At 71.3% G+C, this 57,671-nt stretch carries 48 protein-coding genes and 2 pseudogenes (1 of these 50 running past the window's edge); 24 read left to right on the top strand and 26 right to left on the bottom strand.

Features of this window, described 5'->3' with window-relative positions; translation table 11 throughout:
• Window positions 1-1,217, bottom strand: a 1,217-nt coding sequence (locus AB0M46_RS09610; RefSeq protein ID WP_363334256.1) for a condensation domain-containing protein, incomplete at its 3' end; no start/stop codon positions are given.
• Between the two features lie 403 nt (window positions 1,218-1,620).
• A complete protein-coding gene (locus AB0M46_RS09615) occupies window positions 1,621-2,871 on the bottom strand; it encodes a YncE family protein (protein ID WP_363334258.1) in 1,251 nt (416 codons plus the stop codon).
• Window positions 2,872-2,998: 127 nt separating this feature from the next.
• Here AB0M46_RS09615 and AB0M46_RS09620 point away from each other — a divergent pair, with 127 nt between their 5' ends.
• From AB0M46_RS09620 to AB0M46_RS09635, 4 genes are all read left to right on the top strand, one after another.
• Complete coding sequence (locus AB0M46_RS09620; protein ID WP_363334260.1) at window positions 2,999-4,114, top strand: helix-turn-helix domain-containing protein; 1,116 nt, start codon at window positions 2,999-3,001, stop codon at window positions 4,112-4,114.
• A 188-nt stretch (window positions 4,115-4,302) separates the two neighbouring features.
• Window positions 4,303-4,629 carry a YciI family protein gene (locus AB0M46_RS09625; protein ID WP_363334262.1) on the top strand — a complete coding sequence of 109 codons (327 nt, stop codon included), beginning with the start codon at window positions 4,303-4,305 and terminating at the stop codon, window positions 4,627-4,629.
• 2 nt (window positions 4,630-4,631) lie between these two features.
• The gene (locus AB0M46_RS09630) at window positions 4,632-5,852 is read left to right on the top strand and encodes a DUF6596 domain-containing protein (RefSeq protein ID WP_363334264.1); all 1,221 of its coding nucleotides are present in this window, start codon (window positions 4,632-4,634) and stop codon (window positions 5,850-5,852) included.
• Between the two features lie 100 nt (window positions 5,853-5,952).
• Entirely contained in the window at window positions 5,953-6,960 is a 1,008-nt protein-coding gene (locus AB0M46_RS09635) for a magnesium transporter CorA family protein (protein WP_363334266.1), read from the top strand.
• Between the two features lie 19 nt (window positions 6,961-6,979).
• Here the strand turns inward: AB0M46_RS09635 and AB0M46_RS09640 are convergent, their stop codons facing one another.
• Window positions 6,980-7,468: a DUF3592 domain-containing protein gene (locus tag AB0M46_RS09640; protein ID WP_363334268.1), complete on the bottom strand. Its 489-nt coding sequence runs from the start codon at window positions 7,466-7,468 to the stop codon at window positions 6,980-6,982.
• Window positions 7,469-7,477: 9 nt separating this feature from the next.
• Between AB0M46_RS09640 and AB0M46_RS09645 the strand changes: the two genes are divergently transcribed.
• The 3 genes from AB0M46_RS09645 to AB0M46_RS09655 all read left to right on the top strand — a co-directional run bounded on the left by AB0M46_RS09645 (window position 7,478) and on the right by AB0M46_RS09655 (window position 9,302).
• Window positions 7,478-7,933 carry a hypothetical protein gene (locus tag AB0M46_RS09645; protein WP_363334270.1) on the top strand — a complete coding sequence of 152 codons (456 nt, stop codon included), beginning with the start codon at window positions 7,478-7,480 and terminating at the stop codon, window positions 7,931-7,933.
• 50 nt (window positions 7,934-7,983) lie between these two features.
• Window positions 7,984-8,520 carry a GNAT family N-acetyltransferase gene (locus AB0M46_RS09650; protein ID WP_363334272.1) on the top strand — a complete coding sequence of 179 codons (537 nt, stop codon included), beginning with the start codon at window positions 7,984-7,986 and terminating at the stop codon, window positions 8,518-8,520.
• Window positions 8,521-8,849: 329 nt separating this feature from the next.
• On the top strand, window positions 8,850-9,302 hold the full coding sequence (locus tag AB0M46_RS09655; protein ID WP_363334274.1) for an NUDIX domain-containing protein: 453 nt from the start codon (window positions 8,850-8,852) through the stop codon (window positions 9,300-9,302).
• A 46-nt stretch (window positions 9,303-9,348) separates the two neighbouring features.
• On the opposite strand, the gene AB0M46_RS09660 is transcribed toward AB0M46_RS09655, so the two are convergent.
• Window positions 9,349-10,773 carry an NAD(P)/FAD-dependent oxidoreductase gene (locus tag AB0M46_RS09660; protein ID WP_363334276.1) on the bottom strand — a complete coding sequence of 475 codons (1,425 nt, stop codon included), beginning with the start codon at window positions 10,771-10,773 and terminating at the stop codon, window positions 9,349-9,351.
• 283 nt (window positions 10,774-11,056) lie between these two features.
• Between AB0M46_RS09660 and AB0M46_RS09665 the strand changes: the two genes are divergently transcribed.
• The 5 genes and pseudogenes from AB0M46_RS09665 to AB0M46_RS09685 form a co-directional block, all read left to right on the top strand.
• Window positions 11,057-11,941 (top strand): ABC transporter ATP-binding protein, encoded by an 885-nt coding sequence (locus tag AB0M46_RS09665; protein ID WP_363334278.1) that lies wholly within the window; start codon window positions 11,057-11,059, stop codon window positions 11,939-11,941.
• Complete coding sequence (locus AB0M46_RS09670; protein ID WP_363334280.1) at window positions 11,938-12,723, top strand: hypothetical protein; 786 nt, start codon at window positions 11,938-11,940, stop codon at window positions 12,721-12,723. Before AB0M46_RS09665 ends, AB0M46_RS09670 begins: the two co-directional genes overlap by 4 nt.
• A gap of 163 nt (window positions 12,724-12,886) precedes the next feature.
• A complete protein-coding gene (locus tag AB0M46_RS09675) occupies window positions 12,887-14,476 on the top strand; it encodes a histidine kinase (RefSeq protein ID WP_363334282.1) in 1,590 nt (529 codons plus the stop codon).
• Window positions 14,477-14,541: 65 nt separating this feature from the next.
• A complete protein-coding gene (locus AB0M46_RS09680; RefSeq protein ID WP_363334284.1) occupies window positions 14,542-15,198 on the top strand; it encodes a response regulator transcription factor in 657 nt (218 codons plus the stop codon).
• A gap of 235 nt (window positions 15,199-15,433) precedes the next feature.
• Window positions 15,434-15,976 (top strand): annotated as a pseudogene (locus AB0M46_RS09685) (flavoprotein); the annotation flags it as partial.
• A gap of 73 nt (window positions 15,977-16,049) precedes the next feature.
• Here the strand turns inward: AB0M46_RS09685 and AB0M46_RS09690 are convergent.
• Both AB0M46_RS09690 and AB0M46_RS09695 read right to left on the bottom strand, forming a co-directional pair.
• Window positions 16,050-16,568, bottom strand: a complete 519-nt coding sequence (locus tag AB0M46_RS09690; RefSeq protein ID WP_363334286.1) for a DoxX family protein — start codon at window positions 16,566-16,568, stop codon at window positions 16,050-16,052.
• Between the two features lie 211 nt (window positions 16,569-16,779).
• The gene (locus AB0M46_RS09695) at window positions 16,780-18,420 is read right to left on the bottom strand and encodes an ATP-binding cassette domain-containing protein (RefSeq protein ID WP_363334287.1); all 1,641 of its coding nucleotides are present in this window, start codon (window positions 18,418-18,420) and stop codon (window positions 16,780-16,782) included.
• 139 nt (window positions 18,421-18,559) lie between these two features.
• Between AB0M46_RS09695 and AB0M46_RS09700 the strand changes: the two genes are divergently transcribed.
• Window positions 18,560-19,243, top strand: a complete 684-nt coding sequence (locus tag AB0M46_RS09700; RefSeq protein WP_363334289.1) for a TetR/AcrR family transcriptional regulator — start codon at window positions 18,560-18,562, stop codon at window positions 19,241-19,243.
• Between the two features lie 25 nt (window positions 19,244-19,268).
• Here the strand turns inward: AB0M46_RS09700 and AB0M46_RS09705 are convergent, their stop codons facing one another.
• Window positions 19,269-21,581 (bottom strand): tetratricopeptide repeat protein, encoded by a 2,313-nt coding sequence (locus AB0M46_RS09705; RefSeq protein ID WP_363334291.1) that lies wholly within the window; start codon window positions 21,579-21,581, stop codon window positions 19,269-19,271.
• Between the two features lie 327 nt (window positions 21,582-21,908).
• On the opposite strand from AB0M46_RS09705, the gene AB0M46_RS09710 reads away from it, so the two are divergent.
• The 4 genes and pseudogenes from AB0M46_RS09710 (at window position 21,909) to AB0M46_RS09725 (ending at window position 30,003) form a co-directional block, all read left to right on the top strand.
• Entirely contained in the window at window positions 21,909-28,109 is a 6,201-nt protein-coding gene (locus AB0M46_RS09710) for an RHS repeat-associated core domain-containing protein (RefSeq protein ID WP_363334293.1), read from the top strand.
• A 200-nt stretch (window positions 28,110-28,309) separates the two neighbouring features.
• On the top strand, window positions 28,310-28,912 hold the full coding sequence (locus AB0M46_RS09715) for a GNAT family protein (RefSeq protein WP_363334295.1): 603 nt from the start codon (window positions 28,310-28,312) through the stop codon (window positions 28,910-28,912).
• Between the two features lie 432 nt (window positions 28,913-29,344).
• Window positions 29,345-29,556: pseudogene (locus AB0M46_RS09720) on the top strand (IS256 family transposase); the annotation flags it as partial.
• An 84-nt stretch (window positions 29,557-29,640) separates the two neighbouring features.
• Window positions 29,641-30,003 (top strand): nuclear transport factor 2 family protein, encoded by a 363-nt coding sequence (locus AB0M46_RS09725; protein ID WP_363334472.1) that lies wholly within the window; start codon window positions 29,641-29,643, stop codon window positions 30,001-30,003.
• 183 nt (window positions 30,004-30,186) lie between these two features.
• Here the strand turns inward: AB0M46_RS09725 and AB0M46_RS09730 are convergent, their stop codons facing one another.
• On the bottom strand, window positions 30,187-30,831 hold the full coding sequence (locus AB0M46_RS09730; RefSeq protein WP_363334297.1) for a hypothetical protein: 645 nt from the start codon (window positions 30,829-30,831) through the stop codon (window positions 30,187-30,189).
• 256 nt (window positions 30,832-31,087) lie between these two features.
• Here AB0M46_RS09730 and AB0M46_RS09735 point away from each other — a divergent pair, with 256 nt between their 5' ends.
• The gene (locus tag AB0M46_RS09735) at window positions 31,088-31,489 is read left to right on the top strand and encodes a nuclear transport factor 2 family protein (protein ID WP_363334299.1); all 402 of its coding nucleotides are present in this window, start codon (window positions 31,088-31,090) and stop codon (window positions 31,487-31,489) included.
• Between the two features lie 162 nt (window positions 31,490-31,651).
• Here AB0M46_RS09735 and AB0M46_RS09740 read toward each other — a convergent pair whose 3' ends face one another.
• From AB0M46_RS09740 to AB0M46_RS09770, 7 genes are all read right to left on the bottom strand, one after another.
• Window positions 31,652-33,745 carry a heavy metal translocating P-type ATPase gene (locus AB0M46_RS09740; protein ID WP_363334301.1) on the bottom strand — a complete coding sequence of 698 codons (2,094 nt, stop codon included), beginning with the start codon at window positions 33,743-33,745 and terminating at the stop codon, window positions 31,652-31,654.
• Between the two features lie 134 nt (window positions 33,746-33,879).
• Complete coding sequence (locus AB0M46_RS09745) at window positions 33,880-34,140, bottom strand: YHS domain-containing protein (RefSeq protein ID WP_363334303.1); 261 nt, start codon at window positions 34,138-34,140, stop codon at window positions 33,880-33,882.
• A 50-nt stretch (window positions 34,141-34,190) separates the two neighbouring features.
• Complete coding sequence (locus AB0M46_RS09750) at window positions 34,191-36,506, bottom strand: heavy metal translocating P-type ATPase (protein ID WP_363334304.1); 2,316 nt, start codon at window positions 36,504-36,506, stop codon at window positions 34,191-34,193.
• Window positions 36,507-36,550: 44 nt separating this feature from the next.
• The gene (locus tag AB0M46_RS09755; protein WP_363334306.1) at window positions 36,551-37,537 is read right to left on the bottom strand and encodes a hypothetical protein; all 987 of its coding nucleotides are present in this window, start codon (window positions 37,535-37,537) and stop codon (window positions 36,551-36,553) included.
• The gene (locus AB0M46_RS09760; protein ID WP_363334308.1) at window positions 37,537-37,746 is read right to left on the bottom strand and encodes a heavy metal-associated domain-containing protein; all 210 of its coding nucleotides are present in this window, start codon (window positions 37,744-37,746) and stop codon (window positions 37,537-37,539) included. The genes AB0M46_RS09755 and AB0M46_RS09760 overlap by 1 nt, the downstream gene beginning before the upstream one ends.
• A 186-nt stretch (window positions 37,747-37,932) precedes the next feature.
• On the bottom strand, window positions 37,933-38,586 hold the full coding sequence (locus tag AB0M46_RS09765; protein WP_363334309.1) for a DUF305 domain-containing protein: 654 nt from the start codon (window positions 38,584-38,586) through the stop codon (window positions 37,933-37,935).
• Between the two features lie 89 nt (window positions 38,587-38,675).
• Window positions 38,676-39,122, bottom strand: a complete 447-nt coding sequence (locus AB0M46_RS09770) for a DUF6153 family protein (RefSeq protein ID WP_363334311.1) — start codon at window positions 39,120-39,122, stop codon at window positions 38,676-38,678.
• Between the two features lie 88 nt (window positions 39,123-39,210).
• Between AB0M46_RS09770 and AB0M46_RS09775 the strand changes: the two genes are divergently transcribed.
• The gene (locus AB0M46_RS09775; RefSeq protein ID WP_363334313.1) at window positions 39,211-39,627 is read left to right on the top strand and encodes an ASCH domain-containing protein; all 417 of its coding nucleotides are present in this window, start codon (window positions 39,211-39,213) and stop codon (window positions 39,625-39,627) included.
• Between the two features lie 154 nt (window positions 39,628-39,781).
• Here the strand turns inward: AB0M46_RS09775 and AB0M46_RS09780 are convergent, their stop codons facing one another.
• From AB0M46_RS09780 to AB0M46_RS09795, 4 genes are read right to left on the bottom strand one after another with little or no spacing between them, the layout of a single operon-like run.
• Window positions 39,782-40,480 (bottom strand): NADPH-dependent F420 reductase, encoded by a 699-nt coding sequence (locus tag AB0M46_RS09780; protein WP_363334474.1) that lies wholly within the window; start codon window positions 40,478-40,480, stop codon window positions 39,782-39,784.
• A 60-nt stretch (window positions 40,481-40,540) separates the two neighbouring features.
• Complete coding sequence (locus AB0M46_RS09785; protein ID WP_363334315.1) at window positions 40,541-41,494, bottom strand: metal ABC transporter permease; 954 nt, start codon at window positions 41,492-41,494, stop codon at window positions 40,541-40,543.
• Window positions 41,491-42,324 carry an ABC transporter ATP-binding protein gene (locus AB0M46_RS09790; protein ID WP_363334317.1) on the bottom strand — a complete coding sequence of 278 codons (834 nt, stop codon included), beginning with the start codon at window positions 42,322-42,324 and terminating at the stop codon, window positions 41,491-41,493. The genes AB0M46_RS09785 and AB0M46_RS09790 overlap by 4 nt, the downstream gene beginning before the upstream one ends.
• Before the next feature lie 20 nt (window positions 42,325-42,344).
• On the bottom strand, window positions 42,345-43,274 hold the full coding sequence (locus tag AB0M46_RS09795; RefSeq protein ID WP_363334318.1) for a zinc ABC transporter substrate-binding protein: 930 nt from the start codon (window positions 43,272-43,274) through the stop codon (window positions 42,345-42,347).
• Between the two features lie 234 nt (window positions 43,275-43,508).
• On the opposite strand from AB0M46_RS09795, the gene AB0M46_RS09800 reads away from it, so the two are divergent.
• From AB0M46_RS09800 to AB0M46_RS09810, 3 genes are all read left to right on the top strand, one after another.
• Window positions 43,509-44,474, top strand: coding sequence for an ATP-binding protein (locus tag AB0M46_RS09800; RefSeq protein ID WP_363334320.1), 966 nt, complete (start codon window positions 43,509-43,511; stop codon window positions 44,472-44,474).
• Window positions 44,475-44,496: 22 nt separating this feature from the next.
• Window positions 44,497-44,889: an SCO5389 family protein gene (locus AB0M46_RS09805; RefSeq protein ID WP_363334322.1), complete on the top strand. Its 393-nt coding sequence runs from the start codon at window positions 44,497-44,499 to the stop codon at window positions 44,887-44,889.
• A gap of 124 nt (window positions 44,890-45,013) precedes the next feature.
• A complete protein-coding gene (locus AB0M46_RS09810; protein ID WP_363334324.1) occupies window positions 45,014-45,415 on the top strand; it encodes a transcriptional repressor in 402 nt (133 codons plus the stop codon).
• A gap of 56 nt (window positions 45,416-45,471) precedes the next feature.
• Here AB0M46_RS09810 and AB0M46_RS09815 read toward each other — a convergent pair whose 3' ends face one another.
• Window positions 45,472-47,040 (bottom strand): discoidin domain-containing protein, encoded by a 1,569-nt coding sequence (locus tag AB0M46_RS09815; RefSeq protein ID WP_363334326.1) that lies wholly within the window; start codon window positions 47,038-47,040, stop codon window positions 45,472-45,474.
• A 171-nt stretch (window positions 47,041-47,211) separates the two neighbouring features.
• The gene (locus tag AB0M46_RS09820) at window positions 47,212-49,992 is read right to left on the bottom strand and encodes a peroxidase family protein (RefSeq protein WP_363334328.1); all 2,781 of its coding nucleotides are present in this window, start codon (window positions 49,990-49,992) and stop codon (window positions 47,212-47,214) included.
• Between the two features lie 197 nt (window positions 49,993-50,189).
• Here AB0M46_RS09820 and argS point away from each other — a divergent pair, with 197 nt between their 5' ends.
• The gene (gene argS / locus AB0M46_RS09825) at window positions 50,190-51,848 is read left to right on the top strand and encodes an arginine--tRNA ligase (protein ID WP_363334330.1); all 1,659 of its coding nucleotides are present in this window, start codon (window positions 50,190-50,192) and stop codon (window positions 51,846-51,848) included.
• A gap of 13 nt (window positions 51,849-51,861) precedes the next feature.
• A complete protein-coding gene (locus tag AB0M46_RS09830; protein ID WP_363334331.1) occupies window positions 51,862-53,100 on the top strand; it encodes an MFS transporter in 1,239 nt (412 codons plus the stop codon).
• Window positions 53,101-53,122: 22 nt separating this feature from the next.
• On the opposite strand, the gene AB0M46_RS09835 is transcribed toward AB0M46_RS09830, so the two are convergent.
• The 5 genes in view from AB0M46_RS09835 to AB0M46_RS09855 are tightly spaced (each overlapping or abutting the next) and all read right to left on the bottom strand, a layout consistent with a single transcriptional unit that may run on beyond the window.
• Window positions 53,123-54,115 (bottom strand): LysR family transcriptional regulator, encoded by a 993-nt coding sequence (locus tag AB0M46_RS09835; protein WP_363334333.1) that lies wholly within the window; start codon window positions 54,113-54,115, stop codon window positions 53,123-53,125.
• On the bottom strand, window positions 54,112-55,188 hold the full coding sequence (locus AB0M46_RS09840; RefSeq protein ID WP_363334335.1) for a (Fe-S)-binding protein: 1,077 nt from the start codon (window positions 55,186-55,188) through the stop codon (window positions 54,112-54,114). Before AB0M46_RS09840 ends, AB0M46_RS09835 begins: the two co-directional genes overlap by 4 nt.
• Window positions 55,185-56,582: an FAD-linked oxidase C-terminal domain-containing protein gene (locus AB0M46_RS09845; protein WP_363334337.1), complete on the bottom strand. Its 1,398-nt coding sequence runs from the start codon at window positions 56,580-56,582 to the stop codon at window positions 55,185-55,187. The genes AB0M46_RS09840 and AB0M46_RS09845 overlap by 4 nt, the downstream gene beginning before the upstream one ends.
• Entirely contained in the window at window positions 56,579-57,331 is a 753-nt protein-coding gene (locus AB0M46_RS09850; RefSeq protein WP_363334339.1) for an SDR family NAD(P)-dependent oxidoreductase, read from the bottom strand. The genes AB0M46_RS09845 and AB0M46_RS09850 overlap by 4 nt, the downstream gene beginning before the upstream one ends.
• A protein-coding gene (locus AB0M46_RS09855; RefSeq protein WP_363334341.1) for an SDR family oxidoreductase crosses the window boundary here: on the bottom strand, window positions 57,328-57,671 show its 3' portion. 418 nt of this gene lie beyond the right edge of the window; 344 of the gene's 762 nt are visible here — the last part of the coding sequence; the start codon falls outside the window, past its right edge; it ends in the stop codon at window positions 57,328-57,330. The genes AB0M46_RS09850 and AB0M46_RS09855 overlap by 4 nt, the downstream gene beginning before the upstream one ends.

Below are 57,671 nucleotides of genomic sequence, written 5' to 3' on the forward strand. Positions count from 1 at the left end.
GGCGCGTCGGGGTCGTCCGCGGCCGCGGCCAGCAGGCCGGTCACCTCGTCGGCGAGCGCCCGCGCGCCGGCCGCGTCCAGCAGCCGCGTGTTGTGCCGCAGGTGCGCCTCGGTGCCGTCGGGCCCCTCGACGACCAGCAGGTGGGCGACGCCGCGCACCATGCCCAGGAACGGGGCCCACTCGACCGTCGCGTCGAGCCCGTCGAAGGACGGCGGGTCGATGCGCCGCCGGTAGCTCAGCGACACCGGCGCCAGCGCGGCGCGGGGGCGCAGGCCGCCGACCGCTCGCGCGTACGGGACCTGGCGGAACGGGCGCAACGCGCGCATCTCCTCGCGCAGCAGCTCGCCGAGGTCACGGAAGGTGTCCGCCGGCCCGGCCGGCACCGGCAGCTCGTTGACGAACAGGCCGATGGTCTGCGCGGTCGCGTCGTCCCTTGTGGACACGTCGACGGCGACGGCGGCGTCCGGGTTGCCGTGCGCGCGCAGCACCGCGTGCAGCGCGGCCAGGGTGGCCTCGAACCGGGACACCCCGCCACGCTCGGCGGCCGCGGCCGCCCGGGACAGGTCGACCGGCACCGAGCCGGCCGCCTCCGGGCGCGCCGGGGCGGCGATGGTCCGGCCGAAGAGGACGACCTCGTCGAGGCGGGCGTCGCGCTCCTTCCAGAACGCCTCCGCCGCCGCCATGTCGGGCTCGGCCGGCGGCTGTTCCTGCGCGGCGGCGACCGGCGCCTCGAGGGGCTCGCCCCGGTAGGCGGCGGCCAGGTCGCGCAGCAGGATGTCCTTGGACAACCCGTCGAAGACCAGGTGGTGCGCCACCACGAGCAGCAGGTGCCCGTCCGGGCCCTGGTCGTGCAGCGTGAACCGGCACAGCGGGCCGGTCGCCAGGTCGAAGGGCTCCCGGATGGCGGCGTCGGGGTCGTCGCCGTCCTCGAGCCGCGGCGCCGGCGCGTCGAGGCGGACCGGGGCGCCGTCGCGCTCCTCGAACCGGCTGGCGAGCGCGGGGTGGCGGGCCACCACGGCGTCGCAGGCGGCGGCGAGGCGGGCCCGGTCGAGCGGGCCGCGCAGCCGCACCGGCACCGGCATGTGGTAGTTCGCGCCGGCGCCGCCGAGGCGCTCGGTGAGCCACAGCCCCGTCTCCGCATCGGTGGCGCCGCGGTGGGGCGAGGCATTGAGCATGACCGAATCCTCCGAGGTCGTGGGCGTGACGGGTCGCTTCACGAAGGAAAGTTAACAATTCCCGCGGCGGGTGGAAAGGGCGGTGGCCGGGGTCGCCAGCGTGACAGTACCGCAGATCATCAAGAGAGCAAGCCCTTGACGATCAAATGAAACTCTCGATGCGACTTGTGCAAGAAATCTGTTCCAGTTTGGCATGATCTTGCACGATCGACACCCGTCGAGTACGTTGACCAGGCGCCGCACGTCCCGCCGCCCCGCCGCCCCGCCGCCCGGCCTGCGGCACCGCCCGGCCATCCCGTGCCTCCCGCCTCGCGTCGATGCGACGGTCCGGACCCCCGGTCCGGACCCCCGGTCCGGACCGTCGCGGTGCTCGCAGGATCCATGCAAGATCGTTACCGGATAGCCGATCGACGCCGATCCGCGCTGGCGGCTGAAGGCGAGCGCGTTACGGCGCGGTCCAGCCGGCGGCGACGTGGCCGATGCGGACCCGCTGCGGGTGGTCGCCGACCGGCACGCTCGTCACCTTCTGGCCGGTGGCGAAGCTGATCGCGGTCACCTGGTCGGCGCCGGACTCGGAGATGATGCAGTCCCGGCCGTCGCCGCTGATCGTGGCCCAGTACGGCTTGCTGGCCGGGACCAGCGCGCCCTCCTGCAGCGTGGCCCGGTCCACGACGGTGGCGTAGTCGTCCATCGTCCCGGCCACGCACAGCTTCGCGCCGTCGGGGCTCATCGACAGGCCGTGGTGGCGGGAGTCGTTGACCCACGTGGTGCGGTCGGGGCTGGTCGCCGGGTTCTTCGGCAGCTCCTTGACGCGGGTGATCCGGTCGCCGGCGACGTCGTACTCCACGAAGCCGTTGAAGAACGAGACCTGGAAGTACAGCGTCGCCTCGTCCGGGGTGAACACGGCCGGGCGGACCGCGTTGGAAAGGTCGGAGCGGCCGAACGCGTCCAGCCGCGGGCGCATGTCGATGGTGCGCACCACCTGGAACGTGCGGGCGTCGGCGACGGTGATGTGCCGGTCGCCCTTCGTCCAGTCCAGCCAGGGGTCGTCCAGCGACGTGTTGACCTCGCCGATGGACATGTTCCACAGGTACCGGCCGCCGCCGGTGTAGATGTTCTCGTGCGGCTTGTCGCCGGCGCCGAACGAGCCGAGCTGCCGGCCGGTGTTGATGTCGAGGACGTGCACCGTGTTCGACGTCGAGGCGGACACGGCGACCTGCGTGCCGTCGGGCGAGACGGCCATGTGGTCGGCGCGGTAGCCCGACACCGGGAAGCGCCACCGCAGCGCGCCGGTGCGCAGGTCGATCGAGACGACGTCGGCGAAGCTCGGGCGGGACACGACGAGCGCGGCGCCGTCCGGGGTGGTGTACATGTCGTCGACGAGCTGGTCGTGGCCCTCGCCCGGCCCCTGCTGGACGCCGAGGTAGAAGGCGAGCTTGACCGGGTTGAGGTGGATCTCCAGCAGCCGCTGGCTCTTGTCCGGCACCACGTTGACGCGGCCGAGCTTCGCGTAGGTGCCGCTGGAGTGGATGACGTCGACGGTGCCGTCCCAGTTGTTGCCGACGAACATCACCTCCTGCAGCGCGGGCGCGGCGGCGGCCGGCGCGGCGGCGGTGGTGAGCGGGACGAGGGCGGTGGCGAGCAGTACGAGGCCGGCGGTGGCGGCGCGCCGGCGCGGTGCGGGGTTCGATGTCACGCGGCTCTCCCTGGAATGCGTTACCGAACGGTAGCCTTCAGGAAATCGCCCATTGCCGATGCTCGATAGGCCGCCGCGCACAACGCGGCGCCGCCCGGTTGTCGCCCGCCCACAACACGGAGGGTCCATGCTCGCGCCGCTGCTGGCCGCCCTCGCCGGCGACGAGGGCCTGGTCGACGAGCTCGTCGCCACCGCCCGGGACGCCGCCCCGGAGGTGGCCCGCCTGCCGGTCGAGGAGAGCCGCCGCCACGTCGCGCTGCTCTTCGCCGCCGGCCTGGCCGCGTTCCGCCGGCCCGGGGAGGACAGCTCGTTCCCCGAGGCCGAGCGCCTCGGCGCCGACCGCGCCGCGCAGGGCGTGCCGATCGCGGCGCTGCTGGGCGGGGTGCGGGCCGCGCGCACCCGGCTGCTGGAGATCGCCGTGGCCCGCGGCCGCGCCGCCGGGATCGCCGACGAGGTGCTGCTGTCGGCGGCGCTGGACTTCGACCGGTACGTCTGCGCCCTCGAACGGCACGTCGCCGACGCCCACCGCACCGCCGAGCGCGCCCTGGCCCGCAGCCGGCGCGACCAGCGCGACGCGGTGCTACGGGCACTGCTGCGCCCGGGCACGGCGCCGGCGTCCACGGACGACGTGGAGGCGGTCGGGCTGCGGGAGCACCTGACGTACCGCTGCATGCTCTTCGACATCACCGACCCCGGCCGTGCGGAGGCACTCGAGGCGCGCCTGGCGGCGTGCGGCGGCGTCTTCGGCACCGTCGAGGGCCGCCTGGCCGGCCTGGTCGCGCGGGCGCCGGCCCGCGTCGCCGACCCGGCGGTGCTGGTCGTCGCCGGCCCGCCGTTGCCCCTGGCCCGGGCCGCCGACGGCTACCGGCTGTGCGTGACGGCCCTGGGCGGCGCCGCCCGGTTCGCCCGCCCCGGTTCGTTCGCGGCGCTGGACCTGGCCGGCGAGGCCGCCCTGGCCGCCCAGCCGGAGCTCGCCGCCCTGCTCGCCGACGCCGTGCTCGGCGCCCTCGACCCGGCCGACGCGTTCCACCGCGAGCTGGCCGCTACGGCCCTGGCCTACCTCGACCACGGCCAGCGCCTCGACCGCACCGCGGCCGCGCTGCACGTCCACCCGAACACGGTGCGCTACCGCCTGCGCGCCCTGCACGAGCGCGCGCCGCTCCCCCTCGACGACGCCACCGTCCTCACGACGCTGCGCACGTGGTGGGCCCTGCGGACGTGGCTCGACCGCGCCGCCGCCTGAGCCGGCGCTGCGGGCCCGAACCCTTCTCTCCACGGACGGGCACCCCCGCCGACGCGGCCGGCCGCCCGCCGGACGAAGATTCCTCGAAGAAGTCCAGCGGGGCCTGTCGGATCGGGGCAGTGTCGTTCGTAGCAGGGGTGCGAGGCGGTCCGGAGGGGCGGCCACACGAGCACAGGAGATGATCCGCGATGGCGCAGTACCTGATGTCCGTCCTCCACGACGGGGCCAACCTGGCCACCGCGCAGGAGGACGCCGCGATCGACGTCTACAACGAGCAGCTGCGGGCCGACGGCCACTGGGTGTTCGCCGGCGGCCTCGCGTCGCCCGGCTCGTCCACCGTCGTCGACGGCCGGGACGGGGAGCCGGTGTTCACCGACGGGCCCTACCTGGAGTCCAAGGAGCACATCGTCGGCTTCTGGATCGTCGAGGCCCCCGACCTCGACGTGGCGCTGCGGCTCGCGGCCCTCGGGTCGAAGCACTGCAACCGGCGAGTCGAGCTCAGGCCGTTCCTGTAGGCATGGCCGACGTCGGCGAGGCGATCGCCCGGGCCCACCGCGAGGAGTGGGCCCGGGTGGTCGCGACCCTGGCCAGACGCATCGGCGACCTCGACATCGCCGAGGAGATGGCCGCCGAGGCGTTCGCGACCGCCGTGGAGCGCTGGCCGGGCGACGGCGTCCCGCCGAATCCGGGCGCGTGGCTCACCACCACCGCCCACCGCAAGGCCGTCGACCGCCTCCGGCGCGAGGCCAAGCGCGAGGAGAAGCACAAGGAGGCGCTGATGCTCTCCGACACCCCCGAGCCGCCCGGCGCCATCGACGACGACCGGCTCCGCCTCATCTTCACCTGCTGCCACCCCGCGCTGGCCATGGAGGCGCGGATCGCGCTGACCCTGCGGATGGTCGGCGGGCTCACCGTGCCCGAGATCGCCCGCGCGTTCCTGGTCCAGGAGACCGCCATGGGCCAGCGGATCACCCGCGCGAAGGCGAAGATCAAGGCGGCGAGGATCCCGTACCGCGTGCCGTCGCGCGAGGACCTCCCGGCCCGGGTGACCGCGGTGCTCGCCGTCCTCTACCTGATCTTCAACGAGGGCTACCTGGCCTCGGACCCCGGCGTGGAGCCGGTCCGCAACGACCTGACCGCCGAGGCGATCCGGCTGACCCGGCTGGTCCGCGCGCTGCTGCCGGCGGACGGCGAGGTCGCCGGGCTGCTGGCGCTGATGCTGCTGACGCAGGCCCGCCGGGCCGCGCGGGTGTCGGCGAGCGGTGAGCTCGTCGCCCTCGGCGAGCAGGACCGCGGCGCCTGGGACCGCGCGCTGATCGCCGAGGGCCACGCCCTGGTCCGCGCGCGCATCGCCGCCGGCCAGGCGCCGGGGCGCTACCAGATCCTCGCCGCGATCAACGCCGTGCACACCGACGCCCCCGACGTCCGCGACACCGACTGGTCGCAGGTCCTCGCCCTCTACGACCAGCTGGCCCGCCTCGACCCCTCGCCGATCGTGCGGCTCAACCGGGCGGTCGCGATCGCCGAGCTCGACGGCCCGCAGGTCGCGCTGGCGGAGCTCGACGCCCTGCCGCTGGAGGGCTACCACGCCTTCCACGCCACCCGCGCCGAGCTGCTGCGCCGGCTGGGCCGCAGCTCGCAGTCGCGGGCGGCGTACGACCGGGCCATCGCGCTGGCCGGCAACACCGCCGAGCGGGCGTACCTCGTCCGCCGCCGCGACCAGCTGGCCGGCCCCTGAACCGCACCACCCCGGCGTTGTTCCCGGCACCGGCCGCGCCTTGCGGCCAGCGCGCCGACGGCGCGCGTAGCCTGGCCGTTGAATCCCCCGAGGTGCGGACGTGCTGAGCGCTGTGTCCGCGCGAGCCGAGCTGTGGAGCATAGCCATGCGGATCATCGACTCGATTGACGATGCCCTCATCGCCGAGTTGTGCGACAGGCACGAGTTCTTCTGGCTGGACGTCACCGACCCGACCGCGGCGCAGGTCGAGCGGCTGGGCGCCGCGCTGGGGCTGCACCCGCTGGCGGTCGACGACAGCATCCGGTTCGGGCAGCGTCCGAAGCTCGACACGTACGCGGACTCGGCGCTCCTGGTGCTGCAGGGCGGGGTCGAATCCCAGCCCGAGAACGAGAACCCGCACCCCCTCGAAGAGATCCACTGCTATATCGCCGGGGACTACATTGTCACCCTGCACCGCGCGCCCTATCCGCCGCTGGAGAAGCTGAAGACGCTGGTACACCGCATGACGGCGGCCAAGAGCGAGCAGTACTACGTGTACAAGGTCATCGATGCCGTCGTGGACAGCTACTTCCCGATCCTCGCCGACCTCGATGAGGAGATCAACGACCTGGAGGACACGATCGTCGCCGGGGCCGGCCGGCGCCAGCTGGAGGAGATCTTCCGGCTCAAGCGGATACTGATGCAGCTGCGCAAGGCCGTCGTGCCGATGCGGGACGTCTTCGCCCGCGAAGCCGAGGCGATCGCCGACCTGGCCGGGCTCGAGGCCGACAGCCACGACTACTTCCGGGACGTCTACGACCACCTGATCCGCATCACCGACGAGCTGGACTCCTATCACGAGATGGTGTCGAGTTGCACCGACCTCTATCTCTCCACGGTCGCCAACCGGCAGGGAGAGATCTCCAAGCAGCTGACGGTGATCGCCTCGATCTTCCTGCCATTGAGCTTTCTGACCGGATTCTTCGGGATGAACTTCGACTGGGAAGGCAGCCATCTTCTCAGCGGCGTGTGGACCTTCGTCGCGCTCGGCCTGGGGACCATGACCGTCGCGGCCGCAGGGATGTGGTGGTGGTTCCGCTCCAACGGCTGGACCAGGTCCGACGAATGAGATAGTCCGTGCGGCGACGTCACGTACGCACGCGAGCGGCACTATAGGCGGCGGCGACCAGGAGCACGACTCCGCCGAGACCCACCGGCCACGGGGCGTCCGCGTCGCCGTCCGCGTCTCGCACCCGGCGGGTCGGGTCCTTCGGGTCGTACCGAACTTGCATCCGCGCCCCCACCTCGACCTCGGTTGCATCGCCCGGGTTGGATACGTTGGCCTGGACGGTCCTTCCGTCTGCGGTGGCGAACCGAACCGCTGCGGTCGGACCGCTCCTACCGTAGGACACCGCCACGATGTCGCCCGTTGTGACCAGTCCACGCTCCTGCAGGATCCGACGGTCGTAGTACATCTGGAGCGTGATGAACACCAATGCCAGCCCGCCAATGGTGGCGCAGGCGACGCCGGCCCACGCTTTCGTGTTGGCGTATGGCGCGCTGTGCCGTGGGCGCCTCCGGCGAGGGCGCATCGCCGGTCGGTCCAACCGCCGTTGCCGTTCGTGCTCCCCTACCATGCGATCATTATGTGCACGGCGCTCGTCAACACTGACGGCCGGCACGAAGCGGAAGGAACCAGCGTGACGGGGCGCGCGGTACCTGGAGCATCGATCTGGCGTCCCGCCGTGCTCGCCGCGGGGGTCGGCTTCGTCCTGCTCGCCCCAGTGGCGGGTGTGCTGCTGCATCAGGAGCGGAGCAACTCGGCACGGTTCAACGTCTGGCCGTTGCTGGAGCTGCTCGCGTACCTGCTGCTGGTCCTGCCGTGGCTGGGGCCGCTCGTGCTGCGGTTGCTCGGTGTGCCGCGGCCGTGGGTGGTCGGCCTGCTCGGCGAAGTGCTGATGCTTCCGATCTACCTGGCGTTCTACCGCTCCGGCGGCGTCAACCATGCCTGGTGGGTCTACGGACTCCAGGCCGCACTTGCATACGGCCTGGCGGCGATGGGGTCGGCGCTTGCCGGAAGGTCGTCCGCTCAACCGACATGATGCGGGCCTTATTCGGTGGCGTCATCTGGCGTGCTGTGGAGAATGCGTCCATGCACCTGCGAGCCGTACGCCTGGACGACCTGCCGGTCCTCCAGGACATCGAGCGTGCCGCCGGGCAGTGCTTCCGGGACATCGGCATGCCGGAGATCGCCGAGGATGAGCCGCTCCCGCTCGGCGAGCTCGCCCGCTACCACCACACCGGGCTGGCCTGGGTCGTGGCCAACAACGCCGACGCTCCGGTCGCCTACCTGATCGCCGACCGCGTCGACGGCAACCTGCACATCGAGCAGGTCTCGGTACACCCGGACAGCGCGCGTCGCGGTCTCGGCCGGTCGCTGCTGGAGCATCTGGCGGCGCACGCCACGGGCGAAGGCACACCCGCCCTGACCCTCACCACGTTCACCCAGGTCCCGTGGAACGCCCCCTACTACGCACGCTGCGGTTTTCAGCCCATGGACGACAGCGGGCTCACGCCCGGCCTGCGGAAGATCCGCGAGCGCGAGACGGCACATGGCCTGGACCGGTGGCCGCGTGTCTGCATGCGCCGGACGCTGTCCCTCGGACCGGTTGTGCCCCATCTTCCGTAACCGTCACGCCGACGCCGCTCACCGCACAACAGGCGAAGGATGCCTGATGCGGCACCGGCGATGGGGAACGTCGTTGATGTGAGGGAACCAGCCGGCCAAGTCGGGGGTGATAGGAGGTATGAAGCGCTCCTCGCCGCCGGAGGACGGCGCCGCCCAGCTCTACGCGGCCTGCTACGTGCGGCTCGTCGGCGTCGTCGCGCTCGTTGCGCAAAGTCGGGCAGAGGCGGAGGAGTGCGTCCAAGAGGCGTTCGTGCGGCTGCTCGCTTGGCTGCCGGCGGGCCGGGCCGCCGGGCCGGCACAGACGCCGTCCGGCGGCATACAGTGCCGGCATGTACGAGTTGGACGCGGTGCCGGACGCGGGACAGGTGTGGTGTGTCGGGGCGGTGATCCTCGACGAGCGGGGGCGGGCGTTCCTGCAGCGGCGCGGGCCGGACCGGTCGCTGTTCCCCGGGTGCTGGGACCTCGTGGCCGGGCATGTGGAGCCCGGCGAGACGTTGCGCGAGGCGCTCGCGCGGGAGATCACCGAGGAGACCGGGTGGACCCTGCAACGGGTCGTGCGGGATCTCGGCGTGGTCGTCTACACCGGCAACGACGGGGTGCAGCGCCACGAGGTGAGCTACGTGGTCGAGGTCGGCGGCGATCTCACGGATCCGAAGCTGGAGTGGGACAAGCACACGGAGTACGCGTGGTTCGGCCGGGCGGAGCTGCCCCGGATTCTGCAGAACAGCCCGCCGTTCGACCAGCTGCTACACGACACCGTGGCCCGCGCGCTGCCGACCTAGGCGCCTCTGCGCCACTCGGACCGGGTGCCGAGCGCCGCGGCGGCCCTCACAGGCCGTACTGCTCCAGCAAGCGCAGCCAGATCTCGCTGACGGTCGGGAACGGCGGGACGGCGTGCCACAGCCGATCGAGGGGGACCTCCGCGTTCACCGCGATGGTGGCCGAGTGCAGCATGTCAGCCACGTCGGAGGCGACGAAGGTGGCCCCGAGCAGCACCCGGCGGTCCTCGTCGACGACGAGCTTCGCCCGGCCCTCGTAGCCGACGCCGCGGACCATGGCGCCCGCGACCTCGCCCATGTCGTACTCCACGGTCCGGACGGTGAAGCCGTCGGCGCGGGCCCGCGCCTCGGTGCGCCCCACCATGCTCACCTGCGGCTCGGTGAACACGACCTGGGGGGCGCCCCGGTCGTCGGCGGTGTCGCGCAATCCCGGCGCCTCGTCGGGGGTGCCGTTGGCGCGGGCGGCGATCACGTCGCCGCACACCCGGGCCTGGTACTTGCCCATGTGGGTGAGCAGGTTGCGGCCGTTGACGTCGCCGACGGCGTACAGCCAGCCGTCCGCGACGGCGGTGGCCCGCATGCTGGCGTCGACCTCGAGCGGGCCGTCCACGCGCAGGCCGATGCTCTCCAGCCCGATGTCGTCGACCCCCGGCCGGCGGCCGGCGCCGACCAGGATCTCGTCCGCGTCGATCTGTGTGCCGTCGTCGGTGTGCACGGTCACCGGGCCGCCCGGGACCGGCCGCTCGACGCGCACGGCCGCACGGCCGAAACGCACGTCGATGCCCGACTCGCGCAACGCGCGCGCCACCATGTCGCCGGCGAACGGCTCGGCCCGGGCGAGCAGCCGCTCGCCGCGCACGAGCACGGTCGTCTCCTGGGCGCCGAGGGAATGCAGCGCCTGGGACATCTCGCAGGCCACCGGCCCGGCACCGATCACGACCAGCCGCTTGGGCACCTGCTGGACGCTGGTCGCCTCCCGGTTGGTCCACGGCCGGGCCTGCGCCAACCCGGGCAGGGCGGGCATCGCCGGCTTGCTGCCGGTGGCGATGACGACGGCGTGCCGGGCCCGCAGCGTGCGGATGCCACCCTCCTGCGTCACAACCTCGGCCCGCCGCGGCCCGGCCAGGCGTCCGTGGCCCCGCACGAACGTTGCCGGGAACTTCTCGATCGCGTTCACCACGTGGCCGTCGTCGCGGTGGGACACCGTCTCGTCGCGGTGGGCCAGCACCTCGGCGGTGTCGATCGGGCCGCGCAGGTGCAGCCCGGGCATCCGGCCCACCTCGGCCGCGAGTTCCATCGGCCACAGCAGCGCCTTGCTGGGAACACACGCGTAGTACTCGCACTCGCCGCCGGCCAGGCGCTCCTCAACCACGGCCGCGGTCAGGCCACCCCGCGCGGCGCGCGCGGCAACCGTCACCCCGACCGGCCCCGCACCGATCACCACCACGTCGAAGATGTCATCCTGGTCCGCCATGACGCGCCCCTCCAGCGTTGAAATGCAGCCCCGCGTCACCTCCCCAGCAAGCCGGCGATCGAACCGGTGATCCCGAGCCGCCACGGCAATTTCCCTCAGGCCCTCACTCTGCGTACAGGACGAACAGGGTCGCGCCGGCGCATTTCCGCCGGGTGCTCGTTCACCCGTGCCCTGAAGCCGGCCCACCGGGTGCCCGTCCGGCCTGGCTGCGGCTGTCTTCTGGCCCGGCGAATTGGCAGATCGGCAGATTCGGCGGGGCCGTGGCCGCCCTACCTTCTGACGAGTGTTGACCTTCGAAAGCGTTCACAAGAGCTTCGGTTCCACGCCGGCACTCAGCGAAGTGTCCGTACGGGTGGATCGTGGCACGGTGGTGGGCCTCGTCGGCCATAACGGCGCAGGCAAGTCGACCTTGATGAAGATGGCGCTGGGACTTGTCCGGCCGGACTCCGGCGAGGTGACCATCGCCGGCACGCCTGTGCCACAGATCGGCCGTTTCGGCGGGCTGATCGCGGCGTCCTTCGATGCGTCGGCGTTACCGGCGACCTGGACGGCCGCCACCATGCTGTCGGTGGCCGGTGAACTGTCCGGCACGCCCATCTCGCGGGTACCGCAGATGCTGGAACAGGTGGGATTGTCCGCGGTGGCGGGCAAGAAGATCGGCCAGTTCTCCTCCGGCATGCGCCAGCGACTGGCACTGGCGGTGGCGCTGGTGAGCGACCCTCAGGTGCTCATCCTCGATGAGCCGACGAACGCGCTCGACCCCGTGATCAGCCACGAGCTTCGTGGCTGGGTCACGCAGCACGCCGCGCGCGGCGGCAGCGTCCTGATCTCGAGCCACAACCTGCAGGAAGTCGAGCAGGTGGCCGACCGCATCGTCGTCATGCACAAGGGCCACGTGGCGCGCGATGCCGCCATTGGTGAACTCCTCGACGCCAACAGCGTGCTGGTCCGCGTCGACCAGCCCGCCGCGCTGACCCAGGCACTGGACCAACTCGGTCGCCGGGTGACACCACTGCCGGGCGGAACCCTTCGGGTGCAGGCGGCGACGACCGACGAGGTGGGTGAGATCGCCGCGGCGCAGGGTCTCGTCGTGCGTGAGCTTTCCGCTGAACGTAACCAGCTCTCCGACATCTACCAGCTCATCACCGCGGAAGGGCCAGCCCAGTGAGCGACCTGTCCACCAGCACCGAACCCCGCGCCATGCGGTGGTATCTCCAGCCGGTGCCGTTCGGCCGACTGATCCTGGTACACCTGCGGATCTGGCGCGCACAGCGGGCCGTCGTGGCGGGCTCGCTCCTGGCGCTCGCCGCCGGATTGGCCAGCGTCACCGCGGCCACGGCGCACACCTCTGGTACACCCACGGCCGCCACCGCGGAAAGCTTCCTCGCCTTCGCCTCGGTTGCCTTCTCGCTGCTGTGGCTGGCGATCGGCGCCCTGGCCGCGTGCGCGCCGTTCAAGACACGCTGGGCCCTGGTGGTGCTGACCGTGGCGCCGCGGCGAGCCCGCTGGCTAGCGGCGTGCCTGGCCTCGTTTCTGCTCATCGTCACGGCGGTCACCGCGCTGTTCGCCGTGCTGTCCATCGCGTTGGTCATGATCGTCCTGACGGTGCAGGGCCACAGTCCGGCGGCGGCGTTCGGTGTCGCCCGTCCCGCCGGGGTCCTGCTGCTGCCGGTGCTGATCCAGGCAATGATCGGCTTCGCCCTCGGTGCCGCCACGCGCAGCGTCGCAGCGTCGATCATCGTCGGCTACGTGCTGGCCCCGCTCGCTCCCATGATCAAAATCGGCTCGGCCGGGATCGGGCGATGGCTGGACCTCACCGGCTCGGTCACCGCGATCTCCTCCGGGGCCGCGACCGGCGCAGCCCTGCTACCAGCCGTGACCGCGGTCCTATTCTGGGTGATCTTGCCCTCGCTGGTCGCCTGGTTCCGGCTACGCTCGCCGATAGGATGATCGTCAGGTCCGGCAGGGCGGCCACAGCCGCGCGTCGTCCCGGGAGGCGGGTGTGAACCGGTACACGGCCCTGCTGGGCCGCGGCCGCGAAGAGTTTCTGGTGGCCCGGCGGGCGGTATCTGGGATGGGTCGCGGGCGGCTCGCCAGATGGCTCGCCCTGCCGGTGCTGTACGTGTGGATCGCGGTAGCCGACGTTGCCGGCCACCCATGGCACGCCCTGCCGATAGCCGTTGCCGCAGCCGCGTTGCTGGCCCGGTACCGCTGGCCCGGGGCGTCGGTTGCGGCCGTAGCGCTGATCTCCGCAGTGCCGGTGGCCATCCCCGCCCTCCCGGTGCTGGCCTACGGCGCGGGCCGGCGCCTCACGACAGCCCGGCAGGCGGTGCCGTGCTTCGCCATCACGCTCCTGGCCGCCGTCGGCAATGCGTTCTTCTGGCTCCCGCGCCCGCTGAACTGGCTCGAAACCGCCGTCCTGGCCTCCGGCTACGTCATGATGCTGATGCTGTTCCCGGCCGCCGTCGGTGCCATTGTCGGCGAACGCCGCAGACGCATCGAAATGCTGCGAGAGCGCAACGCCATCCTCGAACAGGCGCAGCGCCTCGGCGACCTGCGCGCCCGGATGCAGGAACGGGCCCGCATCGCCGGGGAGATGCATGACCTCCTCGGCCACAAACTCAGCCTCATCTCGCTGTACGCGGGCGCCCTCGAACTACGGACCCGCGAACAGCAGCCGTCGCTCAACTCCCAGGCCGGCTTGATTCGCGCCACCGCCGGTTCGGCCCTCGACGAGCTGCGCGGCCTGCTCGGAATCCTCCGCGTCGACACGGGCCGGCCTTCCGACGACACGACGGACGCCGAGGCCGGCACCAAGTCCGACATCGCCGCATTGGCCGAGGCTTCCCGGGCCGCCGGCCAGCCCGTCACCGTCAGCTGGGAAGGCGACGATCTGACCGCCGCCAGCGCCACGCTGCGCCGGGCCGTACACCGCGTCGTGCGCGAGTCGCTCACCAACGTGCACAAGCACGCGCCACACGCGCCGACCCACATTGCCATCCATCACGACGGCACCCGGGCCACCATCGACATCCGTAACCCCATCCAGCCGCCGCGGACGCCGCCGCCGAGCACCGGTCTCGGCCTGGCCGGGCTACGCGAGCGCGCCCGCCTGGCCGGCGGCACCGTGTCGGCCGGACAGGTGGACGGCGAGTTCGTGCTCACGGCGTCGTTGCCGATCTCCGCCCCGCCGGCCCCGCCGGACCGCCGCGATCCGCACATCGACCAGCCACGACTAGCCGAAATGCAGACGCCGTCAGCCGTGGGCGAAGGTCACGCTAGGTACCCCAGCAAGGCTTTGTCAGCAGGGAGTACCGGCACCATGTCCAAAACCGCAAAGACCATCGTGGGCATCCTGATCGGCACCGTCGTCCTCGCATGCGGCTGCGTCACCATCGGCAGTTACATCCTGGGCAAGCAGGCCGAAAAGGCCGCGATCACGCCGGCCCAGTACGCGTCAGTTCAGGTCGGCCAAACCCGTGAGCAGGTCAAGCAAACGATCGGCGATGTCGGCTCCATCGGCAAGATCGCCAAGGTTGAAGGCCAAGAGCCGCCGAAGCCAGCCGGGTCGGTGTGCGACTACGCCCTGTCCAAAGACAACAAAGGAGACGGGCCGTACCACGCATACCGCTTCTGCTACGTCGAGGACAAACTCGTGGAGAAGCGAGAACTGACCATCGCCAACGGAGAATCCAACCCCTAACACCCGCGTAGCATCCGGCCGCCCGCTGTCACGGGCGGCCGGACCAACCGAAGAAAGGCATCGCGATGATCCGCGTACTGCTGGCCGACGACGAAGCCCTGATTCGGGCCGGGGTACGCCTCGTCCTCGACACGGCAGCCGACATCGAGATCATCGCCGAGGCCAGCGACGGCGCCGAGGCCATCGAACAGACTCGACGCCACCGCATCGACGTGGCGCTGCTCGACATCCGGATGCCGAAACTCGACGGCCTCGCCGCCGCCGAGCACATCATCAAGCTCACCCCCGCCACCCGCGTCGTGATGCTCACGACGTTCGGAGATGACGAACACGTCGCCCGCGCCCTGCGCGCCGGCGCCGCCGGATTCCTGCTCAAAGACACCGAGCCGGACGGGCTCATCCAGGCGGTACGGATCGCCGCCAACGGCGACGCCATCCTGTCGCCCAAAATTACCCGTCACCTGATCGACACCTATATCGGCCCGGAAGACACCCGCGGCGACCTCGCCCGCCAGCGCTTGCAGGTGCTCACCGACCGGGAACGCGACGTGCTCACCCTGATCGGCAACGGATCATCCAACGCCGACGTCGCCAAAGCGCTCCTCGTCAGCGAAGGCACGGCAAAAGCCCACGTCAGCCGCATACTCAGCAAACTCGGCTGCACCAACCGAGTACAGGCCGCCATCCTCGCCCACGACGCCGGCCTGCTCCCGCCGCTCTAACGCCCGCGCGCACCCCGCCGCGGATAGGGAACCGCTCTCGGCGGCGCCCCGCGAAATCGCCCAACGACGGGTCGCCCACCACGCCTCCTGCGCCCTCCCCCGGCCTCGGCGATCCCGGCCGGCGACGATACCCGCGCCGGCTGCCTACTCCGCAACCGCCACCGGTCCTGACTCGGTACAGTCGCTGAACGCCACCGACGGCGACCAGGTCATCGCCGCCGACGCCACGCGGTTGGTCACCGCCGACCGGATCGTCTCGGCCACCGGGTTCCGGCCCAACCACGCCATCACCGGCGAACTCCGCCTCGACCTCGACCCGATCCTGGGCTCGACCCGGACCCTGGCACCGCTGATCGACCCGAACGATCACTCCTGCGGCACCGTGCCGCCGCACGGCGTCGATGCGCTCACCCACCCCGAGCCCGGCTACTACGCCATCGGCGTCAAGAGCTACGGCCGGGCGCCGACGTTCCTGCTCGCCACCGGGTACGAGCAGGCCCGATCGGTCGTCGCCGCGCTCGCCGGCGACTGGGACGCCGCCCGCGACGTCCAGCTCGACCTGCCCGAAACCGGCGTGTGCAACAGCAACCCCGTCATCGGCGACACCACGATCGACGGCACCGCGGGCGGCTGCTGCGGCCCTGCCCCGCAGCAGGCCGCCCCGGCCGGGCGTGGACTGGCGACCGGCATCGCGGGTGGGCTGCTGTCCTCGCCGCTGACGTTGCTGCCCGTGACGAACCCCGGCGGCGAGCGGTCCGGCGGCACGTGCTGCGGCTGACCGCACACGCGGCGGCTGGCCTGCGAGCCGCAAGGAGGCGGCGCGGGGGAACGTGATGCCGCCTGAGCTGCCGTCAGGCGGTGTCCCGCCTGGGCCGCCAGAAGATGGCGAGCAGGCCGATGGCGCCTCCGACGCCGAGCACGACAGCAGCGCCCAGTCCCCACCATCCGGGTGGCTGGAACCAGCCGACCGCGTGGTCGAGCGACCACGTACCGGCGCCGACGCCGGCCAGGCCGACGGCCGCCAACGTCAGGGTCAGCACGTACTCGTAGCCTTCGCCGGGCCGGAAGATGAAGAACCCGTTCTTCAGGTGGTTGGTGACCAGGGCAACGACCATCGTGCCGACGACGCCGGCGCAGGCCAACGGCGTTGCCAGCCCGAGCACGAGCATCGCACCGGCCCCGAGTTCGGTGAGCGTCGCGAACCACGCGTGCACGATGCCGGGCCGCATGCCCAGCGACTCGAACCAGCGCGCCGTGCCCGCAATCTTGCCGCCACCGAAGACGTGGTTCCAACCATGCGCCAGGAACACGATGCCGAGGCCGGCCCGGAAGACCAGCAAGGACACGTCAGCAGCGGTCGCCGCGCTCACCGGGCGTCACCTACCTTGGGCGCCGGCGCCGAGCCGGACGGATGGACGCTCGACGCGAGCCGCCCACAGAGGTGCATCCTGAACCGACGTACCACGCCCACCTCCACCAGATCCGGCCTGCAAGTGTCGACAAAAGTTACATTCTTGAGCCGGCACTCACCATGGACGAACATGGTGAAAGTTGCCACTCCCCCGGACTTCGGCACAGGCCTCAGCGGGCGCGGTCGACGCGAGTTTCGTTCCAGACCGGTGTATCGCTTTCGTAGACGGTTGCGTCGGCGCCGAAGACGAGGTAGCGGTCGGTGTGTGCGGCGAACCAGCGGTCGTGCGTGACGGTGATGACGGTGCCGGCGAATCCCTCCAGGCCGCGTTGTAGCGCGTCGGCGCTGGCCAGGTCGAGGTTGTCGGTGGGTTCGTCGAGCAGCAGCAGGGTGGCGCCGGAGAGCTCCAGCAGGAGGATCTGGAGGCGGGCTTGCTGGCCGCCGGAGAGGGTCTGGAAGGGCTGGTTCCAGGCGGGGGCGATCTCGTAGCGGGCGAGAGCGGCCATGGCGTCGTTGCGGATGAGGGCTTGGTCTGTCATGAGGATGTCGGCGGGTGTGCGGCCGTCCAGGTCGGGCCGGGCGTGGGTCTGGGTGAACAGGCCGGGTACGACGCGGGTGCCGAGCCGGACCTCGCCGCGGTGCGGCACTGGGCCGGTGCCGCCGGTTTCTCGATGCTGGTGGCCGGCTTCGGCAAGGAGTTTGAGGAATTGCGACTTGCCGGAGCCGTTGGAGCCGAGTACGGCGACCCGTTCGCCGTACCAGATTTCCAGATCGAACGGTTTCATGAGACCGGTGAGTTCGAGGTCGTGGCAGATGACGGACTGTTTGCCGGTGCGCCCGCCGCGCAGGCGGATCCGCACGTTCTGCTCCCGGGGCGGCCGGGTGGGTGGGCCGGCTGCTTCGAAGCGGGCCAGTCGGGTCTGCGCGGCGCGGTACGTCGAGGCGAGCGCGTCGTTGCGGGCTGCTCCTTGGCGGGTGGCGTGGACATGCTGCCTGAGCCGGGTGTGTTCGTCTTCCCACCGGCGGCGGTGTTCGTCGAGGCGTTCGACGTGGTCGCGGCGGGCCTGCGCGTAGGTGGCGAAGCCGCCACCGTGGACCCAGACCTGGCGGTCTTCGACCGTGACGATCCGATCGGCGGCTTCGGCGAGCAGTTGCCGGTCGTGTGAGACCAGCAGGATCGTCTTGGTACTGGCGCGCAGTTGCTGCTCCAGCCATTGTTTGCCGGGTACGTCGAGGTAGTTGTCGGGCTCATCGAGCAGCAGCAGCTGGTCCGGACCGCGCAGCAGCGCCTCCAGGACGAGCCGCTTCTGTTCGCCGCCGGAGAGGGTGTTGACGTCACGGCTACCGGCCTGGTCGTAGGGCAGGGCGAGGGCCACGGTCGTGACGGCGTCCCAGACGACCTCCAGGTCGTAACCGCCCGCGTCGACGTATTCGGCCACCGCGTCGGCGTATCGCATCTGGGTCGCCTCGTCGTCGTGCTCGCGCAGCCCGCGCTCGCTGTCGGCCAGCGCGGCGGCGGCGTGACGGATCCGGTCCGGGGCGACCGACAGCAGCAGATCATGCACGGTGCGGTGGTCACGGACCGAGCCGATGAACTGCCGCATCACGCCGAGGCCACCCGAGGTGGTGATGTCACCGGCCGCCGGTGCCAGATCCCCTGCGATCAGGTGTAACAGGGTGGTCTTGCCCGCACCGTTGGGGCCGACGAGGCCGGCGGTGGCCCGGTCGCCGACCCGGAACGAGACGTTGTCGAGGAGCGCTCGCCCATCGGGCAGCAGATACGTCACGTGACTGACATCAATATGCGACATCGCGTTGCTCCCAGCCCTCGCGTTTCTCGAACAGGGATCGGCGTCTCGAACGTCGTTCTAGTCTCGAACATGGTACTAGAATTTCCACATGACCGGAGTGTGGTTACGCCCCCGCCGTCGGGCACGCGAGGGGCCGCAGGTGAGCCGTGAGCGCATCGCCGCCGAGGCGGTTGCCCTTCTGGATGAGGAGCAGGTTGGTGGCCTGACGATGCGACGGCTGGCCGACCGTCTCGACGCGGGGCTGGCGACGCTGTATTGGCATGTCGCCACGAAGGACGAGGTGGTCGACCTCGCGCTGGACGAGATCTTCGGGGAGGTCCGGCTTCCGGCAGCCGGGGTCCACGACTGGCAGGATGGCGTGCGCATCCTCGCGACCGAGTGGCGGGCGACGATGCTGCGACACCCATGGTCCGCGGCGCTGCTCGGCCGGCCGCTGCTCGGACCGAATGTGCTCGCCCGGACCGAATACCTGCATTCCACCCTGCTGCACGCCGGTCTGCGCGAACCCCATCTCAGCGCCGCAACACACGCCGTGGCCAACTATGTCATCGGCTCGGCGCTCACCCAGTCCACCTGGCGGCTCACCGACGCCAGCGTCCGGCGCGCCGCTCAGCAGCACCTGCACGCCCAGCGCGACGTCTATCCGACCCTGGCCGACCACGGGCACCTCGACGACAAGGGCTCGGAAGACACGAGGTTCGACAACGGCCTCACCTACGTCATCAACGGGATCGAGGCAATCCGAGCGGGCCGCGAACCCGCCGCCGGCGGCGATGCACCGCCCGAGCGGGGACGGCGGCGTGCGCCTCGCGGGACCCGATAAGCGCTGCGGCGGGCGTAGGACTGGATCAGCCGGCTCGCTCCCGGCCACTGAGCCGCAACGACTGCATCCGTTCGCTCAGCAGCAGGGCCTCTTTCGTGCGGTGCTGGGTGTGCAGCAGGTCCAGCGCCTGTTGCCAGGCTTCGTGGGCTTCGGCGTACCTGGACAGGGCCTGGTGGAGCTGGCCCAGGCTCTCCAGGCAGTCGACCTCGCCTCTGGTGTTGCCGACCTCGTGGTACATCGCCAACGCCTCGCGGTAATAGCGCAACGCGTCGGGATATTCGCCGTTGCGGTACGCGATCAGGCCGAGGCTGTGCAGGGTGTCTGCCTCACCGTCGGGATGGCCGTTGCGCCGGAACAGGGTCAGCGCCCGCTCGCAGTGGCTGCGCGCCTGCTCGTACCGCCGGAGCTGGGCGCACATCCAGCCGACCGCGTTGTGCGCCCGCGCCTGCTCCACGGGGTCGCCGAGATCCCGAAACAGCGTCAGGGCCTGGTTGGCGTGGACCAGCGCCTGTTCGTGGTCGCCGGTGCGTTCCCACGCGACGGTCAACGCGTAGTGCGTGCGGGCCTGTTCGCCGGCGTCGGCGGCCTCCGCCGCGCGAACAAGGGCCAGCTGCAGGTGGCGGAGGGCTTCGCCGTGCTCGCCTTCGGCAGTGTGCGCCTGGCCGAGATATCGGTGCGCCAGGGCCGCGGCGGCGTGGCTACCCTCCCGGTCGACGGCGGCCAGCGCCAGCTGCCAGACCGTGAGCTGGTCGCGGCCGCGCCGCCGGCGGGCGTGGAAGGTCACCAACGTGCGGGCCAGCTGCCATACCTGCGCGTACCAGCCCCGGTCCATGGCCAGCCGTTGCGTGTCGAGGATGCGGGTGTGTTCCAGATCGAACCATGCCATCGCCTCGGCCGGGTCGGACAGCGGCTGGGGGGTGACGCCCGGCGCCGGTTTGCTCAGCGCGAGCGGCGGCCGGCGCGGGTCCAGCAGCCGGTCGGCGGCGCAGGCCGTGTGCAGGTAGAAGTCGACCAGCCGCCGCAGCGCCGCCTCGTGGCTGGGAGCTGCCTGCGTCTGCTCCACGCTGTAGAGGCGGACCAGGTCGTGCATGCGGTACTGGCCGGGTGCGTGCTGCCGTACCAGCGACGTGTCCTCCAGCTCGAGCAGCAGTTCGCGGGCGCGGGGCACCGGTGCGCCGGCGAGGCTGGCGACGGCGGCAAGGCTGATGTCGGCGCCGGGAGCCAGACCGAGCAGGTCGAACAACTTCGCCGATGGTTGGCGCAGGGCCCGGTACGACCAGGAGAAGACCGCCCGTAGGTCGGCTCGCAGTTCGCCGGCGTTCAGCGCGCTGAGCCGGGCGGTGGCGTCGCGCAGTTCCAGCACCAGCGCGTCGAGCGGGTGGTCGGGATGGGAAGCGGCCCGCGCGGCGACGATGGCCAGCGCCAGCGGCAGGCCACCGCAGTACTCGACCAGCGTGGCGAGTGCGTGCGGCTGTTGCGCGGCGCGGTGTTGGCCGAGGTGCTCGGCCAGCAGGTCCCTGGCGTCGTCGTCGCGGAGCAGATCCAGCGCGAGCAGCCGGGCGCCGTGGGTGACGGTGAGGCCGCGCAGCTGGTGGCGGCTGGTCACCAGCACGGTGCAGGATGGGCTGCCGGGCAGCAGCGGCAGCACCTGGGCCGTGTCCCGGGCGTTGTCCAGCATGATCAGCATCCGCCGGCTGGCCAGCAGGCTGCGGTAGAGCCCTGCCTGCGCGTCGAGATCCCGGGGTACCGACGCCGGCGGTATTCCCAGGGCCCCCAGGAAGCCGCGTAGCGCGGCATCGGGCGGCACCGGCCCGGGGCCGGGACCGAAGCCACGCAGGTCGGCGTAGAGCTGGCCGTCCGGAAACGCGTCGAGGTGCGTGTGCGCCCAGTGCAGTGCCAGCGAGGTCTTGCCGATCCCGCCGGCGCCACCGATCGCCGAGATGACGACCGTCCTGTTCGGGCTCTGCCGGCGTGCCATCTGATCCAGGTGGTCGAGCTCCAAGGCTCGTCCGGTGAACAGGCCGGGCGGCGCGGGAAGCTGGCGCGGCACCACCTGTGCCGTGGCTGCTCCCGGATCGGCCGATGTGCTGGGGCCGGGGTCCCCGGCCGCGAGCCGGGCTCGCGCCTCCAGCCAGGCCTGGACGTCCTGCCGGGGAGCACAGGCGCGGACGAAGGCGACCAGTGTCTCGGGCCTGGGCAGGGCCTCGCGCCGCAGGGTGTCGGCGATGGTGCTGCGGGCAAGCACGTCACCGCGTTGCGCCGCTCGTGCTTCGAGTTGCCGGTATGTGCAGCCCGAGTCCTGCTTGAGCTGACGCAGTAAGGCAACGAACGCTGCCACGTCACGTGCCTCGCGCGGTCCCCCGATTGCCACGATCACTCGAGTCATGCTCGCGGTCGAGCGGTTCGGGCGTCAACCCTCACCGGTCGCCGTCCTGTCCGGAACCTGTCCGGTTCTGGCCCGGACAGGGCCCTTGTCCAGTCCGGACGGGAGGCGCCTGTCCGGGACAGCCGGTGGCTCTTGTGACGGCCGGCGAGCCCCATCGAATCTGGTCGAATGCATGATCGGATCGTTTCGCGGGGGACTCGCATGGCGAGGCGTTGGACTTGGATAGCGGTGATCGCACTGTGCCTGACCGGTTTGCAGACCGTCGGCGACACTGCGGACGTGACGAGTGCGGCCAGTGCGGCGCAGGTCCCACCACCGGTGACCCAGCGCCCGGACCGGGTCTCCGCCGCGCTGGCTGCGCGCCTGCAGGGTAGCCGGGTCATGATCGAGGACGAGACCACGGAGTCCAGCGTCACCTACGCCAATCCCAACTCGACCGTCACGACCGAGAGCACGAGCGGCCCGGTCCGGGTGCGCCGGGGTGACGGCTGGGCGCCGATCGACACCACGCTGACGCAGGACAACGGTGTACTGCGACCGAAGGCAGCGGTCGGCAGCGTCGAGTTCTCCGCGGGTGGAGGCGCCGCGCCGCTGGCGAAGATGACCCGCGCGAGCGGGCAGTCCTTCGCGTTGCACTGGCCGGCGGCCCTGCCCGCGCCACGGATCGAGGGTTCCAGGGCGACCTACGTGGACGCGGCCGGAACCGGAGCGGACCTCGTCGTGACCGCGTTGCCGGCCGGTTTCCGTCACGATGTGGTGATCCGGCAACGTCCCTCCGGGCCGCTCAAGTTCTCGCTTCGGGTGCAGACGGACGGACTCACCCTGGCCACGACGCCAACCGGTGGGCTGACGTTGACCGATGCGAGCGGCCGGAAGGTCGCCGGCGCCAACCCGCCGTTCATGCTCGGCGCGCCGCGCACGGCGGATCGGCGTCAGGGCAAGGCGGACGCGCCGCAACCGCGGGCGAGCGTCAAGACACGGGTGGTCAACGACCGCGGCCAGCAGGTGCTCGAACTCACGCCGGATGCCGCCTTCCTCGCCGGCCCGGACACCACCTACCCGGTCACCATCGATCCGACGACCACGTTGGCCGCGAACGACGACGTGACCGTCTACTCGCCCGACCCCGGGTCGGGCGGCGGCTACAACTCCGACGGCGACTCCGTCGTCATCGGGCAGTACAACGTGGTCAGCGGCAGCAAGTCGGGTCGCTCGTTCTCCCGTGTGCTCATGGGCTTCGACACGAGCGGACTGGCCGGCAAGACCGTCACCGACGCCAAGCTCCAGCTGACCTCGGCGGGCGGGAACGGCTGCGTCGAAGGCCTGACCGTCAAGGCGCAGCGCATCACCGGCAACTGGAGCTACGACTGGGCCAGCCTGCCGGCAACCACCACAGCGGGCGAACAACGGGCTCAAGAGCCCGGCCCCTGCTCCGCGGGGCAGTCGCCGGCGGGGACCTGGATCTGGCCCATCACGGACATCGCCAACGCGTGGGCCGCCGGAGCACCCAACCAGGGTGTCATGCTGCGCCTGACCGAGGAATGGCCGGTCTATCTCGAGAAGACCTATGCCCGGGCGTTCCAGTCCACCGAGGCGCACGGCACCGGTGCGCAGCCGCCGAAGTTGATCGTCACCTACGGCTCGACCCCGATCACCGGGGCGTTGCGGGCCGCGCCGGTCAGTGCCGGTGACGGCAAGGTGTTCACGTCCACCACCACCCCCACGCTGTACGCGGCGGTGAAGGATGCCGAGGGCGGTCCGGTGCGGGCGGAGTTCGAGGTCGAGCGTGACCCGGCCGCCGGTCAGGGCACCGGCCAACTGTGGTCCGGCGCGGTCGACGGGGTGCAGAGCGGCTCGGACGCGAAGGTCGTCGTGCCGGCCGGGAAACTCGCCGACGGCACGCGGCTGCGCTGGCATGCCCGATCGTTCGACGGCATCGAGTACTCGGACTGGTCGGCATGGAGTCTGCTCACCATCGATGCCACGGCTCCCGACGCGCCCGTGATCAGCTGCCCGGAACTGGGCTCGGGTCGCTGGAACACCCGGGTGCGGGCAGCCGACGAGGGCACCCCGTGCAGCCTGCGGTCCACCGCCGCCGACGTGAAGGACTACACATGGGGGCTGGACGACGTCACCACGCCCGTCGTCGAGGCGATACCGTGGCGACCCGATCCCACGCAGAAGGGGATCGGCATCGACGTCGTAGTGCCGGACGGCTGGCACACCCTCTACGTCCGCTCGCGTGACGCGGCGGGCAACACGTCGGCCCCTGTTGCCTACTCCTTCGGGTACGGCGTCGGCCAGCTGACCTCGCCGATCGACGAGGACCGGACCCAACAGGCCATCACCCTGGCGGCCTCCGCGCCGCCCAACCGCACCGGGGTCCGGTACGAGTACCGCACCAGCCCGTTCTACGACTACGTGCGCATCCCAGCCGGGGATGTGACCGTGCCGGGTTCCGTCAGCCCGTTGTCCGGCTGGCCCAGCACCCGTACCGACACCGGCAAGAACTTCGGCGATCTGACCTGGAACCTGGCCAAGACCCTCAACAACCTCTACACCTGGGTCCAGGTGCGGGCGTGCTTCACCGGCGGGGGCGCCGAGGCATGTACCACCGCCGCCGTCTCGGTCACCCTGGAAACCTCGGGCTTCGCCACCTCGAATTCGGTGGACGCCCTGGGCCCGGGCAAGGTGGCACTCACCACTGGCGACTACGCCATTGCGGACACCGACGCCAACGTGTTCGGGATGACCGTCGAGCGCACCCATGTGACGCTGAACCCGTACCAGGACGGCTACCCCGATATCCGGACCAGAGAAAAAAAGGTGTTCGGGCCGGGTTGGACGGGATCGTTCTCCGGCGCGCAGTCCCAGGTGGCCGGTTTCCAACTGACCGAGCAGGCCAACGGCAACGTCGTGCTGGACGGCCCATCCGGCGAGACCTTCACCTACCTCGCCAATCCCGGTTCCAACAAGCTGGCCGGCGTCGGCGATGCCAGCGACACGATGATGGTGAAGGACTCCGGCACGCAGTACACGCATATCGGCGTGGACGGGGTGAAGACGGTCTTCAGCTTGCAGACCGGTTGGGTGGTGAGCAAGATCGTGCTACCCGGCGGCACGACGGTCGGCAGCTATTCGCGCGACGGCGACGGCAAGGTCACCAGGATCATCGCGCAGATCGAGCCGGGCATCACGTGTACCGGCACACTCAAACCGGGCTGCCGGGCACTGGACATCAGCTACGCGACCAGCACGACCGCCACCGGTGTCGACTCCGGCTGGGCAGACTTCACCGGCCAGGCCAAGCAGATCAGCTTCACCGCCTACGACCCGGCCACCTCGGCGATGAAGACCGTCGTCATGGCCACGTACGCGTACGACTCGACCGGTCACCTCCGGCGGGTCACCGATCCCCGGACGAACCTGTCCACGGTGTACGCCTACACCGCACAGGGCAGGGTCAGCCAGGTCACCCCGCCGGGCCTCGCGGTCTGGCGCATGCGGTACGACAACAAGGGCCGCATCGCCGACGTACAGCGTGAAGCCGGCGCGGTCGACCCGACACAGGCGGTCGCCTACGACGTCCCGATCGGCGGGTCCGGTGCGCCGATCGACCTGTCGGCGTCCCAGACGGCCGGCTGGGGCCAGCTGGTCGACCTGCCCCGGGCCGGTGGCGCGATCTTCCCCCCGTCGCACGTACCGCCGATGGGAACCGACGGGGCGTACCACCCGACCGCCGGGGACTGGCCGTACAGCCGCATCAGCTACTCCGACGTGAACGGGCGACCGGTGAACACGGCCACGTTCGGTGCGGGCGCCTGGCAGATCGAGACCATGCGATGGGACGGCAAGGGCAACGTGATCTGGTCGCTCGGCGCGGCCGGCCGGGCACAGGCACTCGCACCCACACCCGACACCGATCCCTACACCGCCGGCCGGACCTCGTCCGCGGAGCGGGCGGACCTGCTCGCCGACGTCACCACGTACGCCGACAACGGAACCCTGATCAGTCAGGACGGTCCGGCCCATCTGGTCGTCCTCGCCTCCGGCGCCGTGGTGTCGGCGAGGCTACGCCTCACCAACACCTACGACGAGGGCAAGCCCCTGTCGCATGAGGAGTACCGGCTGGCGACCACAGCGACGTCCGGCCCGATGGTCCTCGACGGCACCGCAACGCCGGCAGCCCAGGACTTCGCCACCACGAAGCTGGGTTACGACCCCGTCATGTCGGCCGATCCGTCCGGATGGACGCTGCTCAAGCCGACCACTACCGCGACCGTCCTGGGCGGCGGCCAGCCCGACATCGTCAAACGAACCCGCTACGACCTCAACGGGAGGATCATCGAGGAGCGCATGCCCGGCTCCTCCGGCACGGACCCGGCGACAACCGTGGCCACGTTCTACACCGCGGCGGCACACCCCACCGTCGCCGCATGTGGCAACAAACCGGAGTGGGCGGGCCTGCAGTGCCGGTCCGCACCGGCCGGCCAGCCCGGCACCGGCAAGCCGATCCCCGTTCGTACGATGGCCTACAACTACTACGGCAGCATCACGACGGCCACCGAGACGGTGGGTTCGGTGGTCCGCACGTCCACCCTCAGCTACGACAACGCGGCCCGGCTCATCAAGTCGGCGATCGTGGTGACTCCCACCAGCGCGGGCGGCTTGGCGGTACCGGAGACCGGCTACACCTACGACGTCAACACCGGCCTGCCGACCGGTAACCGTTCGGGTGGCGACACCGTCGTCATTGCCTACGACTCCTTCGGCCGGACGGTCTCGACCACCGACTCCACGGGCAACCTGGCGACCGCGACATACACCATCGATGGTCAGGTCCAAACCTCCAATGACGGCAAGGGCATCACCACGTTCACGTACGACGGAACCGACGCGGCGGGCCGGACCGAGCGCCGCGGGCTGATCACCCGGGCCCACACGGACGGCGTCGGCGATTTCACCGGTGCCTACGACGCAGACGCGCAACTCGCCGTGCAGCAGTATCCCAACGGCCTGATCGCCACCAGACGGTTCGACAACACCGGAAGGCCGATCGCGCTCGGCTATGCCAAGGACAACGTGACGTGGCTGAGCTTCACCGCGGCCCCGGACGTCCAGGGCCGCACGACTGTCCAGCAGGGGCCGGGCGGCAGTGCGCAGCAGTTCCAGTACGACACCGCCGGCCGGCTGGTCAAGGTCGCCGACAGTTTCGCCGGTCAGTGCACCACGCGGACGTACGCCTTCACCGTCAACAGCAACCGCACGAGCATGGCCGCATACCCGGCCGGCAGTGGCGGGACGTGCAGCACCGCCACGACGCCGAGCACCCAGACGTACACCTACGACCAGGCCGACCGCGCAACGACCGCCGGATACGAGTACGACGACTTCGGACGTACCACCAAGGTGCCCGCCGCGCATGTGACCGGCGGCGCCGATCTGGCCACCACCTATTACGCGAACAACGTGGTGGCCACGCACAGCCAGGGTGCTCAGGCCGCCAGCTTCACGCTGGACTCGGCCGGCCGGATCAAGACGACGACCAGCACGGGCGGTTCCCGGCCCGGCACCGTCACCAACCACTATTCGGGAAGCGACGACAGCCCCGCCTGGATCACCGAGGCGGACGGGACCTGGACCCGCAACATCCTTGGGCTGTCCGGGCTCGCCGCCATCCAGAACAGCGACGGCTCTTCCACCCTCCAACTCACCAACCTGCACGGCGATATCGTCGCGACCAGCGAGAACACCAGCGCCGCCACCGGCCCGCTGTCATACGCCGAGCACACCGAATACGGCCTGCCACGCGACGGCGCCGCCGCCGCAACCCGATACGGCTGGCTGGGCGGCGCTCAGCGTTCAGCGGACGCCATGGCCGGCCTCCTGCTCATGGGCGTGCGACTCTACAACCCCGTCACCGGCCGGTTCCTCCAGGTCGACCCGGTGGCCGGCGGAAGCGCGAACGCCTACGACTACTGCAGCGGCGACCCGGTCAACAAAACCGACCTCGGCGGTACCGACGAAACCTACGAATACTCGAAGTACATCACCGTCCACCTGCCCACGACCCGTCCGTATCAAGGGCCGTATGACCTGGAAGACCTGTACGAGATGCTGTGGGGCGAGCTGCCGTTCCTTGGCCCGAACATCAAGAGCGTGGAGATCATCCGATACCAGAAGATCGTGGCCCAGGCCAGGGTGTACACGCAGCGGCGGACGGTATACCGATGCACCGGCGGCGCGACAGAGACGCGAAACGGATGGTGCACGCTTCGCGGCAAGTCGATTCGACCGACCGGGATACCCCAGGTACGAACCAGAACTGAGACCACATATCAGCACCGCGTGCGCGAAGTCATCATCATCACATTCCGAACCGGCACCAAGGGCAAGAAGGACGGGGGATGGTTCGTGTACAGACAATGGGTCGAGAACTCGTACACCCCTTGGCGCGACATGCCGGGACCCTACGTCTGAGGCAACACGTCCGCCTCGCGGCAGGGCCGATGATGATCTTGTAAGCGAGTGACGAGCTCCGGTTGAGATGCAGGGCCTGCGACCCCACCTGCATCTCGCCGGAACTCGTCCCCGCGAGGGTGCGTCGCGGCGCTCTTCTGGCGGACGAGGCACACGGTGCGCGACAACCGTCGTAGCCCGCGTTCGGTTATCGTCTCGGGATGAGCACGCCGTCCCCTTTCGCGAGCAAGCCCGTGCTGACCGGCCGAAGCATCACGCTTCGACCGTTCCGCGACGAGGATCTGCCGGCAATGTCGGCGGCCCTCGCGGATATCGAGGTGCTCCGACTGACCGGCAGTGTCCACTCCACCGCGGAAGCGGACGGCCGTGAGCCGCACATCGATGATCGCTTACGCAGTTGGTACGGATCGCGGAACGCCCAGCACGATCGTCTCGACCTGGCGATCGTCGACAACCACTCCGCGGCCTGCGTAGGCGAAGTCGTGCTCAACGAGTGGGAGCCGGCGAACGAGAGCTGCAACTTCCGTATCCTCATCGGCCCGCAGGGCCGCGGCCGTGGTCTGGGCACTGAGGCAACGTCACTCATGCTCCGATACGCCTTCACCGTGCTCTCCCTGCACCGCGTGGGACTCGAGGTCTATGCCTTCAACCCGCGCGCCCAGCGGGCATACGAGAAGGCCGGCTTCAAGGTCGAGGGCGTGAAGCGCGATGCGTTCAAGTTCGACGGCCAGCGAGTGGACTCGATCGTGATGTCGGCGCTGGCACCGGAATGGACCAGCACATTCGCCCACCGGGCGCCGTGAGCCAAGGCATCCTCATCCCGGCCGGATCAGGATAGCCGGGCTGCGCGGAGCACCGGTCACCGCCGACATGAACGTCTGCGGGCCGCCGCGCACGAACGGCGGCACGAGCGGATGCCGGCAAGTCGACGAGGTCGGCCGCCTGCTCACGAGATGGAAGGAGATCGGTGAAGTCGCAAACGGCAGCTACTTCTGGGCTGTCGACCAGCTGATCGTGCCGGAACCGGGCGTGTCGGCCATGACCCGAGCGATTCGGGAACTCGTTCGCAGCGGGGATATCGACGGCATTGCCGTCCGAGGATTCGGACTGAGTCGCCCGGGGTCACTCACGAGGGGTGACGGCCCGACGGGGCGTTACGCACGACTCGCGACAGACCGGATGCGGGGCCGTCCTCTGGGGGCCCGCGCACCAACGCGGGTCGGGAAGGTACGCCCGTGCTCACCACAAACCCGATCGAGTCGACCTTCGCCACCGTCCGGCACCGCACCAAGATCCCCAAGGGTCCGACTCCAAGGCTGCTGGCCTCGCGATGGCGTTCAAACGCATCGAGGCCGCGACCCGTTGGCGCGCGGTGAACGCACCCCACCTCGTTGCCCTCGTCCGCGCCGGCGCCCGCTTCGAACACGGCAAGCTCGTTGAACGCCCGGGCGCCGGGCCCGACGTCTATCGGCATCGAGGCGGCATGATCAAACCAGCCAACGCCATCAGTATCAGGAAAGAGCACACTTCGATGGATAGCAAACCAGTCGGATCGGCCGAGAGTGTGATCGCACGCTACTTCGACATGTGGAACACCGGCGACACCACGATCGCTGACCAGATCCTGCACCCGGACTGGGTCGACCACGCCCACCCCGAGGTTGCCGGACCCGCTAGCGTGCAGCAGGCCGTCCAAACCATCCGGGCCGCTCGCCCGGACCTACACTTCCACATTCACACCATCCTCAGCGAGAACGACCTCATCGCCGCCGTGGGCTCTATCGCGCAGCCCTCGGCCACCAACTCTCCCGGCCATCTCATCTGGCTGGTCCGCCTCGTCGATGGCCTGATGGCCGAGATGTGGACCTACCAGCAGAACCGGCCACCACGCTGAAGTCTTCATCCATAGGTATTGACAATTGCTTGTCTGGCCTGACCGATCGGCGGTCAAGCGCTCGCGTTCGGCGCGCGATCAGCGGCTACCTCGCGCCTGACCTGGCATTCAGCGATCGAAACGGAGGTGCACTCAACGGTCGGCGTTGGCGCGAATACCAGTTGGTCAACGCGCGGGAGGTGGCTAGCGCTGATCTTGGAGGTCGTTGACCCACCGGCAGAAGGGGTCGTGGGTCACAGGGTCGCCCATCTCGACGGGCTCAGCCACGATCTCCAGCGCGGTTGCCGGGATGGTCGCGTCGAATGTGCGGTGCAACCAATCGCGGTAGGACGCGTTGACGGTGTCGCCGTCCTCGTCCCACGGTTGGGGCGGGGCGACGAACTCCTCACTCCAGCAGATCTCCCTATAGCCGATCGCCAGCAACCGCAGGAAATCCAACCCATTGTCGGCCAGCACGCACGTCAACAACGAGCCGCTGCCTGAACCGAGATGAACGACCCGTGTCTGCCGGTCGCCATCCAGCCACAGCGCGGCCATCGAACCGTCCCCGCCGGTCTGCGCGAACGGCCACAACCGCGCAGCGGGGTTCTCGGCTACATCCCCGAACCAGGAGCGTGCGTAAGACGCGGTCTGCTCGGCGGTGTAGCCGCGAAGCTCGACCGCGGTGCCGGCCCGAGAGTCGCCGCAAAGTGAGCCGTACAGGTCTCCATCGTGGCCTGTCACCACGTAGCCCTGCTTCTCGACCCACTCGAACAGCAGCTGCAACGGTGCAAAGAAGTCGAACCCATGCGGGACGCGAGCCAATGTCACGTCCACGAACTCACCCACGTCGGCATCGTAGGCGAACGGCGGCGTCCAACGGCGCCGAGGCCGCTCATGCAGACGCCACAGTAGGGCGCCACGCCGTTCTCAACGATCCGCGCAGTCGTTTGGCTGATTCTCGGACGGCGTGGCGGTAGTCGGCGCTGGTGTCCTCCGGCTGGGTGAAACTGGGTCCCGGTAGAGTCGGCGAGTCTCGGTGGGTCGGCGCGCAGGAATACGCCGCGTTCAAGTGGGTGGCGCGGCGGCAACGGGAGGGGGCGGCATGAGCCTGAGCCACGAGGACCGGGTGGCGATCACGGATCTCATCAACCGGCATGGGCACCTCAGCGACAGCGGCGACCTGGATGGGTTCGCCGAACTCTTCACCGCCGACGTCGCCTACGACGTCACGGATCTCGGGGGTGGGGTGCTGAGCGGGGTCGCCGCCATGCGGGAGGCCGCGCTGGCACTGGGAGACCGCAACCCGGTCGCGCACCACGTGACCAACATCGTGCTGAGCCCGGCCGCGGACGGTGTTGTGCACGCCGTGTCGAAGGCGCTCGGCGTGCGCGCCGACGGGACGGTCGGCAGCCTGACCTACACCGATACCGTGGTGCGCGGCGCGGACGGCTGGCGGATCAGTCACCGGATCGTCCGGGCCCGAAAGGTACCGCTGCGGGGCTGACCCACGGCGCTCACCGTTTACGGCGACGGACAGTCGATCCTGCAGGAACGCCACGTCGTCCAGCACGCGATGGCGTGACGTATCTGCGGTCGGCACGACCCCGATCAGCCATCGCTCGGGCAGGGTGCCGTCCGCGGCCCGGGCGGACCCGCAGGAGTACGACTATCGGCCGAGGACTTGCCGCAGGCTGGCGTGCGGGGTCAGATCGAGGCGGCGTAGGAGCTGGGCGTTGAGCGCGACGACGACGGTGGACAACGACATCAGGATCGCGCCGACGGACATCGGCAGGACCAGCCCGACCGGGGCCAGCAGGCCGGCGGCGAGGGGCACGGAGAGCAGGTTGTATCCGGCGGCCCACCACAGGTTCTGCCGCATCTTGCGGTAGCTGGCCCGGGAGAGGGCGATCACCGACAGGACAGAGCGCGGGTCGGAGCTGGCGAGGATGACTCCGGCGGAGGCGATCGCGACGTCGGTGCCGGCGCCGATGGCGATGCCGACGTCGGCTTGGGCCAGCGCCGGGGCGTCGTTGACGCCGTCGCCGACCATGGCGACCTTCTTGCCCTCGTGCTGGAGCTCGGCGACCTTGGCGGACTTGTCCTCGGGGTGGACGCCGGCGAAGACCCGGTCGATGCCGAGCTGGTCGCCGACATGGTGGGCGACGGCCTCGGCGTCACCGGTGATCATCACGACCTCGACGCCGAGCCTGTGGAGGGCGTCGACCGCGTCGCGGGATTCGGGGCGTACCTCGTCGGCGAGCTGGAGCCCACCGATGACGGTGCCGTCGCGGACGACATGCAGGATGATCGCACCCTGTTCACGCCAGGCGGCAGCCGTGTGGATCTCGGTGGCGCCGAGCTGGTCGAGCAGGCGGGGACCGCCGACGCGGATCTCGTGACTGCCGACGGTGGCGGTGACGCCGACGGCCGGAGACGAGGTGAACCCGGTCGCCTTCGGCACGGACAGGCCGTGGTGTTTGGCGGCGCGGACGATCGCGCGGGCCAGCGGATGTTCGCTGTCGGTCTCCGCGGCGGCCGCGAGGGCCAGGACCGTGTCGCTGTCCAGGTCGCCGGTGGGTTCGATGGCAGTGACGGTCGGTTCGCCCTTGGTGAGGGTGCCGGTCTTGTCGAACAGGACCGCGTCGACGGTTCGCATGCTCTCCAGCGCGAGCCGGTCCTTGATGAGGACACCACCGCGGGCGGCGCGTTCGGTCGCGATCGACACCACCAGGGGGATGGCCAGCCCGAGCGCGTGGGGGCAGGCGATGACCAGCACGGTGATCGTGCGGATGACGCCGGTGTCGGGGTCTCCGACGACGGCCCAGACCATCGCGGTGATCGCTGCCGCGCCGAGGGCGAACCAGAACAGCAGGGCGGCGGCGCGGTCGGCGATGCGCTGGGCGCGGGAGGTGGACCTCTGCGCCTCGGCGACCAGCCGCTGGATGCCGGCCAGGGTGGTGTCGTCGCCGGTCGCGGTGATCTCGACGCGCAGGCCGGAGTCGGTCGCGACCGTGCCGGCGGTGACCGTGTCCCCGATACCGCGGGCGACCGGTTTCGATTCGCCGGTGACCAGCGATTCGTCCATGTCGGCGCGGCCGTCGACGATCCTGCCATCGGCGGGGACGCTGCCACCGGGCCGTACGATGACCACGTCCCCGACTCGCAGGTCGGACGGCGCCACCGTGACGGTGTGCTCGCCCTCGACCTTCTCCGCCTGGTCGGGCAGCAGCGCGGCGAGCGAGTCCAGCGCGGAGGTGGTCTGCGCGAGCGAGCGCATCTCGATCCAGTGACCGAGCAGCATGATCACGATGAGCAGGGCCAGTTCCCACCAGAAGTCCAGCTCGTGGTCGAGCCAGCCGGCGCTGGCGCCCCAGGACGCGGCGAACGCGACGGTGATCGCTAGGCCGATCAGCAGCATCATCCCGGGTTTGCGGGTGCGGACTTCGCTGATCGCGCCGGTGAGGAACGGCCACCCGCCCCAGAGGTACATGACGGTGCCCAGCAGCGGGGCGATCCACTCGACGCCTGGCAGGTCGGGGAGCTCGTACCCGATCAGCATCGCGAAACCGCTGGAAGCGGCGACCACGGGAGCGGCAAGGATCAGGTTGATCCAGAACAGCTTCTGGAACTGGCCGGCGTGATCACCATGCCCACCATGGCCGGCATGTTCGCCGTGATGGTCATGACCGTGGTGGTCGTCGTGGCCGGGATGTCCGGTGGTGTGGTCGGTGTGGTGCTCGTGTGCGTCCAGCTCGTTCATGGATTCCTCCGGCAAGGCGGGGTCGAGCGGCGGGGTCACGCGATGTTCAAGGGGCCGGGTTTCAGGCGGCGATGCCGCTGCGGCCACGTGCGGGTCCGCGACGGCTCGAGCGTCACGGACCCGCGTGCCAAGTGTTACGCCGAGATCGCGTACCGCTTCGGGTCGGCGTCGAACAGCGGGCCGCAGCCGGCGCAGCAGAACCAGTAGCGGTTGCCCTCGTAGTCGCGGAACAGGCCCGCGGCCTCGGCGACGCTCTTGACCACGAGGTTGCCCGCCATGACGGGGCAGGTCGCCGAGTCCTGCGACGACGCGGAGGGCGTGGCCGCCGGAGCCGAGGCGGCCTTGCCGCCACCGCAGCAGGAGGACGTGCTGGCGACGGGCAGATCGTTCGACATGGTGTCGTTCCCTTTTCTACTTGGGTGGTGGATGCCGGCGGTAGCGCCGGTCAGTGAGCGACGGTGGTGGATGCCGGCGGTGGCGCCGGTCGGTGGGCGACGGTGGCGGTGCCGGCCGTGCTGGTGAAGCCGCGCAGGCGCAGGCTGTTGCCGACGACGAAGACGCTGGAGAAGGCCATGGCCGCGCCGGCGAGCATCGGGTTGAGCAGGCCCAGCGCCGCGATCGGGACGGCGGCCACGTTGTAGGCGAACGCCCAGAACAGGTTCGACTTGATCGTAGCCAGGGTCCGGCGGGACAAGCGGATCGCGTCGACGGCGCTGCGTAGGTCGCCGCGCACCAGGGTGATGTCGGATGCCTCGATCGCGACATCGGTGCCGGTGCCCATCGCCAGACCCAGGTCGGCCTGGGCCAGAGCGGGCGCGTCGTTGACGCCGTCGCCGACCATCGCGACCGTCTTGCCCTCACCCTGCAGCTTCGTGATCACGTCGGCCTTGTCCTTGGGCAGGACCTCGGCGATCACCTGGTCGATACCGACCTCGGCGGCGATCTGCCGGGCGACGGCCCGGTTGTCGCCGGTGAGCAGGACCGGGGTCAGCCCGAGCCGCTTGAGGTCGGCGATCGCCTGGGAACTGGTCGGCTTGACCATGTCGGCGACCACCAGGACACCGCGCACCCGGCCGTCCCAGCCGGCCACGACCACGGTCTTGCCCTCACCCTCCGCCTGGGCCTTGGCCAGGGCGAGTTCGCCGGACAGGTGCTGGCCGTGCTCGGCCAGCAACGACTCGCGGCCGGCCACCACCCGGTGGCCGTCGACGGTGCCGCGCACACCCTTGCCCTCGACGTTGCGGAACTCGTGAACCTCCGGCAGGGCACCGGTCCGCTGGGTGGCCGCCTTGGCGATGGCCTGGGCGATCGGGTGCTCGGAGGCATCCTCCAGGGCGCCGGCCAGGCGCAGCAGCTCGTCGCGGCCGGTCCCGGGCTCGGTGAGCACCTCGACCAGGGTCATCTTGCCGGTGGTGACGGTGCCGGTCTTGTCCAGCACGACGGTGTCGACCTTGCGAGTGGACTCGAGCACCTCCGGGCCCTTGATCAGGATGCCCATCTGCGCGCCGCGGCCGGTGCCGACCAGCAGCGCGGTCGGGGTGGCCAGGCCGAGCGCGCAGGGGCACGCAATCACCAGGACCGCGACGGCGGCGGTGAACGCGGCGGACACCGGGAATCCGGCGCCCAGCCACGCGCCGAGCGCGACGAACGCGATCACGATGACGATCGGGACGAACACGCCGGAGATCCGGTCGGCCAGGCGCTGTACCTCGGCCTTGCCGGTCTGCGCGTCCTCGACCAGCTTCGCCATCTGCGCGAGCTGCGTGTCCGAGCCGACCCGGGTGGCCTTGACGACCAGGCGGCCGCCGGCGTTGACGGTGGCGCCGGTGACCGGGTCACCCGGACCGACCTCGACCGGTACCGATTCCCCGGTCAGCATCGAGGCGTCCACCGCCGACGTGCCGGAAACCACGGTCCCATCGGTGGCGATCTTCTCGCCCGGCCGGATGACGAACTCGTCGCCGATCCGCAGGTCCTCGACTGGAATCTTCACCTCGGCGCCGCCGCGCAGCACCGAGACCTCTTTCGCGCCGAGCTCCAGCAGCGCGCGCAGGGCCGCGCCGGCCTGCCGCTTCGAGCGTTGCTCGAAGTAGCGGCCGCCGAGGATGAACATCGTGACCCCGGACGCGACCTCCAGGTAGATGTTCGCGGCGCCGTCGGACGGGGCGAGGGTGAGCGCAAACGGGTGTGTCATGCCCGGCTCGCCGGCGGTGCCGAAGAACAGCGCGTACAGCGACCACAGGAAGGCGCTGAGCGTGCCCATCGAGATCAGCGTGTCCATCGTCGCCGTGCCGTGCCGCAGGTTCGCCCACGCGGCACGGTGGAACGGCCAGGCCGCCCACACGATCACCGGCGCCGCCAGGGTCAGCGACGCCCACTGCCAGTACGTGAACTGCAACGCCGGAATCATCGCCATCGCGATCACCGGCACGCTCAGCGCCACCGCGCCGACCAGCCGGTCCCGCAGCGGCCGCAGCTCGTGGTCCGGCTCCCCCGCCTCGTCGGCGCCGGCCGAACCGGTCTTCGGCGCCGGCAGTGCGGCGGTGTAGCCGGTCTTCTCCACCTCGGCGATCAGCGCGGCCGGGTCGTACCCGTCCGGCACCGTCACCTTCGCCTTCTCGGTGGCGTAGTTGACCGTCGCGGAGACCCCGTCGAGCTTGTTCAGCTTCTTCTCGATGCGCATCGCGCACGACGCGCAGGTCATCCCGCCGATCTCCAGCTCGACGAACTGGCCCCCGACCAGGGGCGCGGATGTGGTCATCCGGAGTCTCCCTTCTGTTGCCCGACCCGGGTGTGGTCACCGGGTCAGTGCCCGGAGTGCCCGTGGCTGTTGGAACCGGCCGACGGGCTCGGGCCGGGGTTGGGGGTGACGGTCGTTGCGCCGGTGGCTGCGACGAGCACGAACTCGGCGGTGTGCACCTGCTTGTCGACCTGGAAGTCCAGGTACAGCAGGTACCGGCCGCCGGTCGGCACCGCTGCGGCGAACCGGATCGTCGGCCCGGCCCGGTCCTGCGGTGCGGGATCGGCGGTCTCCGCGTGCACGTGCAGGTAGCCCAGATCGCCCTCACGCAACGCGACCAGGTGACCGAACGAGCCCAGGTACGGCTCCAGCGTGGTGACCGGCCTGCCGTCCTTGGTGACCGTGATGGCCAGATCGCCGGTCGCGCCCGCAGCCAGCTCCCCCGTGATCGTCACGTGGTAGCCGTCGACGTCATCCGACGCCCGGGAGTCCGGCTGCGTGACCGGCGTGAAGGCGCCGGCGACCTGTACCGTCCGCGTCAGCGTGATCGCCGGGGCGTTGCGGGTGCCAGCGGGTACGAAGTCGGCGAACACTCGATAGGTGCCGGCCTGCGCCCACTGCCACGGGATCGACCAGGTCCCTGACGCATCCATGTCCGGGTGCACATGCCGGAACTGCGAGCCGTCGGCGCGTACCACGATCAGGTGCAGCTTCTTCTCGTGCGAGGGCGCGAACCCGGTCACCGCCGTACCGGTTGCGTCCACGACCCGGAACGACAGCGTCCCGGCGACCTCGCTGGCCTGCGGCGCCGTGACCGGCGACAGCGTGAGTCCGTCGGTTGCCAGGCTCAGCCCCCGCACCCCGTCCAGCGACGAAGCGGAGGCGTTACCAGGGGTCATGTCCATGCCGCCGTGGCCGGCCGAAGCGGCGCTCCGGCTCTTCCAGCCCGCCACCGCGCTGTCCGGGACCACGGCGGCCGCCGTGGCGAACGCGGCGCCGAACGCCACGGCCACTCCCCCGGCGTACAGGCCCAGCCGTCCCGCCGCGTTCATCAGAGACGCTCCGCGCGGTATCCGGCTTCGTCCACCGCGGCCAGCACCAGCGCGTCGTCTACCGGTCCCGGGCCGGTGACCACCAGCCGTCCGGTCGCCGCGCTCACGTCGAGCGCCTCCACGCCGGGCACCTGACCGACCTCGCTGCGGATCGCGTGCTCGCAGTGCGAGCACGTCATGCCGGTCACCTGGTATTCGGTCGTCGCCATCACGGCCTCCCCTCCGCCTTGATACCCCCACTGGGTATTGGCACAACAAGGAAGGTATACCCCCTGGGGGTAGTCTGCAAATGGCCGGCGATGCCCGGACGATGTGCGGTGGCTCACTGCTCGTAGCAGGGCGAGGCGAGGCGCGGGTGCCCCGCCACGACGCGCGCGACGGGGCACCCGCGGCGGTCACGACAGCCGGGCGACGATCTTCTGCATCGTGGCGATCTCGGCCTGCTGCGCGGTGATGATCTGCTGCGCGAGGGCTTTCGCGTCGGCGTTGGTGCCGTTGGCCAGTTCCTGGTTGGCCATGGTGATGGCGCCCTGGTGGTGGGCGATCATCATGGTGCAGAACTGCTTGTCGAAGTCCTTGCCGCTGGCCGCCCTGAGTCTGGCCATGTCGGCGTCGGACATCATGCCCGGCATGGCCGACGGTCCGGACATGCCCGGCATGGCGCCGTGATCCATGCCGCCCATGCCGTCGCTCATCGCCGGGGCGGGCTTACCCCAGGCGGTCAGCCAGCCCTGCATGGTCTGGATCTCCGGGTCCTGGGCGGCCTTGATCTGGCCGGCGAGGGTCTTGACCTCGGGGTCGGCGGCGCGGGTGTCGGCGAGCGCGGCCATCTGCACGGCCTGCTGGTGGTGCGGGATCATCATCTGGGCGAACATCACGTCGGCGTTGTTGAACGCGGCGGCGCTCGACGTGCCACCGCCGGCCGGGGTGGTGGCGGCCGGGTGCATGCCCGGCGTCTGATCGTGCCCACCGCCGCAGGCGGCGAGGAGCAGGGCTGTGGCAAGGGCGGCGCCGGCCATGACGGCACGGCGCACGGCAGTGCGCTGCATGATGTGGTGAACCTTCCGGTGTCGAAACGGGACCTGCACGAAACGCTGCGGCACGGACACCGGCGCAGGGCCGGTGTCGTGCGGGCGTCCTATGTGCGCAGGACCGACACCGTGGCGAGCGTGAGGCCGACCAGGCGGGGCGGCGGAGCGCGGGGAGCCGCGCACCGGGCGCGCCGGCCGCGGGCCGTCGTGAGGCTGGCGCGGCGGCGGGTGAACAGCATCGCGGCCAGGACGACGATGGCGAACGCCACCAGGATCGCCAGGCAGACGGCCCAGTCGCCCATGCCGCCGCGTTCGTGCCCGGCCGTGGCCAGCAGCCGACCGCAGTCGTCGCCGTCGCAGCCCGTGACGGCGCCGATGACGGCAGCGATCGGCATGACGGTGGAGTGCTCGGCCGCCGGCGCGTGCCGGTGATCGCCGATCATGTGCGGGCCGGCATGGCCGAGCGTGTGCATGGCGGCCAGGCCGAGGAGGGTGGCGAGCAGCAGGACGAGCCGGGCGGCTCGCCCGACCGTGCCGTTGCCCACCTGCGCCATGCCGTTCACGGTACCGGCCGGCGATCGCTGGCCGCATGCGGGCCGCGTCCGGATCGCCCGGCAAACGATACCCGGCTAACCTGGCCTGATGGCCGCCGACCTGCCCGCGTTCGAGTTTGCCTTCCCTGGTCCGCTGCGCGACACGCTGGTCGCCGCTGTGCTCGACGGGACGAAGACGTCCACCACCGCCCTGCTCCAGGACTATGAGATCGAAGACGAGGCGTTACCGGTCGTGGGTGCCCGGGCGGCGGTGGTCGACTCCGCCGGCCGCCGGGTCGCGGTCATCGAGGTGACCGAGGTCCGGATCAGCCGGCTGGGTGATGTCGACGTCGAGCACGCCCGCGACGAAGGTGAAGGGGACGACTCGGTCGCGGACTGGCGAGCCGGGCACGAGAGGTTCTGGCACGGGGCGGACTACCGGAGTTGGTTGGGCATCCCGGACTTCACGGTGCACGACAACACGCCCGTCGTACTGCAGCGGTTCCGCCTGGTCGCGGCGCTCTGACCGCTGCACGGACCCATCGCGCTGACCGCGCGGCAGGACACCCGGCGCCGGCCAATGGCCCGGATGCCAGGTCGAGGAGATGCAGCGGAGCGTTCAGGGGCGCTGGGCCCGCCGCCGACGCCCCTCGGCGGCGGGCCTGCGCCGGCGGAAGGTTTCAGGCCGTGGTGGGCTTCGCCGCGGCGAGCGCCTCGCGTACGACCTGCGCGCTCGCCGGTGTACCGGGAAGTACCCCGATCGTGCCGTAAGGGATCCCGTAGACCGGGGTGTCCCGCTGGGCGCGCCAGTTCTCGGCGAGCGGGCCGGCGTCCACGGCGTCGAAGCCGAGGCTGTCGAGCAGCTCGGTGACCGCCTGCTTGGCGGCCGCGTCGTCACCGGCGATCGGCAGCGCCGACCGGTCCGCGCTGCCCGCCGGGCGCGCCAGGGACCGCAGGTGCTCGGACCAGATGTTGTTGAATCCCTTCACCACGCGGGCTTCCGAGAGGTGCTGCTGCAGCAGCTCACCGGTGGTGCTGGAGCCGTCCTCCAGCTCGTCGAAGACGCCGTCGCGCTCCGGGTAGTAGTTGTTGGTGTCGATGACCACCTTGCCGGCGAGGGGCTCCGCCGGGACGTCCCGGTAGGCCCGCAGCGGCACGGTCACCACCACGATGTCGCCGGCCGCAGCCGCCTCCGCGGGGGTCGCGGCGCGCGCCTGCGGCCCCAGCTCGGACACCAGGTCCTGGAGGGTCTGCGGGCCACGCGAGTTGCTCAGCACCACGTCGTGACCGGCGGCGACCGCAAGCCGCGCCACGGTGCTGCCGATGTTGCCGCTGCCGATGAGTCCGATCGTCGTCATGGCAGGGCGAACCTCGGCGATCTTCACCCGATTCCGGCCGGCGGCACACCGTGACGGATGACACACCGACCGGCCGGGTACTTAGTGGCCGATGCCAGCGATCGGCTGCGGCGGTACTGCCGGGTCCGGACCCGGGTCGGCTTCGACCGACATGCTCGCCCAGCCGCGCCTGCTGCGGTAGGCGCCGACGAGCCGGCAGATGAGATAGATGGCGAAGGAGATGGTGGTGACGTACGGGCTGATCGGGATGCTGCTACCGAGGGCGAGCAGGATGCCGCCCACCATCGAGCCGACCGCGAAGACGACGCTGAGCAGGGTGACCAGCACGGGCGAGGCGGTGACGCGCATGGCCGCGGCCGCCGGGGTGCACACGATGCTGAGCACCAGCAGCGCGCCGACGACCTGTACCGACATCGCCACGGTGAGGCCGAGCAGCAGCATGAACACCGTTGACAGCGCGGCGACCGGTACACCCCGGCCGGCCGCGAGTTCGGGGTCGGTGCTGGCGAAGCTCAACGGGCGCCAGATCAGCGCCAGGCCGAGCAGCACGATCGCCGACGTCACCACCAGCCACGACAGCTGCGGCGTGTCGACCGCCACGATCTGCCCGGTCAGCAGCCCGAACTTGTTCGCCGCCCGGCCCTTGTAGAGCGCGAGGAACAGCACCCCGAGTCCGAGACCGAAGGGCATCAGCACGCCGATGATCGAGTTGCGGTCCCGGGCCCGGTTGCCCAGCGCGCCGATGACCACGGCGGCCAGGACCGAGCCGAACAGGGAGCCCGCCACGACGTTCACGCCCAGCAGCAGCGCGCCCGACGCGCCGGCGAACGACAGCTCGCTGATGCCGTGCGCGGCGAACGGCAGGTCGCGCTTCATGACGAAGGTGCTGATCAGTCCGCCGACCACGCCGAGGATCGCACCGGCGATGAGTGAGTTGTGCACGAGCGCCAGCAGTTGCGGGTAGTCGGCGAAGTTGAAGATCTGGTGCCAGATATCGGGGGTGCCCGCAGCCCGCGCGAGTTGCGTGGCGCTCATGCGGCACTCGTGGCATGCGCCGGGGCATGATGGGCGTCCGACGCGGCTTCGGGGAGGCCGGCGACCACGATCCGTCCTCCGGTGTGGATCACGTCGATGGGCATGCCGTACAGCTCGCTCAGTGTGGCGGAGTTGAGCACCTGGTCGACGGAGCCGACCCGGAACTGGCCGCCGGCCAGGTAGAGGACCCGGTCGACGTACGGCAGCACCGGGTTGATCTCGTGGGTGACGAAGACCACCGCGGTGCTGCTGGTCCGGCGACGGCTGTCCACGAGGGCGGTGACGGTGCGCTGGCTGCGCATGTCGAGCGAGAGCAGGGGCTCGTCGCAGAGCAACAGCTTCGGGTCGGCGACGAGGGCCTGCGCGATCCGGACGCGCTGCTGCTCGCCGCCGGAGAGCAGTCCGATCGGCATGTCCGCGAACCTGCTCGCGCCCACCGCGGCCAGGACCGCGTCGATCCGCCTCCGGCGACCGGGCCCCGGCCAGCCGGTGCCCCACCGGTGGCCGTCGAGTCCTTGGCCGACGACGTCGCGGACGCGCAGCGGGACCAGCGGATCGATGTGGCGCTGCTGCGGCACGTATCCGACGTCGTCGCGGCGCTGCCGGGGCGGGTGCCCGGCGACCAGGAGCGTGCCGCTGTCGAGCCGCTGCAGGCCCAGCACGGCGCGCAGCAGGCTGGTCTTGCCGGAGCCGTTCGCGCCGAGTACCGCCACGAACTCGCCGGGCTCGACCCGCAGGTTCAGTCCCTGCCACAGGCGGCGCCGGCCGTAGCCCAGCGACGCGTCGCGCAACGCCAGTGCCGGGGCACTGGCGCGCGCGGCGCCGGTCACTGCCGGTGTGGTACGGGTACTCATCGCAGCGCGGTCTCGATCGCCGTCAGGTTGCTGTTCATCCACGACAGATAGTCCTTACCGTCGGGCAGGGTCTCGGTCACCGGCACGACTGCGACGTTGGCCGCCTTGGCCGCGTTGAGCACCTTCTGCGTCTGCGGACCCTTGGTCTGCTCGTTGTAGGCCAGCAACGCGACCTCCTTGTGCGCAAAGAGATCGAGCGTCTTGTGCAACACGTTCGCCGGTACGTCGGTGCCTTCCTCGATCGCCTCGCTGAACTCGCCCGGCGTCTTGTTCACCAGCCCGCACGCCTCCAGCATGTACAGCGGCACCGGCTCGGTGACGGCCACCCCCACGCCGGTGTGGGCGGCCTTGATCGCCGCTTCCCTGGCCTGCAGCTGCTGGACCTTCTGCTGGAACGCGGTGGCGTTGGCCGCGAAGGTCGCCGCGCCCGCCGGGTCGGCCTCGGCCAGCGCGGCCGCCAGCTGGTCGGCGAGCTTCTGCACGGTCGGGAAGTCGTACCAGACGTGCTCGTTGAGCTCCTTGCCGCCCGTGGCGGTCCGGCCCGAGATGTCGACGACGTTGAGCACCTTCGGGGCGCCGCCGGACGCCTTCAGCATGGTGTCGACGAAGTCGTCGTAGCCGCCCCCGTTCTCAATGACCACCTTGGCCTTCGACAGCTCCAGCTGGGTACGGGTGTTCGCCTCATACGAGTGCGGGTCGGCGTCAGGGCTGCTGATGATCGACGTGATTGCGGCTCTGTCCCCGGCGATCTGCTTGACGATGTCGCCGTAGACATTGGTCGACGCGACGACCGACACCGTCGCCCCGCCGGCCGGGCTGGCCGGTGCCGCGGCGGGCCGCTCCGGCGAGGACGAACCACACGCCGCCAGCACCATCGCCAGCGACAGCGCGCCGGCCGCCCGCCACCCCACACCTCGACGTACCACGACGGTATACCTACCCTTCGTCAGTAATCCATAATGAAATTCGTTTTCAGGAGGACCTTAGGTCACGTCACCGCCGCGAGCAAGCCGGCGGTCGCACTCCCGCTCGCCGCCGCGCAAGACGCTCCATCGCATTGCCACAGGCGCATAGCTGCATGCAAAAGTCGCCACCGCACGGTCGGTTGCCGTTCGGCGGTTCCGCTTGACTCTGGAAATGGAAACCGATACCAACAAGGCATGAAAGCCGCGTTTGTCGGCAAGGGTGGCAGTGGCAAGACCACCCTCGCCGCACTGTTCTGTCGTTTCCTCGCGGTCCAGGACGCCCCGCGCGTGCTGGCCTTCGATGCCGATATCAACCAGCACCTGGCCGTCGCGCTCGGTGCCGGCCCGGACGAGGCGGCGTTGCTGCCCGCGCTCGGGGATCACGTGGAGGAGATCAAGGAGTACCTGCGCGGCGACAACCCGCGGATCCCGTCGGCCGCGGCGATGCTGAAGACCACGCCGCCCGGGCCGGGCTCGCGGATCGTGCGCGTGGCCGAGCCGAATCCGCTGTACGAGCGGCTCGTGCGCCCGATCCGCGGGGTGCGCCTCGCCGTCACCGGGCCCTTCGCCGCCGACGATCTCGGGGTGGCCTGTTACCACTCGAAGGTCGGGGCGGTGGAGCTGCTGCTCAACCACATGGCCGACGGGCCCGGCGAGTATGCCGTCATCGACATGACCGCGGGCGCCGACTCGTTCGCGTCCGGGCTGTTCACCCGGTTCGACTGCACGTTCCTCGTGTGCGAGCCGACGGTGCGCAGCGTCGGGGTGTATCGGCAGTACGCCGGCTATGCCCGCGACCACGGCGTGCGCATCGTCGTGGTCGGCAACAAGGTGGACGACGCCGAGGACGTGGCCTTCCTGCGGGCCGAGGCCGGCGACGACCTGCTGTGCTGGTTCGGCCGCTCCGGCTTCGTCAAGGCCGCTGAGCGCGGCCGGCACCTGCCGATCGACGAGCTCGAGCCGGCCAACGCCCGCGCCCTCGCCGATCTCAAGGCGGCGCTCGACGCGTCCGTCAAGGACTGGGCACGCTACGCCGAGCAGGCCGAGCAGTTCCACGTCCGCAACGCGCTGGCCTGGGGCAACGACCGCACCGGCGCCGACCTGACCGCCCAGATCGCCCCGGGCTTCACCCTGGCGCCGGCGACCGCCGCCGCGCGCTGAACATCGCACCGAGGAGGAGCACATGTCCCTGGACGTCCCCACCGCCCTGCTGGAGCGCGCCGAGGCCGGCCCGGTCGACGACGCCGAGTTCGTCGCCTGCGTGCGCGACTCGCTGCCGTACGCCTGGATGGTTATCAGCGGTGTCGTCGCCGATCTGCGCACCGGGGGCGGCGAGTTCGCCGACCACAGCGTGCCGCCGCCGAGCGAGGCCGAGCGGGGCCAGTTGCTGCGGGCGCTGGCCAGCGACGCCATCCGGGGCGGTCTGGAGCGGCACTTCGGTGTGACGCTCGCGTTCCAGAACTGCCACCGGGTCGCGGCGTTCGTGCCGCCGGCCGTGGGCGGCGAGCGTTATCGCGCGTTCGTGTCGCCGCGTGGCCAGCTGCTCAACCAGTCGCCGCAACTGCGGGACTGCTGAACCACGCCGCGGCGCCGGGCCGGTCGGCACCGGACCGGCGCCGCGGATCGCCTCGGCCGTGAGTTCCTGGCACCGCCGCGCCGCCTACACTGAGCCCCGCATCGCGACATATGCTGGGGTGGCCATGAATGACATGATCGGCGGCGCGGCCCGCAACACCCGGCAACGCTTCGAGGTCCTCGCGCTCCTGGACGAGATCACGGACTTCCGCACGCCGCAGCAGCTGCACGCGTTGCTGCGTCAGCGCGGGGCGCAGGTCGGCCTGACCACGGTGTACCGGACGCTGCAGCTGCTGCAGGACGCCGGTGAGGTCGACGCGACCCGGCTGCCGGGCGGCGAGCAGCTGTACCGCCGGTGCGGCGCCAGCCACCACCATCACCTCGTCTGCCGTTCCTGCAACGCCACCGTCGAGGTCCGCGGCCCGGCCGTGGAACGCTGGACCGAACGCATCGCGGCCGAACACGGCTTTACCGATATCGGGCACACCCTGGAGATCTTCGGCACCTGCTCCCGCTGCAGCCGCTGACCGCGGCGCGGACGGGCCGGGGGCGCCCCCGCCTGAGGACGCCCCCGCAGCGACGATCAGGTGCCGTACACCTGGAACTCGTACAGCGAGTAGCCGTACTGCGTCGCGCGCTGCGTGCCGTACACGCGCACGTAGCGCCCCGAGCCGGCGACGGTCAGGTCCTGCGCGCCGCCGGCGCCGGTGGTGGTGCTGTAGACGGTGCTCCAGGCAACGCCGTCGGCCGACGTCTGGATCTGGAAGGCCTTGGCGTAGGCCGCCTCCCAGTTCAGCACCACCCGGTTGACCTGGTGCACGGCGCCGAGGTCGACCTGCAGCCACTGCGGGTCGGCGAAGGCGCTGGACCAGCGGGTGGTGGCGCTGCCGTCGACGGCGTTGGCCGCGGACAGGCCCGCGTTCTCCACCGACGAGGCGGTGGCCGGGTGGCCCTGGGAGAGCGAGCCGCCGCCCCCTCCCCCGCCGCCCCCGCCGCCGGCCGCCGGGGTGGCCGTGACCTCGTTGGAGTTCGGGGAGCCGCCGGTGGCGTTGACCGCGTCGACGAAGTAGAAGTACTGCTTGCCGTTCTGCAGGCCGGTGTCGGTGAACGTGGTGACGCCCCCGGCGACGGTGCCGACCGGGGTGGTCGCCTCGCCGTCGGACTTCGTGCCGCGGTAGACGCGGTACGACGTCGGCGCGCCGGAGGTGCTGGCGGTCCACGTCAGCGTGGCCGAGGCGTTGCCCGGGGTGGCGCGCAGGTTCGTCGGGCCGCTCGGCGACGAGGCGCTCGCCGGCGTGACGATCAGCTCGTCCACTCTGGACAGTCCGTGGTCGGATACGGCGAACTGCTGCACCGAGTTGACCCCTGCGTGCAGCTGGACCTGCAGGGCCGAGTCCTGGTACACCTCGAAGCTCCCGGTGATCGGGAAGCTCTGCGTCGTCGTGATGACCGTGCCGTTGACCCGCAGGCCCATCTGCCGGTTGTTGACGCCCGGGAACAGCCCGCCCTGGAAGGCGTAGCGCCAGTCCAGCGTGTAGAGGCCGGTGGCCGGTACCACGACGTTGTTGAACGTCATGGTGCCCTCGGCGGAGTAGGCCATGTCGACGACCCGCCCGCCCGGCGAGGCGGCGCCGGAGGAGCCGAGCACCTGCGGGAACCAGCCGGTCAGGGTCTGGAACCAGTCGAAGCCGCCGAGCAGGGCGTCCTTGCAGTAGAAGACGAGCGAGTTGCCCGACGCCACGCCGGGCACGTTGCCACCGGTGCCGATGGGCGGCGGGGTCTTCGACGCGTCCTCGGCGGAGCGGGCCGACTCCCCGGCCGCGTTGACCGCGGTGACCTGGTAGAAGTAGATCGGCGTGGGGCTGAGGCCGGAGTCGGTGTACTCCGTGTCGGTGATGGTGGCGATCGGGGTGGCGCCCTCGGCGCCGGAGGCGGTGCCGCGATAGATGCGGTAGCTCGTGGCGCCCGGCACCGCGGGCCACTCGATGGTGATCGACGAGTCCGCGCCCGCGTGCAGCTCGAGATCCTCGGGCGCGGCGGGCACGTCGGCGGCCCGGGCCGGGGTGGCGGCCAGGCCGAGCGCGGACAGGACCAGCAGGACCGCGCCGGCGCGGGCGGCGCGCCGGGCGGCAGTGATGCGGGGTTCGTTCATGCCGACTCCATTGGGTAGTGGGCGGGCACGGCGGATCGACGCCGACGGCGCGGCGTTCGGAGGGCACTGGCCGTGGAAAGCCCCAGGCGGTAGGGGTTCGACGGGTGTGATAGAGCGGGGAGAGCGCTCTGCTGTTGACGGACGCTACCATCACGCTCCGTCGATCAATAGTCACTTGCCAATCGTTGCCAAAGCGATCTCCGGCGCGCCGGGCAGCCGGAACACGGCGGCCGGCAGCTCGGCCGCCGGGATGTCGGTGTCCAGCGCGATGAGCTGGCCCAGGGTCCGGCGGTAGTCGATGCCGTAGTGGTCGCGGACGTACGCCAGCAGCGGGTCGTTGGCGTAGAAGAAGCGGTCGCCGTCGCGCAGCGCGGCGAACTGCTCCGTCCAGATCGCCCGCTGCAGCTCGCCGAGCTCGGACCCGGGCGTGTGGGCCTCGGCGAGCATCCCGGTGAACGCGTCGAGGTTGTCGACGCTGCCGTAGATGGCCTTGAGCCGGGCGGCGAGGGTGGTGCGGCGCACGACCCGGGTGGCGTTGTCGGCGGCCACGGTGGTCGGGTTGCCGGCGATGTCGTACAGGGCCACGATGTCGAGGCAGTTCGGGTCGTCGATCTCGTGGCCGGGGGTCAGCTGCGGGTCGGCCGGGAACGCGTCGGTGGCCTCGCCGGTGACGGCGGTGAACGAGGTGCGCGGCGGCAGCCCGTACGCGGCGCGCAGCTGGTTGTAGGTGGGCATGCCGTGGTCGCGGCCGCGCTGCAGGTCGATGGCGCCGAGGTCGAGCACGCCGTGGAAGCACTGCGGCAGTGTGGGGCCGTCGAGGCAGCCGGGGTTGCCGCCGACCGGCACCTGGAACAGGACGCTGCGCAGCTGGTTGTCGATGAGCTCGTCGTTGCGGTACTCCGACTCGCTGCCGATCGCCTCCAGCAGCGGGCCGAGCTGCAGCAGCGGTACCAGATCCGGGTTGAAGAAGGCCACGTTCAGCGGGATGGCGACGTCGGCCTCGCCGTCCGCCACGCTCACTTCGGCGCCCTGGGCCCGCAGCGCGTCGAGGGTCGCGGTGCTGTAGCGCACGGCGTCGCCCTCGACCTCGATCTCGCCGTGGATCTGGCTGTGCGCCCGGTAGCCGACGGTCGCGAACTCGTTGGACACCGACGCGTCGACGCCGGTGTCGTACCCGCGGTACGCCGGCAGCACCACGCCCATGGCGGGCAGGAACTCGTTGTAGGTGATGTACTGCTGCTCCGCGATGACGACCGCCCGGGCGATCTGGAAGCGGTCCTGCTGCGACAGCGACGCGGGCAGCAGCGACACGATCCGGTTGTGCTCGCGGGCGAAGAGCGTCTGGACGGCGGTCAGGGCGATGTTCTCGTTGGCCCGCACGTCCCCGGCCACGACCGCGTGCGCGGGCGTGCCGAGCAGCCGCCCGTCGAGCTGCATGGCGGGCGCGGCGGCGGCGTTGCCCCGGCTGTCGGCGCGGGGCAGGTAGCCGCCGGGCAGCAGCAGGGTGGCGTTGTTGTTCGCCGGGTCGCCGTCCTGCGAGCCGTCGCGCAGCCAGTCCAGCCGCGCGTCGGTGCCGCCGTAGACGGCCCACGCGTCGATGTACGAGCTGACGGTGTTCACCTGCTGGCGCGGGTTGGTCGCGCCGGTGCCGGGCGCGGCCGGGGTCCGGGTGAACGGCACGACGCCGAGGTCGTTGTGGAACGACTCGAGCGGGTCGGTGGCGTCGAAGGCGATGTCGGCGGCGGCGCCGCCGCCGTCTTCGCGCAGGCCGATGGTGTGGTCGATGAACTGGCCCCACACGTTGCCCCACTGGGTGACCCCGCGCTCGGAGAACACGTTGATGTTGATGTCGTTGAAGATGCGGTTGGACACCACGCGCGGGTTGGGGCCGGCGACCATCTGGCCGCGCCCGTCGGCGTAGCGGGGCGCGGCGACCCGGCGGTACACGGTGCCGGCCCGGCCGCGCTCGGCCGCGCCCGGGTTGTTGCCGGAGCCGTCGAGGCTCTCCGCCTCCCAGGTGCCGAGGATCGGCGCGTCGGCGGCGGCGTGCACCTCGAAGTCGAACAGCGAATAGCCGTACTGCGTGTGCCGCGCGGTGCCGTAGAGGCGCACGTAGCGCCCGGTCCCGGCGACGGTGAGGGTCTGCAGCCCGCCCGCGCCCGCGGTGGTGCTGTAGACGTCGGTCCAGCCGCCGGTACCGCTGGCACTGACCTGGATCTTGAAGGCGGAGGCGTAGGAGTTCTGCCAGTTCAGCACGATCCGGCACAGCCGCTGCGGGGCGCCGAGGTCGACCTGGACCCACTGTGGATCGCTGAACGCGCTCGACCAGCGGGTGGCCGGGTTGCCGTCGAAGGCGGCCGCGGCCGGGGTCGTCGTGTTCTCGGTCGACGACGCGGTCGCGGGGCGCCCCCGCGCGGCGTCGGCGGCGGCGCAGGCGGTGCGCACGAACGAGCCGTAGACCTTGAGTTCCCACAGGGAGTACCCGTACTGCGTGTGCCGCGCGGTGCCGTACAGGCGCACGTACCGCCCGGTGCCGGCGACGGTGAGCGTCTGGGTGCCGCCGGCGCCGGTGGTGGTGGAGTACACCGACGTCCAGGTGGTCGCGTCGTCGGAGACCTGGATCTCGAAGGCGGTGGCGTAGGCGTTCTGCCAGGCGAGGACGACCTGGCTGAGCGCGGCCGGCGCGCCGAGGTCGACGCGCAGCCACTGCGGGTCGCTGAACGCGCTGGACCAGCGGGTGCCGGAGTCGCCGTCGACGGCGGCGGACGCGGGCGTGCCGGCGTTCTCGGTTGACGAGGCGACGGCGGGCCGGCCCTGCGACAGCAGGACCCCGGCGGCGCGGGCGGGGCCCGCCCAGCCGGCGACGAGCGTGCCGGCGACGAGCGCGACGGTGGTGACGAGGGTGGCGAGGCGGCGGGGCCGGCGGCGCACCGGCCGGAGGACAGAATGCATGACTCTCCCTGCTCGGGGTGGTGTCTCGCGCGGCGGTCCGCGCGAACCTGAGCAGAAAGCGCTCTCCTGACTCCACAGGGTCAGGGGTGGACGGCCTCGGCGTCAAGCCCCACCATTCACGCTTGCGAATTCCTCGGTCTTTGTCGCCCGGCGGATATTCAGCGGTGCGCCCGCGGTCTTGGGCCTAGGGTGTCGGTGTGACACCGGACCAGCTCGCCGCGGCCGTGCTCGACGCCGCTCGCGCGGCACTCACCGACCTGGGCCTCGACCCGCGGCTGCTGCCCGCCACCGCGGCCGTCGAGCGCCCGAAGAGCCCGGAGCACGGCGACTACGCTTCGGCCATCGCCATGCAGCTGGCGAGGCCGGCCGGCGTCGCACCCCGGCAGCTGGCGCAGGCGGTCTCGCAACGGCTCCGCGGCACGCCCGGCGTCGCCGGCGTGGATGTCGCAGGGCCCGGATTTCTCAATGTACGGCTGGACACGACGGCCATCGCGCAGACCGCGCGAACCGTGGTCTCGCAGGGGGCGAGCTACGGCACCAGCACGGCGCTGGCCGGCGGGCGGATCAACCTCGAATACGTCTCGGCGAACCCGACGGGCCCCATCCATATCGGCGGCGTCAGATGGGCCGCGGTCGGTGACGCCCTGGCCCGGCTCTTGCGTGCCACCGGCGCGGACGTGACGACGGAGTACTACTTCAACGACGCCGGCGCGCAGATCGACCGGTTCGCGAAGTCGTTGCTCGCCACGGCGAAGCGGGAGCCCGTTGCCGAGGACGGATACGCCGGCGACTACATCGGCGAGATCGCGGCCGCGGTCGTCGGCGAGCGGCCCGATGTCCTGCAGCTGCCGCGCGACCAGGCCCAGGAGGTCTTCCGGGTCGAGGGCGTCCGGCTGATGTTCGCCGACGTGAAGGAAACGCTCACGGAGTTCGGCGTGAGCTTCGATGTGTACTTCAACGAGCGGACCCTGCACACCCACGGCGACCTCGACGCCGCGCTGGCGCGGCTGGCCGAGGCGGGCCACGTCTACGAAGCCGAGGGTGCCACCTGGGTGCGCACCACGACGTTCGGCGACGACAAGGACCGGGTGATCGTCAAGTCGAACGGCCAGTGGGGGTACTTCGCCGGTGACTGCGCCTATTACCTGGACAAGCGGCGCCGTGGCTTCGACCGCGTCGTGATGATCCTCGGTGCGGACCACCACGGCTACGTCGGCCGGCTGCGCGCCATGGCTGCCTGCTTCGGCGACGACCCCGACACCAACATCGAGGTGCTCATCGGCCAGCTGGTCAACCTGACCAGGAACGACACGCGGGTCCGGCTGTCGAAGCGCGCCGGCGCGCTCGTGACGCTGCGCGAGATCATCGACCTGCTCGGCGTCGACGCGGCGCGATACGCGCTGGCCCGGTATTCGATCGACTCCCCCATCGACCTCGATCCGGACCTGTGGACGCGCAGGTCCGCCGACAACCCGATCTTCTACGTGCAATACGCGCACGCCCGGATCGCGAGCCTGCTGCGCAACGCCGAAGCGATGGCCGTCACGCGTGGCGACGACTACGACGCGAGCCTGCTGACCGACCCGCGGGAGCGGGATCTGCTGCGTTGCCTGGGCCAGTATCCGGAGATCGTCAAGCTCGCGGCCGAACTGCGCGAGCCGCATCGCGTCGCGCGGTACCTCGAGGAGCTCGCGTCGACGTACCACAAATTCTATGACGCCTGCCGGATCCTGCCCCGCGAGGGTGAGGCCGCGGACGACCTCACGCGGGCCCGGCTCTGGCTGGCCGAAGCGGCCCGCATCGTGTTCGTCAACGGCCTTGGGCTGCTCGGGGTGTCCGCCCCGGAGCGTATGTAGGCCGCGCAGACCTGTGGGCGGGCTGCTGCGGACGCGGAACTTCGCACTGCTGTGGATCGGGCAGTCCACCAGCGCGGTCGGCTCCGCGATGACGACGGTGGCGCTCCCGCTGGTGGCCATCTCGGCCCTGCAGGCCGGTCCGGCCATGGTCGCCCTGCTCACGGCCGCCACCTGGCTGCCCTGGCTGCTGATCGGGCTGCCGGTCGGGGTCTGGGTCGACCGGTGGCCGCGCCGGCGCACACTGCTGATCGCCGACATCGCGTCCGCGGCGGTGCTCGTCACCATCCCGGTCGCGGCCTGGACCAACGCGCTGAGCATGACCATGCTGCTGGCGGCCGCGCTGCTCGCCGGGACCGCCGGTGTCTTCGCCAACGTGGCGTTCAACGCGTTCCTGCCCCATCTCGTCCGCGCGGAAGACCTCATGGAAGGCAACGCCAGGCTGCAGACCAGCGCATCGCTCGCCCTGGTCGCCGGACCGGGCCTCGGCGGGCTGCTGGCCCAGGCGGCCGGCGCGGTCAGCGGCATCCTCATCGACGCCGTCACCTTCCTGGTGTCCGCGGCCTGTCTGCTCGGCCTGCGCTCCGAGCCGGAGCCGCACCCTGGCGCAGGCGATCGCCCGGGCATGCTGCGCCAGATCGCCGAGGGCATCGGTTTCATCATGCGCGGACGCCTGCTGCAGGCCATGTTGGTGGTGGCGGCGGTGACCAACTTCGCGATGCTGGGCATCACCGCACTGCGTGTGGTCTTTCTGGTACGTGCCGAAGGCGCCGCGCCGGGAACCGCGGGCCTGGTGATCGGCGTGGGCAGCCTCGGCGCCATCCTCGGCGCCGCGCTTGCCTCGCGGGCGTCCCGGCGCTTCGGTAGCGCCCGCACCTACCTGGTGGCGAACGTCGCGGCCGCCCCGTTCGTGCTGTTGCTGCCGCTCGGCGGCCACGGCTGGCGCCTGACGCTGTTCGCGGCGGGCTCCTGCATCGCGCTGGCCGGAGCCGCGATGTCCAACGTGATGACCATGACGTTCCGCGGCCACTTCGTTCCCGCGCGCCTGCTCGGCCGGGTCACCGCGGCATCGCGGATCTTCGTGTTCGGCACCGTCCCGTTCGGTGCGGCAACCGCCGGCCTCCTCGCCTCGGCGCTCGGCATCCGGTCCGCCATGTGGGCACTCGCCGTCCTCTACGTCGTCGCGCCCCTGCCCCTGCTCGCCACCGAGGCCCGCACGCTGCGCGACTTCCCGGCCCAGGACACTGCTGCGTGACGCACCTGCCGAGCGCGTGCGGTCAGATCGGCAGCACGCCGGGCGGCAGCGGCGCCCGCGCCTGGGCGTCGAGGAACGCCTTGACGCAGGCGCTGTCCGCCCGCCGGCGCATCCAGAACAGCGCGACGTCGCGGTGCGCGGACGGGGAGTCGATGGTACGGATGGTGAGCCCCTCGATGCTGGTCGTCTGCAGCGCGAGGCGGTTGATGACGCCGATGCCGAACGCGGCGCGCACCAGCGCGACGAGGGTCGCCGGCTGGTCGGTCAGGTAGGCGATGCTGGCCCGCCCGGCGGCCTCGCCGAGCGTGTTGCGCAGGTCGAACCCGCCGCCCTCCTCCTCGGTGCCGGCCGGGTTGCCGATCAGCGGCCGGTCCAGCAGGTCCGCGATGCTGACCCGGTCCCGCCCGGCCAGGGGGTCGTGCTCGCGCATGACCACGACGATGTCCTCGTGCCAGATCGTGCGGTGACACAGCGTGGTCTCGCGCATCTTCGGCAGCAGCGGCCGGAACGCCAGGTCGACGGTGCCGTTCGCGACCATCTCCTCCAGCGTGGCCGCGGTCCCCTCGTGCAGTTCGACGGTGACGCCGGGGTGCTCGTCGTGCAGCTGCTGCAGCACCGCCGGCAGGTAGGTGGAGCTGACGCTCGGGTAGCTGCCGACGGTCACCTGGGCGACCACGTTGTCCAGCGTGCTGCGGACCGCCTCGATGCCGCGCTGCAGCTCCAGCAGGGCCGTCATGGCGTGACCGCGGAACAGCTCACCCGCCGCGGTGGTGCAGATCGGCCGGGCCTTGCGGTCGAACAGCGTCACGCCGAGGGCGTGCTCCAGCGCGGCGATGTGGGCGCTGACCCGCGACTGCGACAGGTGCAGCGCGAGCGTGGCGGCGCCGAAGCCGCCCTTGTCGGCGACGGCGAGGAAGCTGCGCAGCCAGGCGGTCTGCAGGGACATGGCATCGCGGGGGTCGCGCGGGGTGAACGCGGCCACGTCGAGGTCGTCGGGCTCCTCGGGGGCGCTCACCGGTGGGCGTCCCGCGCCGCGGCGACGAGCTCGGCCAGGTGCAGCACCCGGGTGCGCAGCCCGGCGCGCCGGACCGCGGTGATCAGCTGGCGCTGGCATCCCGGGTTCACCACGACCAGGAAGTCTAGATCCAGCTCGGCCAGCGCGGCCAGCTTCGCGGCGAGGACTCGCCGGCTGTCGCGGGGGCGCAGCACGGCGTACGTCCCGGCGGCGCCGCAGCAGTCGCCGGCGCCGGGGATCTCGACGTAGTCGCCGAGCCGGCCGAGCACCGCCCGGGGCGCGGCCCGCACGCCGAGCCCGTTGCTGAGGTGGCAGGAGTCCTGCAGGCCGATGCGGGCCGGTCGGCCGCCGACGAGGACCGGGCCGGGCACCGGGCCGCGTTCCAGCAGCGCCTCGGCGTAGTCGACGACCCGGTCGCGGCCCACGAGCGCGGCGAGGTGGGCGGCGCAGCCGCCGGCAGTGGACACGATCCGCCCGGGCCGGTCGGCGAGCTCGGCCGCGAGCCGCTCGCCGCGGGCCAGGTCGCCGTTGTGGGCGTGCAGCGCGCCGCAGCAGCCCTGGTCGGGCGCGACCCGCACGCCGGGCAGGGTGCTCGCGGCGGCGCGGCTCACGGCGGGGTACAGGACCCGCTCGAAGCAGCCGAGCATCAGTGTGTCGGCGCCGGGCGGCGATGCCTGCGGCGCGGTCCGCCGCGCGGGCCGGCGCAGCCGCCCGGCGAGCCGGATGAGCCGGCGGCGCTTGGCGAACGCGAGCAGCGGCCGGACCCGCAGCGGGCGGCGCCGGCCGCTCCACTGCGCGTCGCGGAGCTGTTCGAGGAGCCGGCCGTAGGGCACGCCGGCGGGGCACGCGGGCTCGCAGGCGCGGCAGCCGAGGCAGAACGAGCCCTGCTCGCGGGCGGCGGCGTCGAAGACGTCGACCGTGCCGTCGTCGATGGCGCGCATCAGGGCGATGCGCCCGCGCGGCGAGGACGCCTCGTCGCCGGTGAGCCGGTAGGTGGGGCAGGCGGGCAGGCAGAACCCGCAGGCGATGCAGGTGCCGAGGTCGGCCGGGTCGAAGATGCGGCCGGCCGTCATGAGCCGAGCTTCCCGGGGTTGAGGATGCCGGCCGGGTCGAAGGCGTGCTTGATCCTGCTCAGCAGGGCGGTCTGCGCGCCGCCGAGCTGGGACTGCAGGTACGGCAGCTTCGCCGCGCCGACGCCGTGCTCGCCGGTGATGGTGCCGCCCAGCTCGACCGCGGCGGCGAAGACGTCGTCGAACGCGGCCGCGACCCGGGCGCGCTGCCCGGCGTCGGCGGGGTCGAAGCAGCCAACCGGGTGGGCGTTGCCGTCGCCGGCGTGGCCGAAGGTCGCCATGGTGACCCCGTGCCGCCCGGCGATCGCGTCGATGCGCCGGACCAGCTCGGGCAGGCGCGAGCGCGGCACGCCGACGTCCTCGAGCATGGTCGCCCCGCCGAGGCGGGACAGCGCCGGCAGCGCGCAGCGGCGCGCCGCGAGCAGCGCGTCCGACTCGGCCGCGGCGGTGGCGACCTGCACCGAGGACGCGGCGTGCTCGCGCATCACCGCGGCCATCGCCGGTACCGTCCGGCGCACCTCGGCGTCGCTGCCGTCGTCGCCGAACAGCAGCATCGCCCCGGCCGTCGTGTCCAGGCCGAGGTGCGCGTAGGCCTCCACGGACCGGATGCACGTGGCGTCGAGGAACTCCAGCGTCGCCGGGAGGATGCCGGCACCGATGACGCCGCGCACCGCGTCGCTGGCCGCCTCCAGGCCGGCGAAGTACGCGAGGCCGGTGCTGCTGGCCGCCGGGGCCGGGCGCAGGGCCAGCGTCAGCTCGGTGAGCACCGCCAGGGTGCCCTCCGAGCCGGTGAGCAGCCGGACGAGATCGTAGCCGGCGACGTCCTTGAGCAGCCGGCCCCCGGCGCGGATGACCTCGCCGTCGGCGAGGACGGCCTGCACGCCCAGGACGTAGCCGCCGGTGTTGCCGTACTTGAGCCCGTGCAGGCCGCCGGCGTTGGTGGCGACGTTGCCGCCGAGCGTGGACACCCGCTGGCTGCCGGGGTCGGGCGGGTAGTGCAGGCCGTGCCCGGCCGCGGCGCGGGCCAGGTCCTGGGTCGTGACGCCGGGCTGCACGACGGCGGTCAGGTCGACCGGGTCGATCGACACGATGCGGTTCATCCGGGTCAGGGCGAGCACGATGCCACCGCGGATCGGCACCGCGCCGGCGGCGAGGCTGGTGCCCGCGCCGCGCGGCACGACGGGGACCCCGCGCCCGTTGGCCCAGGCCAGGACCCGCGCCACCTCCTCGACGGTCCCGGGGCGCACGACGGCCTGTGGCGTGCCGGTGAAGCCGAACGTGGCGTCGGTCCGGTAGGGCACGAGGGCCGCGGGGCGTACCTCCACGTTCGCCGCCCCGACGATGCGGCCGAGGTCGGCGGCGATCGCCGGGGCGTCGGTGCCGGCCGCGGCCGTCATGCCGCGGTCATCCCGCCGTCGAGGACGAGGGCCGCGCCGTTGATGAAGCGGCCGTGCGGGCCGGCGACGAAGGACACCATCGCGGCGATCTCGTCGGGCGTGCCCATCCGGCCGTCGAGCTGCCGCGCCGCCATCGCCGCGCGGGTGGCCGCCGGGTCGGGTGCGCCCGCGACGATCTTGCCGATCCACTCGGTCTCCACCGTGCCGGGGCAGATCGCCACGCAGCGGATGCCGTCCCCGGCGTGGTCCACCGCGATGGCCTTGGTGAGCCCGATGAGGCCGGCCTTCGAGGCGCAGTACGCGGCCCGGCGCGCGAGCCCGACCAGGCCGCCGACCGAGGCGATGTTGACGATCACGCCGCTGCCGCGGTCGAGCATCAGCGGCAGCGTCGCCCGGGTGGTGAGGAACGGGCCGGTGAGGTTCACCGCCAGCACCCTGCTCCAGTCCTCGTCGCTGGTCTCCAGCACGGTCGCGGCCACGCCGATGCCGGCCACGTTCACCAGCACCTGCGGGGCGCCGATGGTCACCGCGATCTCCCGGGCGACCGAGCCGACCGCGAGCGGGTCGCACAGGTCCAGCGCGAACTCGTGCGCCTTGCCGCCGAGGCGCTCGATACCGGCGCGGGTCGCGGCCAGGCCGGCTTCGTCGAGGTCGATCAGGGCGACCTCGTAGCCGTCGCGGGCCATCCACTCGGCGGTGGCCCGGCCGATGCCGGACGCGGCGCCGGTCACCATGGCGACCGCGCTCATGCGTACGCCGTCCCGGGCAGCGAGCCGTCCATGGCGTACCCGCCGTCGACGTCGAGGCAGGCGCCGGTGGTGTAGCACGCCTCGTCGGAGGCGAGGTAGCAGATGGCCGCGGCGACCCACTCCGGCGGCGCGATCTTCCCCAGCGGGATCTTCGCGTGCAGCGACCGGACGATCTGCGGGGTGTAGATGGGCTCGCTCATCCGGGTGCGGGTGGCGCCGGGGCGCACGCAGTTCACGGTGATGCCGTGCGGCGCGAGCTCGGAGGCCATCGTGCGGGTCATCGCCTCCAGCCCGCCCTTGGTCGCCGTGTACGGCGCCGCGTTCGGCTCGGACACCACGG

The organism is Dactylosporangium sp. NPDC051485 (genome assembly GCF_040682015.1).
In the GTDB taxonomy this organism is placed as follows: domain Bacteria; phylum Actinomycetota; class Actinomycetes; order Mycobacteriales; family Micromonosporaceae; genus Dactylosporangium.

Coding starts and splice junctions, on each gene's coding strand:
- AB0M46_RS09755 (WP_363334306.1), bottom strand. CDS start 37,537: ATGAACGCGGCGGGACGGCTGGGCCTGTACGCCGGGGGAGTGGCCGTG.
- AB0M46_RS09725 (WP_363334472.1), top strand. CDS start 29,641: ATGGATAGCAAACCAGTCGGATCGGCCGAGAGTGTGATCGCACGCTAC.
- AB0M46_RS09625 (WP_363334262.1), top strand. CDS start 4,303: ATGGCGCAGTACCTGATGTCCGTCCTCCACGACGGGGCCAACCTGGCC.
- AB0M46_RS09640 (WP_363334268.1), bottom strand. CDS start 7,468: ATGGTAGGGGAGCACGAACGGCAACGGCGGTTGGACCGACCGGCGATG.
- AB0M46_RS09680 (WP_363334284.1), top strand. CDS start 14,542: ATGATCCGCGTACTGCTGGCCGACGACGAAGCCCTGATTCGGGCCGGG.
- AB0M46_RS09815 (WP_363334326.1), bottom strand. CDS start 47,040: ATGAACGAACCCCGCATCACTGCCGCCCGGCGCGCCGCCCGCGCCGGC.
- AB0M46_RS09810 (WP_363334324.1), top strand. CDS start 45,014: ATGAATGACATGATCGGCGGCGCGGCCCGCAACACCCGGCAACGCTTC.
- AB0M46_RS09650 (WP_363334272.1), top strand. CDS start 7,984: ATGCACCTGCGAGCCGTACGCCTGGACGACCTGCCGGTCCTCCAGGAC.
- AB0M46_RS09695 (WP_363334287.1), bottom strand. CDS start 18,420: ATGTCGCATATTGATGTCAGTCACGTGACGTATCTGCTGCCCGATGGG.
- AB0M46_RS09745 (WP_363334303.1), bottom strand. CDS start 34,140: ATGTCGAACGATCTGCCCGTCGCCAGCACGTCCTCCTGCTGCGGTGGC.
- AB0M46_RS09775 (WP_363334313.1), top strand. CDS start 39,211: ATGGCCGCCGACCTGCCCGCGTTCGAGTTTGCCTTCCCTGGTCCGCTG.
- AB0M46_RS09820 (WP_363334328.1), bottom strand. CDS start 49,992: ATGCATTCTGTCCTCCGGCCGGTGCGCCGCCGGCCCCGCCGCCTCGCC.
- AB0M46_RS09770 (WP_363334311.1), bottom strand. CDS start 39,122: ATGGCGCAGGTGGGCAACGGCACGGTCGGGCGAGCCGCCCGGCTCGTC.
- AB0M46_RS09645 (WP_363334270.1), top strand. CDS start 7,478: ATGTGCACGGCGCTCGTCAACACTGACGGCCGGCACGAAGCGGAAGGA.
- AB0M46_RS09750 (WP_363334304.1), bottom strand. CDS start 36,506: ATGACCACATCCGCGCCCCTGGTCGGGGGCCAGTTCGTCGAGCTGGAG.
- AB0M46_RS09660 (WP_363334276.1), bottom strand. CDS start 10,773: ATGGCGGACCAGGATGACATCTTCGACGTGGTGGTGATCGGTGCGGGG.
- AB0M46_RS09765 (WP_363334309.1), bottom strand. CDS start 38,586: ATGCAGCGCACTGCCGTGCGCCGTGCCGTCATGGCCGGCGCCGCCCTT.
- AB0M46_RS09655 (WP_363334274.1), top strand. CDS start 8,850: ATGTACGAGTTGGACGCGGTGCCGGACGCGGGACAGGTGTGGTGTGTC.
- AB0M46_RS09785 (WP_363334315.1), bottom strand. CDS start 41,494: ATGAGCGCCACGCAACTCGCGCGGGCTGCGGGCACCCCCGATATCTGG.
- AB0M46_RS09740 (WP_363334301.1), bottom strand. CDS start 33,745: ATGAACGAGCTGGACGCACACGAGCACCACACCGACCACACCACCGGA.
- AB0M46_RS09845 (WP_363334337.1), bottom strand. CDS start 56,582: ATGACGGCCGCGGCCGGCACCGACGCCCCGGCGATCGCCGCCGACCTC.
- AB0M46_RS09620 (WP_363334260.1), top strand. CDS start 2,999: ATGCTCGCGCCGCTGCTGGCCGCCCTCGCCGGCGACGAGGGCCTGGTC.
- AB0M46_RS09805 (WP_363334322.1), top strand. CDS start 44,497: ATGTCCCTGGACGTCCCCACCGCCCTGCTGGAGCGCGCCGAGGCCGGC.
- AB0M46_RS09850 (WP_363334339.1), bottom strand. CDS start 57,331: ATGAGCGCGGTCGCCATGGTGACCGGCGCCGCGTCCGGCATCGGCCGG.
- AB0M46_RS09735 (WP_363334299.1), top strand. CDS start 31,088: ATGAGCCTGAGCCACGAGGACCGGGTGGCGATCACGGATCTCATCAAC.
- AB0M46_RS09760 (WP_363334308.1), bottom strand. CDS start 37,746: ATGGCGACGACCGAATACCAGGTGACCGGCATGACGTGCTCGCACTGC.
- AB0M46_RS09840 (WP_363334335.1), bottom strand. CDS start 55,188: ATGACGGCCGGCCGCATCTTCGACCCGGCCGACCTCGGCACCTGCATC.
- AB0M46_RS09630 (WP_363334264.1), top strand. CDS start 4,632: ATGGCCGACGTCGGCGAGGCGATCGCCCGGGCCCACCGCGAGGAGTGG.
- AB0M46_RS09715 (WP_363334295.1), top strand. CDS start 28,310: ATGAGCACGCCGTCCCCTTTCGCGAGCAAGCCCGTGCTGACCGGCCGA.
- AB0M46_RS09800 (WP_363334320.1), top strand. CDS start 43,509: ATGAAAGCCGCGTTTGTCGGCAAGGGTGGCAGTGGCAAGACCACCCTC.